Origin of the sequence: Nocardia sp. NPDC050718 (assembly GCF_040654235.1) — a bacterium.
Taxonomy (GTDB): Bacteria; Actinomycetota; Actinomycetes; order Mycobacteriales; family Mycobacteriaceae; genus Nocardia.
Genome location: NZ_JBFAHQ010000001.1, coordinates 615,661 through 671,729, shown reverse-complemented (window position 1 = coordinate 671,729; position 56,069 = coordinate 615,661). Strand labels below are relative to the sequence as shown.

At 69.7% G+C, this 56,069-nt stretch carries 55 protein-coding genes, 2 tRNA genes and 1 riboswitch (2 of these 58 only partly in view); of the genes, 34 read left to right on the top strand and 23 right to left on the bottom strand.

Annotation, left to right across the window (positions count from 1 at the left end; translation table 11 throughout):
- Nucleotides 1-978 carry the 3' portion of an NADP-dependent oxidoreductase gene (locus AB0H54_RS03155; RefSeq protein WP_355274293.1) on the top strand. Its footprint begins 51 nt before the window's first position, so 978 of the gene's 1,029 nt are visible here — the last part of the coding sequence; its start codon lies beyond the left edge, outside the window; the stop codon is at nt 976-978.
- A gap of 103 nt (nt 979-1,081) precedes the next feature.
- On the opposite strand, the gene AB0H54_RS03150 is transcribed toward AB0H54_RS03155, so the two are convergent.
- The gene (locus AB0H54_RS03150) at nt 1,082-2,056 is read right to left on the bottom strand and encodes a membrane dipeptidase (RefSeq protein ID WP_357342399.1); all 975 of its coding nucleotides are present in this window, start codon (nt 2,054-2,056) and stop codon (nt 1,082-1,084) included.
- Between the two features lie 135 nt (nt 2,057-2,191).
- Here AB0H54_RS03150 and AB0H54_RS03145 point away from each other — a divergent pair, with 135 nt between their 5' ends.
- Both AB0H54_RS03145 and AB0H54_RS03140 read left to right on the top strand, forming a co-directional pair.
- On the top strand, nt 2,192-2,722 hold the full coding sequence (locus AB0H54_RS03145) for a hypothetical protein (protein ID WP_357342397.1): 531 nt from the start codon (nt 2,192-2,194) through the stop codon (nt 2,720-2,722).
- A 79-nt stretch (nt 2,723-2,801) separates the two neighbouring features.
- On the top strand, nt 2,802-4,862 hold the full coding sequence (locus AB0H54_RS03140; protein WP_357342395.1) for a prolyl oligopeptidase family serine peptidase: 2,061 nt from the start codon (nt 2,802-2,804) through the stop codon (nt 4,860-4,862).
- 3 nt (nt 4,863-4,865) lie between these two features.
- Here the strand turns inward: AB0H54_RS03140 and AB0H54_RS03135 are convergent, their stop codons facing one another.
- Nucleotides 4,866-5,735 carry an alpha/beta fold hydrolase gene (locus tag AB0H54_RS03135; RefSeq protein ID WP_357342393.1) on the bottom strand — a complete coding sequence of 290 codons (870 nt, stop codon included), beginning with the start codon at nt 5,733-5,735 and terminating at the stop codon, nt 4,866-4,868.
- Entirely contained in the window at nt 5,735-6,340 is a 606-nt protein-coding gene (locus tag AB0H54_RS03130) for a TetR/AcrR family transcriptional regulator (RefSeq protein WP_355274303.1), read from the bottom strand. Before AB0H54_RS03130 ends, AB0H54_RS03135 begins: the two co-directional genes overlap by 1 nt.
- Nucleotides 6,341-6,957: 617 nt before the next feature.
- On the opposite strand from AB0H54_RS03130, the gene AB0H54_RS03125 reads away from it, so the two are divergent.
- The gene (locus tag AB0H54_RS03125; protein ID WP_357342392.1) at nt 6,958-7,458 is read left to right on the top strand and encodes a DUF5063 domain-containing protein; all 501 of its coding nucleotides are present in this window, start codon (nt 6,958-6,960) and stop codon (nt 7,456-7,458) included.
- 27 nt (nt 7,459-7,485) lie between these two features.
- Nucleotides 7,486-8,325 carry a DUF4265 domain-containing protein gene (locus tag AB0H54_RS03120; protein ID WP_357342391.1) on the top strand — a complete coding sequence of 280 codons (840 nt, stop codon included), beginning with the start codon at nt 7,486-7,488 and terminating at the stop codon, nt 8,323-8,325.
- An 8-nt stretch (nt 8,326-8,333) separates the two neighbouring features.
- Here the strand turns inward: AB0H54_RS03120 and AB0H54_RS03115 are convergent.
- The 3 genes from AB0H54_RS03115 to AB0H54_RS03105 form a co-directional block, all read right to left on the bottom strand.
- A tRNA-OTHER gene (locus tag AB0H54_RS03115) sits at nt 8,334-8,404 on the bottom strand.
- 11 nt (nt 8,405-8,415) lie between these two features.
- A tRNA-Arg gene (locus tag AB0H54_RS03110) sits at nt 8,416-8,487 on the bottom strand.
- Nucleotides 8,488-8,504: 17 nt separating this feature from the next.
- On the bottom strand, nt 8,505-9,695 hold the full coding sequence (locus tag AB0H54_RS03105) for a hypothetical protein (RefSeq protein WP_357342390.1): 1,191 nt from the start codon (nt 9,693-9,695) through the stop codon (nt 8,505-8,507).
- A gap of 294 nt (nt 9,696-9,989) precedes the next feature.
- On the opposite strand from AB0H54_RS03105, the gene AB0H54_RS03100 reads away from it, so the two are divergent.
- Together AB0H54_RS03100 and AB0H54_RS03095 are read left to right on the top strand one after the other, a co-directional pair.
- Nucleotides 9,990-10,985 carry an ADP-ribosylglycohydrolase family protein gene (locus AB0H54_RS03100; RefSeq protein ID WP_357342388.1) on the top strand — a complete coding sequence of 332 codons (996 nt, stop codon included), beginning with the start codon at nt 9,990-9,992 and terminating at the stop codon, nt 10,983-10,985.
- A gap of 30 nt (nt 10,986-11,015) precedes the next feature.
- A complete protein-coding gene (locus AB0H54_RS03095; protein WP_355274313.1) occupies nt 11,016-11,468 on the top strand; it encodes an SRPBCC family protein in 453 nt (150 codons plus the stop codon).
- A gap of 60 nt (nt 11,469-11,528) precedes the next feature.
- Here the strand turns inward: AB0H54_RS03095 and AB0H54_RS03090 are convergent, their stop codons facing one another.
- Entirely contained in the window at nt 11,529-11,975 is a 447-nt protein-coding gene (locus tag AB0H54_RS03090; RefSeq protein WP_355274315.1) for a MarR family transcriptional regulator, read from the bottom strand.
- 114 nt (nt 11,976-12,089) lie between these two features.
- Here AB0H54_RS03090 and AB0H54_RS03085 point away from each other — a divergent pair, with 114 nt between their 5' ends.
- Nucleotides 12,090-13,049: a superoxide dismutase gene (locus AB0H54_RS03085; protein WP_357342386.1), complete on the top strand. Its 960-nt coding sequence runs from the start codon at nt 12,090-12,092 to the stop codon at nt 13,047-13,049.
- On the opposite strand, the gene AB0H54_RS03080 is transcribed toward AB0H54_RS03085, so the two are convergent.
- Entirely contained in the window at nt 13,050-13,829 is a 780-nt protein-coding gene (locus tag AB0H54_RS03080; protein WP_357342385.1) for an alpha/beta hydrolase, read from the bottom strand.
- Between the two features lie 43 nt (nt 13,830-13,872).
- Nucleotides 13,873-14,244 (bottom strand): hypothetical protein, encoded by a 372-nt coding sequence (locus tag AB0H54_RS03075; RefSeq protein WP_357342384.1) that lies wholly within the window; start codon nt 14,242-14,244, stop codon nt 13,873-13,875.
- Nucleotides 14,245-14,297: 53 nt separating this feature from the next.
- On the opposite strand from AB0H54_RS03075, the gene AB0H54_RS03070 reads away from it, so the two are divergent.
- The 4 genes from AB0H54_RS03070 to AB0H54_RS03055 all read left to right on the top strand — a co-directional run bounded on the left by AB0H54_RS03070 (nt 14,298) and on the right by AB0H54_RS03055 (nt 18,691).
- Nucleotides 14,298-14,894, top strand: a complete 597-nt coding sequence (locus AB0H54_RS03070) for a TetR/AcrR family transcriptional regulator (RefSeq protein ID WP_357342382.1) — start codon at nt 14,298-14,300, stop codon at nt 14,892-14,894.
- 126 nt (nt 14,895-15,020) lie between these two features.
- Complete coding sequence (locus tag AB0H54_RS03065; RefSeq protein WP_357342381.1) at nt 15,021-15,821, top strand: DUF6585 family protein; 801 nt, start codon at nt 15,021-15,023, stop codon at nt 15,819-15,821.
- A gap of 117 nt (nt 15,822-15,938) precedes the next feature.
- Entirely contained in the window at nt 15,939-17,408 is a 1,470-nt protein-coding gene (locus tag AB0H54_RS03060; RefSeq protein WP_357342380.1) for a RelA/SpoT domain-containing protein, read from the top strand.
- Between the two features lie 323 nt (nt 17,409-17,731).
- Entirely contained in the window at nt 17,732-18,691 is a 960-nt protein-coding gene (locus tag AB0H54_RS03055; RefSeq protein WP_357342378.1) for a hypothetical protein, read from the top strand.
- Nucleotides 18,692-18,726: 35 nt separating this feature from the next.
- Here AB0H54_RS03055 and AB0H54_RS03050 read toward each other — a convergent pair whose 3' ends face one another.
- From AB0H54_RS03050 to AB0H54_RS03040, 3 genes are all read right to left on the bottom strand, one after another.
- Entirely contained in the window at nt 18,727-19,059 is a 333-nt protein-coding gene (locus AB0H54_RS03050) for a hypothetical protein (RefSeq protein WP_357342377.1), read from the bottom strand.
- Nucleotides 19,060-19,179: 120 nt separating this feature from the next.
- The gene (gene groL, locus AB0H54_RS03045) at nt 19,180-20,805 is read right to left on the bottom strand and encodes a chaperonin GroEL (RefSeq protein ID WP_355274330.1); all 1,626 of its coding nucleotides are present in this window, start codon (nt 20,803-20,805) and stop codon (nt 19,180-19,182) included.
- A gap of 243 nt (nt 20,806-21,048) precedes the next feature.
- Nucleotides 21,049-21,780, bottom strand: coding sequence for a Clp protease N-terminal domain-containing protein (locus tag AB0H54_RS03040; RefSeq protein ID WP_355274333.1), 732 nt, complete (start codon nt 21,778-21,780; stop codon nt 21,049-21,051).
- Between the two features lie 72 nt (nt 21,781-21,852).
- On the opposite strand from AB0H54_RS03040, the gene AB0H54_RS03035 reads away from it, so the two are divergent.
- Nucleotides 21,853-23,103 carry a hypothetical protein gene (locus AB0H54_RS03035; protein WP_357342376.1) on the top strand — a complete coding sequence of 417 codons (1,251 nt, stop codon included), beginning with the start codon at nt 21,853-21,855 and terminating at the stop codon, nt 23,101-23,103.
- Between the two features lie 40 nt (nt 23,104-23,143).
- Here the strand turns inward: AB0H54_RS03035 and AB0H54_RS03030 are convergent, their stop codons facing one another.
- The 5 genes from AB0H54_RS03030 to AB0H54_RS03010 all read right to left on the bottom strand — a co-directional run bounded on the left by AB0H54_RS03030 (nt 23,144) and on the right by AB0H54_RS03010 (nt 27,253).
- Nucleotides 23,144-24,232 carry an FAD-dependent oxidoreductase gene (locus AB0H54_RS03030; protein ID WP_357342374.1) on the bottom strand — a complete coding sequence of 363 codons (1,089 nt, stop codon included), beginning with the start codon at nt 24,230-24,232 and terminating at the stop codon, nt 23,144-23,146.
- Between the two features lie 82 nt (nt 24,233-24,314).
- Complete coding sequence (locus AB0H54_RS03025) at nt 24,315-25,202, bottom strand: RNA polymerase sigma-70 factor (RefSeq protein WP_357342373.1); 888 nt, start codon at nt 25,200-25,202, stop codon at nt 24,315-24,317.
- 123 nt (nt 25,203-25,325) lie between these two features.
- The gene (locus AB0H54_RS03020; RefSeq protein ID WP_355274344.1) at nt 25,326-26,195 is read right to left on the bottom strand and encodes a phosphatidylcholine/phosphatidylserine synthase; all 870 of its coding nucleotides are present in this window, start codon (nt 26,193-26,195) and stop codon (nt 25,326-25,328) included.
- Complete coding sequence (locus tag AB0H54_RS03015; protein ID WP_355274346.1) at nt 26,192-26,905, bottom strand: phosphatidylserine decarboxylase; 714 nt, start codon at nt 26,903-26,905, stop codon at nt 26,192-26,194. Before AB0H54_RS03015 ends, AB0H54_RS03020 begins: the two co-directional genes overlap by 4 nt.
- 75 nt (nt 26,906-26,980) lie before the next feature.
- Entirely contained in the window at nt 26,981-27,253 is a 273-nt protein-coding gene (locus tag AB0H54_RS03010; protein WP_355274349.1) for a GlsB/YeaQ/YmgE family stress response membrane protein, read from the bottom strand.
- 239 nt (nt 27,254-27,492) lie between these two features.
- Here AB0H54_RS03010 and AB0H54_RS03005 point away from each other — a divergent pair, with 239 nt between their 5' ends.
- The 5 genes from AB0H54_RS03005 to AB0H54_RS02985 all read left to right on the top strand — a co-directional run bounded on the left by AB0H54_RS03005 (nt 27,493) and on the right by AB0H54_RS02985 (nt 32,442).
- Nucleotides 27,493-28,521 carry a beta-ketoacyl-ACP synthase III gene (locus AB0H54_RS03005; protein WP_357342371.1) on the top strand — a complete coding sequence of 343 codons (1,029 nt, stop codon included), beginning with the start codon at nt 27,493-27,495 and terminating at the stop codon, nt 28,519-28,521.
- 191 nt (nt 28,522-28,712) lie between these two features.
- Nucleotides 28,713-28,892: a hypothetical protein gene (locus AB0H54_RS03000; protein ID WP_357342370.1), complete on the top strand. Its 180-nt coding sequence runs from the start codon at nt 28,713-28,715 to the stop codon at nt 28,890-28,892.
- 46 nt (nt 28,893-28,938) lie between these two features.
- Nucleotides 28,939-30,606 carry an FAD-dependent oxidoreductase gene (locus AB0H54_RS02995; protein ID WP_357342369.1) on the top strand — a complete coding sequence of 556 codons (1,668 nt, stop codon included), beginning with the start codon at nt 28,939-28,941 and terminating at the stop codon, nt 30,604-30,606.
- A gap of 13 nt (nt 30,607-30,619) precedes the next feature.
- A complete protein-coding gene (locus AB0H54_RS02990; protein ID WP_357342367.1) occupies nt 30,620-32,089 on the top strand; it encodes an ATP-binding protein in 1,470 nt (489 codons plus the stop codon).
- Nucleotides 32,089-32,442, top strand: a complete 354-nt coding sequence (locus AB0H54_RS02985) for a UBP-type zinc finger domain-containing protein (protein ID WP_357342366.1) — start codon at nt 32,089-32,091, stop codon at nt 32,440-32,442. Before AB0H54_RS02990 ends, AB0H54_RS02985 begins: the two co-directional genes overlap by 1 nt.
- 6 nt (nt 32,443-32,448) lie before the next feature.
- Here the strand turns inward: AB0H54_RS02985 and AB0H54_RS02980 are convergent, their stop codons facing one another.
- Nucleotides 32,449-32,847, bottom strand: coding sequence for a hypothetical protein (locus AB0H54_RS02980; RefSeq protein ID WP_357342364.1), 399 nt, complete (start codon nt 32,845-32,847; stop codon nt 32,449-32,451).
- A gap of 173 nt (nt 32,848-33,020) precedes the next feature.
- Between AB0H54_RS02980 and AB0H54_RS02975 the strand changes: the two genes are divergently transcribed.
- The 9 genes from AB0H54_RS02975 (at nt 33,021) to mnhG (ending at nt 43,900) form a co-directional block, all read left to right on the top strand.
- Complete coding sequence (locus AB0H54_RS02975) at nt 33,021-35,225, top strand: AAA family ATPase (protein WP_357342363.1); 2,205 nt, start codon at nt 33,021-33,023, stop codon at nt 35,223-35,225.
- Between the two features lie 62 nt (nt 35,226-35,287).
- On the top strand, nt 35,288-36,547 hold the full coding sequence (locus AB0H54_RS02970) for a hypothetical protein (RefSeq protein WP_357342361.1): 1,260 nt from the start codon (nt 35,288-35,290) through the stop codon (nt 36,545-36,547).
- Nucleotides 36,548-36,610: 63 nt separating this feature from the next.
- The gene (locus AB0H54_RS02965; protein WP_357342360.1) at nt 36,611-37,882 is read left to right on the top strand and encodes a hypothetical protein; all 1,272 of its coding nucleotides are present in this window, start codon (nt 36,611-36,613) and stop codon (nt 37,880-37,882) included.
- A gap of 113 nt (nt 37,883-37,995) precedes the next feature.
- Nucleotides 37,996-40,782 (top strand): Na+/H+ antiporter subunit A, encoded by a 2,787-nt coding sequence (locus AB0H54_RS02960; protein ID WP_357342358.1) that lies wholly within the window; start codon nt 37,996-37,998, stop codon nt 40,780-40,782.
- Nucleotides 40,779-41,162 (top strand): Na(+)/H(+) antiporter subunit C, encoded by a 384-nt coding sequence (locus AB0H54_RS02955; RefSeq protein ID WP_357342356.1) that lies wholly within the window; start codon nt 40,779-40,781, stop codon nt 41,160-41,162. Before AB0H54_RS02960 ends, AB0H54_RS02955 begins: the two co-directional genes overlap by 4 nt.
- Nucleotides 41,159-42,754 carry a Na+/H+ antiporter subunit D gene (locus AB0H54_RS02950; protein ID WP_357342355.1) on the top strand — a complete coding sequence of 532 codons (1,596 nt, stop codon included), beginning with the start codon at nt 41,159-41,161 and terminating at the stop codon, nt 42,752-42,754. Before AB0H54_RS02955 ends, AB0H54_RS02950 begins: the two co-directional genes overlap by 4 nt.
- Nucleotides 42,751-43,311 (top strand): Na+/H+ antiporter subunit E, encoded by a 561-nt coding sequence (locus AB0H54_RS02945; RefSeq protein WP_355274378.1) that lies wholly within the window; start codon nt 42,751-42,753, stop codon nt 43,309-43,311. Before AB0H54_RS02950 ends, AB0H54_RS02945 begins: the two co-directional genes overlap by 4 nt.
- Nucleotides 43,308-43,568 carry a monovalent cation/H+ antiporter complex subunit F gene (locus AB0H54_RS02940; RefSeq protein WP_355274380.1) on the top strand — a complete coding sequence of 87 codons (261 nt, stop codon included), beginning with the start codon at nt 43,308-43,310 and terminating at the stop codon, nt 43,566-43,568. The genes AB0H54_RS02945 and AB0H54_RS02940 overlap by 4 nt, the downstream gene beginning before the upstream one ends.
- On the top strand, nt 43,565-43,900 hold the full coding sequence (gene mnhG, locus AB0H54_RS02935) for a monovalent cation/H(+) antiporter subunit G (RefSeq protein WP_355274383.1): 336 nt from the start codon (nt 43,565-43,567) through the stop codon (nt 43,898-43,900). Before AB0H54_RS02940 ends, mnhG begins: the two co-directional genes overlap by 4 nt.
- Here the strand turns inward: mnhG and AB0H54_RS02930 are convergent.
- The 5 genes from AB0H54_RS02930 to AB0H54_RS02910 form a co-directional block, all read right to left on the bottom strand.
- Complete coding sequence (locus AB0H54_RS02930; protein ID WP_357342352.1) at nt 43,897-45,240, bottom strand: DUF5933 domain-containing protein; 1,344 nt, start codon at nt 45,238-45,240, stop codon at nt 43,897-43,899. The genes mnhG and AB0H54_RS02930 overlap by 4 nt on opposite strands.
- Nucleotides 45,241-45,290: 50 nt before the next feature.
- The gene (locus tag AB0H54_RS02925) at nt 45,291-46,433 is read right to left on the bottom strand and encodes a glutamate--cysteine ligase (RefSeq protein WP_355274388.1); all 1,143 of its coding nucleotides are present in this window, start codon (nt 46,431-46,433) and stop codon (nt 45,291-45,293) included.
- A gap of 10 nt (nt 46,434-46,443) precedes the next feature.
- Complete coding sequence (locus AB0H54_RS02920; RefSeq protein ID WP_357342350.1) at nt 46,444-47,136, bottom strand: superoxide dismutase family protein; 693 nt, start codon at nt 47,134-47,136, stop codon at nt 46,444-46,446.
- Nucleotides 47,137-47,255: 119 nt separating this feature from the next.
- A complete protein-coding gene (locus AB0H54_RS02915) occupies nt 47,256-47,831 on the bottom strand; it encodes a LytR C-terminal domain-containing protein (RefSeq protein ID WP_357342349.1) in 576 nt (191 codons plus the stop codon).
- Nucleotides 47,832-47,873: 42 nt separating this feature from the next.
- Complete coding sequence (locus AB0H54_RS02910; protein WP_355274395.1) at nt 47,874-48,191, bottom strand: DUF3263 domain-containing protein; 318 nt, start codon at nt 48,189-48,191, stop codon at nt 47,874-47,876.
- 180 nt (nt 48,192-48,371) lie between these two features.
- Between AB0H54_RS02910 and AB0H54_RS02905 the strand changes: the two genes are divergently transcribed.
- From AB0H54_RS02905 to thiC, 7 genes are all read left to right on the top strand, one after another.
- Nucleotides 48,372-48,962 (top strand): peptide deformylase, encoded by a 591-nt coding sequence (locus AB0H54_RS02905; protein WP_355274398.1) that lies wholly within the window; start codon nt 48,372-48,374, stop codon nt 48,960-48,962.
- Nucleotides 48,952-49,914 (top strand): GNAT family N-acetyltransferase, encoded by a 963-nt coding sequence (locus tag AB0H54_RS02900; protein WP_357342346.1) that lies wholly within the window; start codon nt 48,952-48,954, stop codon nt 49,912-49,914. The genes AB0H54_RS02905 and AB0H54_RS02900 overlap by 11 nt, the downstream gene beginning before the upstream one ends.
- 16 nt (nt 49,915-49,930) lie before the next feature.
- Nucleotides 49,931-50,746: an exodeoxyribonuclease III gene (locus AB0H54_RS02895; protein WP_357342345.1), complete on the top strand. Its 816-nt coding sequence runs from the start codon at nt 49,931-49,933 to the stop codon at nt 50,744-50,746.
- A gap of 74 nt (nt 50,747-50,820) precedes the next feature.
- Nucleotides 50,821-52,023, top strand: coding sequence for a homogentisate 1,2-dioxygenase domain-containing protein (locus AB0H54_RS02890; protein ID WP_357342343.1), 1,203 nt, complete (start codon nt 50,821-50,823; stop codon nt 52,021-52,023).
- A complete protein-coding gene (gene fahA, locus AB0H54_RS02885; protein ID WP_357342341.1) occupies nt 52,020-53,207 on the top strand; it encodes a fumarylacetoacetase in 1,188 nt (395 codons plus the stop codon). The genes AB0H54_RS02890 and fahA overlap by 4 nt, the downstream gene beginning before the upstream one ends.
- Nucleotides 53,208-53,402: 195 nt before the next feature.
- Nucleotides 53,403-55,667, top strand: a complete 2,265-nt coding sequence (locus AB0H54_RS02880) for an MMPL family transporter (RefSeq protein ID WP_357342339.1) — start codon at nt 53,403-53,405, stop codon at nt 55,665-55,667.
- Nucleotides 55,668-55,741: 74 nt separating this feature from the next.
- Nucleotides 55,742-55,870, top strand: a riboswitch (TPP riboswitch).
- A protein-coding gene (gene thiC / locus AB0H54_RS02875) for a phosphomethylpyrimidine synthase ThiC (protein WP_357342338.1) crosses the window boundary here: on the top strand, nt 55,863-56,069 show its 5' end (the start). The gene runs 1,434 nt beyond the window's last position; the window shows 207 of its 1,641 coding nt (coding positions 1-207); it begins with the start codon at nt 55,863-55,865; its stop codon lies off the right edge, out of view. Its footprint overlaps the riboswitch before it by 8 nt.

The window sequence follows — 56,069 nt, the reverse complement described above, 5'->3', positions numbered from 1 at the left end:
CTGGCCGCCCGGCCGGACGGCGCTCCCGTCGCCACCGATTTCGCCCTGGTCGAGCGCCCGCTGCCCGAGCTCGCCGACGGCCAGATCCTGGTCCGCAACACCTGGATGTCGGTCGACCCGTACATGCGTGGCCGGATGGACGACAAGGAGTCCTACATCCCGCCGTTCGAACTCGGTGCGGCACTGGACGGTTCGGCCGTCGGTGAGGTGATCGCCTCGCGCTCGGCCGAGATCGCGGTGGGCGCCACGGTCTCGCACTTCGCGGGCTGGCGGGAGCACGCTGTCGTCGACGCGGCCACCGCGACGCCGATCGACCCGGAACTGGCCGCGCCGCAGCAGTTCCTGAGCGTGCTCGGCACCACCGGCCTGACCGCCTACGCCGCGCTCACCGATGTCGCCCCGGTGCGCCCCGGCGACACGGTGTTCGTCTCGGCCGCGGCGGGCGCGGTCGGCAGCGTCGCGGGGCAGCTCGCCAAGGCGCTCGGCGCGAAGCGGGTGATCGGCTCGGCGGGCGGGCCGGCGAAGACCAGGACGCTGCTCGACGAGTTCGGTTTCGACGCCGCCATCGACTACCGCGCGGGCGATCTCGGCGGGCAGCTCGCCGCGGCCGCGCCCGACGGCGTCGACGTCTACCTCGACAGCGTCGGCGGCGAGCACCTGAAGGTCGCCATCGAGGCGCTCAACCAGCACGGCCGGATCGCACTGGTCGGCGCGATCAGCGGCTACAACGGCGCGGGCGCCCAGCAGATCCCGGACCTCTACCTGGCCGCGACGAAGGAGGCGACCCTGCGCGGCATGCTGGTGACCAGCTACTTCCCGCTCTTCGGCGAGTACATCGGCAAGGCGGCGGGCTGGCTCGCCGACGGCACCCTGCGCACGACCGAGACCGTCTACGAGGGCCTCGACCAGGCCCCCGCCGCCTTCCTCGGCGTCCTCACCGGCGCCAACACCGGCAAGATGCTGGTGCGCCTGGGCTGAGCAACCCGCCCGGGGCACCGGCCTCGCGCGCATCGGCCCGCACCCGGCTCGGTGACTCGCCACCCCGCGAGGCACCGAGCCGACGCGAGATCACCCGAGGGCGTCAGTCGCGCCAGACCTGCCCCGCGACTCTGGCGAAGTTGCCGCCGAAGATGGCGGCGCGCTCCCCGGCGTGGAACCCCCGGTCGGCCAGCAGCTCGTCGAGACCGGGGGCACCGGATTCGCCGAGCAGGTCCTCCGGGGGAACCCATTGGAGCGGGCCCCATTTCGTGTACGACTCGGAGAAGGCGCCGGGGTTGGCGCGGATCTCGTCGTTGAACTCCTCGCCGTCGAAGGAGTAGTCCGAGCCGACGCCGATGTGGTCGAGCCCGACCAGGTCGACGCCGTAGCGGATGTGGTCGGCCATCGCGGCGAGGCGGGCGGCGTGGTCACCGGGGGCGTTGTGGCCCAGGAAGATTCCGACGCCGTTGATGCCGATCACGCCGCCGGTCTCGGCGCAGGCGCGGGCCTGATCGTCGGTGATGTTGCGCGGATGTGCCCACAGGGCAGCGAAATTGGAGTGACTGTAGATCATCGGGACGGCGGTGTGGGTCGCGATGTCGAGGCCGGTGCGCCGCGAGCAGTGCGAGCCGTCGGCGAACATACCGACCTCGTTCAGCTTGCGCACCAAGTCTTTTCCGTAGCCGGTGAGGCCGGTGTCGGCGGTGTCGAGGCAACCGCAGCCCGCCGCGTTGGCATGGTTGTAGCTCGGCAGCAGCGAGCGCACGCCGAGCCGGTAGAACAGTTCCACATTGTCGAGATCGCCGCCGAGCGGGCCGGAGTCCTCCAGGTCGAAGGCCAGCGCGATCGCGTCGTCGGCGCCGATATCGGCGCGGCGCTCGACCAGCCGGAAGCGCGGATCGGCCGCCGCCTGGTCACGGAACCGGTGCACCAGTTCCAGCGAATCCGCGGTGGTCTGGGCCGAATACCCGACATTGACCGAGAGATACGACCCGAGCGGATACCGGGCGAGTTCGCCGATGCGCGCCGTGTGATGCAACGGCAGACAGCAGTGCTGCTCCCACAGGAAGGGCGCCATATTCACCTCCGGTCGTTGTTCGTGACCTGCGATCCTACGTTTCGCAACACATCCGGAACCGGAGCGACGCTAACGCGATGTCTGATTAGTCCGATTAATCAGTACCTTCCTCCCACTGCCCGAAGGCGGTGCGACATGCGTCGCTTCCTCGTCCTGTTCACCACGCTCGCGGCCTGCGCGAGCCTGTGGACCCTCCCCGCTGCCGCCGCCCCGTCCTCCTGCGGCGTCACCTGGGGCTCGCTCGACAAGTCCAGCGCGAACTACTCCACCGCGACCGTCGGCGCTGTCCGGTCCGGCCGCCACGACTGCTTCGACCGGCTCGTCATCGACCTGTCGGGCCCGCGGGCCGGCTACCGCGTCGGCTACGTCGACACCGTGACGATGGACGGCTCCGGCGCCACCGTCCAGTTGCGCGGCGGCGCGTACCTCCAGGTGATGGTGCAGGCCCCGGCCTACGACGGCGCGGGCAACAGCACCTACCACCCGGCCGACCGCACCGAACTCGTCGACGTGCGCGGCTACCCGACCTTCCGCCAGGCGTCCTGGGCCGGCTCGTTCGAAGGCCAGACCACCCTCGGCCTCGGTGTCCGCGCCCGGCTGCCGTTCCGGGTCACGACCCTCGACGGTCCGGCGCGCGTGGTGATCGACGTCGCCCACGCCTGGTGACGGCGCTCCAGCGGCCGGACGACCCCCGGGCGGTGAGCTGGCGGAGGATGCGATCCGCCACATCGGCAACAATGTGGGGATGAGCGGCGTTGAGCAGGACGTGACGGATCCCTATCTCTGGCTCGAGGATGTGACCGACGAGGCCGCGCTGGACTGGGCGCGGGCCCGCAACGAGGTCGTGGCGCGACGGTTCGCGGCGACGGAGCGCTTCACCGCGCTCGAGCAGCGCGTCCTCGCGATGCTCGACGACGACACCAAGATCGCCTACCCCGGTCGGCGCGGACCCTGGCTGTACAACTTCTGGCGCGACGCCGAGCACCAGCGTGGCCTGTGGCGCCGGACCACCTTCGAGTCCTACGCGACCGATGATCCCGAGTGGGACGTGCTGATCGATGTCGACGCGCTCGCCGAGGCCGATGGCGAGAACTGGGTCTGGTCGGGGGCTGCGGTCCTGCGGCCCAGCCAGGAGCGCGCCATCATCCACCTGTCCCGGGGCGGCGCCGACGCGACCGTCGAGCGTGAATTCGACCTGACGACAAGGGAATTCATCGCACCGGCGGACGGTGGGTTCTACCTGCCGGAGGCCAAGTCCCGGATCGGCTGGATCGACGCCGATACCGTCTATGTGGGAACCGATTTCGGACCCGGCTCACTCACCGATTCCGGGTACCCGCGCATCGCCAAGCGCTGGCAGCGCGGCACCGAGTTGTCCGCGGCGGAGACGGTGTACGAGGGGAAGCCGGGCGATGTCTCGATCAGCGCCGGCTACGATCGCCACCCCGGCTACGAGCGACACTATCTGCACCGGTCGACGGACTTCTTCAACAGCGAGGTGTCCCTGCTCGACGACGGCGAGTGGCGGTTGCTCGAAACGCCGACCGACGCCGACGTCGACTGGTACCGCGACTGGCTCCTGGTGCGCCTGAAGACCGCCTGGACGCCGGGCGCGATCACCTACCCGCCCGGCGCCCTGCTGGTCACCGACGTGAACGACTTCCTCGCCGGTGCACGCGAATTCGAGGTGCTGTTCACCCCGGACCCGCACACCTCGCTGGAGACGTGGGGCTGGACCGAGAACCACCTGATCCTCACCACCCTGCGCGATGTGCAGACCGGGCTGCGCGTGCTCACTCCCGGCCCCGATGGCTGGACCAGCGCCGAACTCGCCGACTCCCCCGCCATGTCCTCCACGTCGGTGAACAACCTCGACCCGCTCGAGGGCGGCGACGAATTCATGCTCACCACCACCGGTTTCACCACGCCGACAACACTGCTCAGCAGTGCCATCGGCGATCAGGCCACCGTACTCAAGCAGGCGCCCGCCTGCTTCGACGCCACCGGCATCGAGACCGAGCAGTTCTTCGCGACCTCCGACGACGGAACGGCCGTGCCCTACTTCGTGATTCGTCACCGTGACCGTCGCGGCACGCCGAGCCCGACCATCATGAACGGCTACGGCGGCTTCGAGATCTCCAAGACCCCGCAGTATCTCGGCTCGGCGGGCATGGCCTGGCTGGAGCGCGGCGGCACCTATGTGATGACCAATATCCGCGGCGGCGGCGAATACGGCCCCGAATGGCACACCGCGGCGCTGAAAGAGCACCGGCACCGCGCCTTCGAGGATTTCGCCGCGGTCGCCCGCGATCTGGTGACCCGCGGCATCACCACCCCGGACCGGCTCGGTGCCATCGGCGGCAGCAACGGCGGCCTGCTGATGGGCGTGATGCTCACCCGCTACCCGGAGCTGTTCGGCGCGATCGTGTGCCAGGTGCCGCTGCTGGACATGCGGCGCTACCACCTGCTGCTGGCAGGCGCGTCCTGGGTGGCCGAGTACGGCGACCCGGACAAGCCCGAGGAATGGGCCTACATCAGCGAATACTCGCCCTACCAGAACACCGACACCGACCGGCAGTACCCGCCGATCCTGCTCGCCACCTCCACCCGCGACGACCGCGTGCACCCCGGGCACGCGCGAAAGATGGCGGCGCTGCTGGAATCCCAGGACCGGACCGTCTGGTACTACGAGAACATCGAGGGTGGGCACGGCGGCGCGGCCGACAACAAGCAGTCGGCCTATCTGTCCGCGCTGGTCTACGAGTTCTTCACGCAGATGCTGATGGAGGGCAGGCGCTCGGCGTAGGCGCTAGCGGTCGCGCAGCCACTTCTCGACGACGTCGACCGTGGAATCCGGATTGGTGATCCAGCCGTTGTGCCCCAGCGCTTCCGGCTGGAACCACCGGGTCACCGGCGCCGCGGGCAGTTTGCTCAGCAGGTGGTCGGCGGAGGTCTGCGGGGCCAGGTCGTCGCCAGCCACCGTGATCGACAGGACCGGGAACTTCAGCCGCGAGATCCGTTCCTCGTAGTCGATATCGGCGCCGACGGGCACGAAGCGCCCGGTCCGGGCCAGCCGCGCCCAGTCCGACATGAGCACCTTGGACTGCCTGCCGTAGGCACGGCGGCCGAACATGTCGCCCGGCCAGAAACCGGCGAGATTCGAGGCGACCGCCACCGCGGCCGTGCCGACCAGCACGCCGGGACCGAACACCCCGCGATAGCCGCGGAAGTACGGCGTGCCGGAGGCGACCAGGATCAGCCCGGCGATCCGGCCGCGCGCCCTGGCCGCGTACAGGACGGCGAGCTGCCCGCCCATGCTGTGCCCGAGCAGGTACGGCGTGCTCCCGGGGAACCGGTCGCGCACGGCCTGCAACATCGCCGGGAAGTCGACGGCGGCCAGTTCGTGGTAGCCGTAGGCGCTGTCGGCGTCCGGGCGGTGGGTGCTGTCACCGTTGCCGCGCAACTCGCCGATGGCCACGTCGAAGCCGCGCTGGGCCAGCCGGTCGCCGAAGTATTCGTAGAACTCTCCTGGCACGGCGAGGCCGGGCACGATGACGACGACCGGCCGCGGCGCGTCCGGGGTCACCGGATGTCGATGCGGGCCACGGGCCGGGATGAGCCGCACGGGCAGGGTGGTGCCGTCGGGCACCTGGATCGGGACGACCTCGACCCGGGGCATCAGGCCCCTACCGCACCGAGGATCACCCGGCTCAGCACTTGGATCACATCGTCGAGCGGCGGCCGTGGCTCGGAGCCGCTCCAGCCGTCGACGACGTAGTTGACCGCGCCGATGATCGCCAGCACGCGCAGCTCGTAGTCACCGGACGGGATCTCGCCGTGCATGGCGGCGTCCTCGGCGGCACTGGCCAGCAGCGAACCCCACACCCGGCGCAGCTCCAGCCGGAACTTCTCCACCTTGGGACCCGCGCCGACCACCTCGACGAGCGCCACCCGCGCCTTGCGCGGATCGGCGCCGATCGCCTCGACGTAGGCGCGCACGGCGGCGTCGATCTGCTCGAGCACCGTCGCGTCGGTCTTCGCTTCGAGAGCAGTGGCGACCGCTTCGCGCGATTGCCGATCGATCTGCTCGTACAGTTCCAACAGCAGCGACTCGCGGCCGGTGAACTCCTCGTAGAACTGACGGGACGAGAGTCCCGCGTCCTTACAGATGGCACCGACCGAACTGTTGGCGTACCCGTCGCGCGCGAAGACCGTCAGGCCTGACTCCAGAAAACGCGCACGCCGCTGGCGTTGCCGGTCCTCTACGGGTTGCCCGGCATACATTCGTCCCGTATTCGCATCCTGTGACATTGTCGCTGACAATACCGAAGGGCCCGATCCCCTCGTCATGGATCGGGCCCTTCGGCCGCCCTTCCGGCTTACCGCGCGTTAGCCGAAAGTTGGCTACAGTCCGCTCAGTTGCCCGAGGCCTGCGCAGAACCGGTGCTGAGCGAGCTGGTGAGCAGGCCGAGCAGCAGGCTCAGGATGTTGCCGTCAGAGCTGTCATCGGTGATGTTGTAAAGCATGTGTCACTCCAAGTTGGTGCTTTGTGACTACGTTGTCACTGGCCATTTGCCGTCTCGGACGATACCGAGGCAAATGTGAACAGGGAGTGTTTTAGAGGAATTCCCTAGAACTTTTTTGTCACTTGGCACAAGCCCCAGGAACTTCCGGCTCACCCATCGATCCGGACCGTCGCCCCGCCGCCGCGCATCGTCGGCGCGCTGGGACAACCAGAATGTGAAACGGGATTGTACCGACGCGCGGCAGTGGCAGCCGTCGAACCGCGAAGTACTCGCCATCGCCCGAATTCGGCAGCGCGGCCGCGACCTTCGCCGCTGCGCGGGTACGTGGCGGCCGAGGGGCTTGCCGAGGCCGGTCGGGCGAACCATCCTTACCGGATGAGCGAGAAGCCGCCGGAGGTCGAGACATTCGTCGGATCGGCGCGCGAGTACTGCGCGGTCGTCGAGGGGCTCGGCGGCGAATGGGAGCCGGCGGCACTGGCACGGGTGCTCGTGCCGGTGCTGGCCGGGCTCGTCGCCGCCGGGTGCGCGCTACCGCAGGTGGAACCGACCTCGACCGCGGTGCCGGATTTCATCAGCCGCGAGCGGTGGTTCGAGCGCTTCGAGCGGCTGGGCGAAGTCCTCGGCCGCACCGATCACTACTGGTCGAATCTCGACCTGACCTCCGAAGCTCCGGTGAGCGCGGGCTCGCTGGCCGACGACCTCACCGACATCTGGCGCGACCTGCGCCACGGTCTCGACGCGCTCGACACCGGATCGAATTGGCGTGACGTGGTATTCGAGTGGCGGCTGTCCTTCATCGCGCACTGGGGCAGGCACGCCGTCGACGCGCTGCGTCCGCTGCACGCCGCCCTGCGCGCCGACCTCCTCCGGAAATAGGGGCCGCCCCCTGGCATGCTCTCCCGCATGACCGCGAACGAGGACGACGACACCGACTACGTGCGGGTGGTGTTCCGGCTGCCGGAGGACCCCGCGGGCTGGCACGCGTTCAGCACGGAGCGGATGTGGGCGGTGCGGCTCGACGAGCGGCGGGTTCGGCTGGACAACATCCCTTTTCACGCGCGGGCCGTCGCGCTCGGCGATGTGGTCGCGGTCGAGGCGGACGACGAGGGTGTGCTGTGGGCCGGTGAGGTGCTCGAGCCGTCGGGGAACTGCACGATCCGGGTCATCCCGGCCGAGGGGTGTCTGCGCGCCGAGGTCCGCCAAGCCGTGCTCGACGCCTTCGAACCGCTCGGCGTCGAGGGCGAGGGCAGCGGCACCGGCCTGGTCGCCCTGAACGTCCCCGCGCGCAGCGACCTCGAGGAAACCAAAGCCACCCTCGCCCAGGGCCACGCCGACGGCCTGTGGATCTACGACATCGGCGCCGCCACCGAGCAATGGCGCACCGCCACAACGGCACTCGCCGACAACAACCCCAGCGACCCGCCCCCGGCGTCCTACGGCCTCGCCTTCCCCGCCGACCTCGCCGCCTTCGTCTACAACACCGTCGCCACCGGTGAGCGCCCCGCCCTGGTCGTCGTCCGCGACCCCGACGGCGAATGGATCATCGGCGACGGCTCCGACGCTCCCCTCGCCGCCGACACCGCCACCGTTCTCCCCATCCAGCACGTCACCGACACCGACTCGTCCGTCCTCGAACTGGCCGCCCTCCCACCAGCCAAACTCGCCTGGCGCGACCACCCCACCGACCCCTGGACCATCGAGGACTTCACCTACACCGACGAGGACACCGACCACCCCGAGTAGCGGCGGAGTCTCGTCGACCGGGCTCGAACCGGCGTCCACCCGGTCCGAGCCGGGCGCTCTACCACTGAGCTACGACGAGACCTCCGCCTGTGCTGTCGACCGGGCTCGAACCGGCGTCCGCCCGGTTAGGAGCCGGGTGCTCTACCGCTGAGCTACGACAGCTCCGCGATCGTGCCCCATCAGAGGTGCGGGTGTCCACCGGATTCCGCGGACAGTTCGGCGGCGTAGCCGGCCTTGACCGGCTTGCCGCTGAACGCGCCTGCGCTGCGAAGCAGCATGGCCCACAGCGGATCCGCGACTTCGACGCCGTGCACCAGCTCCGGCGTCGGGCGGAAGGTGCCGACCCGGCCCGGTGGTTTCGGCGCCGTCCAGCCACCACGCTCCGGATCGACCGCGGCGGCCGCGCAGGCCGCGCGGACGTCGGCCGCGGTGCAGGCGGCCCGGCCCGCGAGCACCTCCCACGGCAGTGGCAACGCCGCCCAGACCCGGGTATCCGGGTGCGGGCCGGATCCGGCCGCACTGTGCCATGCCGCCAGGTCTCCCGCGATCAGCATCATCGCCTTGCCGGGACAGACGGAGTCCAGCAGACCGGTGGCGCCACTCGCCGCGAGGCAGGACAGCCAGGCCGCGCGGGCCGCATTGTACGCACCGCACAGCAGATTCCAGGTCGAGGAGTCGTTGCCGCGGCGGACCACCATGCCCTGCCGGTCGAATTCGCTGGAGTTCCACACCTTTTCCAGCATCTCGGCCGTCGCGCGGAGCACGGCGGACCACCGGCCGACCAGCAGTCCCCGCTGTTCGTCGGTGAGGTGATCGAGCACCTCCGGCGTCGCGTAGGCCTGGGCGATCATCCACCAGTCGGTGTCGTCGTTTCCGCGGCAGCGGGCGAACAGGAGCTCGGCGACCTCGTCGAACGGATTCGCACGACCCTCCAGGGTGAACTCCCGGCGAAGCTTGCGCTTGGCCGTGTAGTAGGCGACGAAACAGGCCGCGTTCGGGTCGGCCCGGAACCGGTCGAGCGTGAGTTCCGCGGCGAACCCGGCGCGCGCCCGCACCGCGAGCTGCCTCTTGCGCTGCTCGGCCGCCAGCTTCTCCGCCTTGGCGGTCAGCCTGGTCAGCGCCCGGAATCGGCGGTTGTACTGACGCTTGGAGACGTCCATGCCGGCGTCCGCACGCTGCTGCCTGTTGAGCCGATCGGCCAGGAAGTCGGTGCGTCGCGGGTCGAACCCGATCTCGGCACCGATCGACTCGGCGAAGGCCAGGAGCGAGGCCGGGGTGTCGGCATCGACCTTCGCGGTGACATCGAAGAGCCTGCTGGTCGCCGCGACCTGGTGCGCGCCACCGACCGGACGCGCGAAATCCTCGGTCATGGAACTCAATCCGTCCCACCTCCGCGCCGCCTCCGCGACCCCGGCCAGCCGAGCGTGCTCATCGCTGCGCAGATCCCGTTTCAGGCAGTACAACGCGAGCCGCGCCACACTCTCCGGCCGGTACCGCGCGTCCAACGACCGATGCAACTCGACCAGCGCCTCATCCCGCCCCATCGTCATGCGGTCGATCATCACAAGTCCCGACGTCGCGCTGCAACGCCAATTCGGCGGGTAGGTGGACGATCATCGTTATGGTTGCAACGACCACTACCGTGGTGGCAGAATGGCCCGCACATGGTGCGGGATATGGATAGTGCTCGGGACAGCCTCGAAGGGTTGTCGGTGGGAGATGCGTTGGGGGCGCAGTTCTTTGTGCCCGGTCGGTCGGTGGCCGAACTGATGGGCGGGCGGGTGCCCGCTGGGCCGTGGGAGTGGACCGATGACACCGAGATGGCGTGTTCGGTGTTCACCGAGATCCGGGCGCGGGGGCGGATCGATCGGGACGCGCTGGCGGCCGTGTTCGCCGATCGGTGTGAACCGTATCGGGGGTACAGCGGCGGGACAGTCGCTGTGCTGCATCAGATTCGGGATGGTCGGCCGTGGTCGGAGGCGGCGGGGGCGTTGTTCGACGGGCGAGGGTCGTGGGGGAACGGTGCGGCGATGCGAGTGGGGCCGCTCGGGGCGTATTTCGCCGGTGACCTCGATCGGGCCGCGGCGGAAGCGGCGTCGGCGGCCGAGGTGACGCATCGACACCCCGAGGCGATCGTTGGAGCGATGGTTGTCGCGGTGGCGGCGAGCTGGGCGGCGGCGAGTCGCGGAACGGACCGCGCGCCGGAGGAACTCCTGGCGGCGGTGGAGCCGTACCTGATTCCCGGGCGGACGACGAGTGGGGTGCGGCGCGCCGGGGAACTGCTCGGGCGGTCGATCGCCGAGGCCGCGTACGAGCTGGGCAACGGCGCGCAGGTGAGTGCACAGGACACGGTGCCGTTCACGCTGTGGGTGGCGGCGAGCCACCTCGACGACTATGCGGCCGCGATCACCGCGTGCGTCGCAGCCGGTGGTGACGCGGATACCACTGCGGCGATCGTCGGCGGAATCGTGGCCGCGCGCACGGGGATCGGGACGCCGGGCGGTGTGCCCGAGGACCTGGCGGGCAGCCAGGGAAGCGCTGCCGGCCTGGGTGGGGTGAAGGCGCGATGTGACGACGCCCGCACAGGCCAGGGGCGAGCTGCGGAAAATCCGACCGGGGGCGGAGGGTTCGCGGGTCGACGATGCCTATGCTGTGCGTGACAGACCGTCACACCCATCCCGGAGGCACCGTTGCCGAACAATCTCGAAGCCAGCATCGACATCGCCGCAGCGCCGGAGAAAGTGTGGTCGATCCTGGCCGACCTGCGCCGCGTCTCCGAACTCAGCCCGACGACGCTCAAGATGATCGCCCTCGGCGGCGTCCGTGACGGCGCGTTCACCGTCAACGTCAACAAGGTCGGCTGGAAGATCTACCCGACCACCTCGCGCATCGTGACCTTCGAGCCGAACAAGTCCTTCGCGTTCCGGATGAACGAGAACCGCACGGTGTGGCGCTACGACCTCGTGCCGACCGCCACCGGCACCCGGGTGGTGGAGACCCGCACCGTCGACGCCAAGGGCCTGCCCGGCTGGCTGCGCGGGACCATCAAGGTGGCGATGGGCGGCGAGCAGAAGTTCGAGGCCGACCTGGTCGCCGGGATGCGGGAGACGCTGAGCAAGGTCAAGGCCGCCGCGGAGCGCTGACCGCACGACACCCCGAGAGCCCGCCGGATGATCCGGCGGGCTCTTCGTCGTTTACGGGGGTCAGAGGTCGGCGCGGATCTCGTCGAGCGCCTCCGCCGTGCGGGTGAGCAGGGCCGTGACCGCGGCCAGTTCCGCGGCGGTGAACCGCGCGGCGAGGTCGCGTTCCACCGCGACGGCGCGGACGTCGGCGGCCGCGGTCACCTCCCGGCCCGCTTCGGTCAGCCGGGTCTCCAGCACGTTCTTGTGCCATTCGTGCGGTGTCCGCTCGACCAGGCCGCGGTCCTGCAGGTTGGTCAGCACGGTGTTCATGGTCGGCGGCGTCACCCCGGCCAGCCGGGCCAGCGCCGCGGCGGAGATGCCGGGGTTCTCGGCCAGGTGCAGCAGGGCGCTGTACTGCGGAACGGTCAGCCCGGCCGGCTTCAGCGCGGCGGTCTTCGCCGCGATCAGGGACTGCTCGGCGCGCTTGATATACGTGCCGAGCCTCTCGGCGGCGGGCATGGACGTCATGGGTGCATGCTATCCGCCCATCATCTCGTAATGCCCTTGACGATCATTAGAACTCTAACTTACATTCCTGCCTATTGCTTGATGTCTGGCATTACATCACTGAGAGGCTTCATCATGATCAGGACCAGCGCCACTCTCGCCCTGGCCGTCGCCTGCCTGTCCCTCACCGCGTGCGGCACCGCCGCCACACCCCGGCTGAGCACCGCCTACGAGCTGCCCGGCAGCGCCGTCTATCCCGAGGGCATCGCGGTGGACGCGCGCTCCGGCGACAGCTATGTGGGCTCGTTCGCCGACGGCGCCGTCTATCGGGCCACCCCGGGCGCGACGCGAGCGGAGGTGTTCCTGCCCGCGGGCGCCGACGGCCGCAAGACCACCAACGGCCTGCGGGTCGACCGGAACGGCAGGCTGTGGGTGATCGATTCGAGCGCCGGCGTCGCCGTGTACGACACCGGGTCGCGCGCGCTGCTGGCCTCGTTCGCGGTGCCGGACAGCGCGCCACGATTCGTCAACGATCTCGACTTCGGCGCCGACGGCACCGCCTATCTGACCGACAGCGTGCGCAATGTCGTCTACCGGGTGAGCCCGGACCGGGTATCGAAGGGCAGTGGGGACTTGGACATCGGTTACGACCTGAGCCCGGTACTCGGTCCGCGCGATCCGCAGGTCTACGAGCTGAACGGCATCGTCGCCGATCCGGCGGACGGGTACCTGCTGGTCGTCGCGATGTCGGCGGGCGAGCTGTACCGGATCGATCCGAGCGGCGCCGAGCCGATCCGCAAGGTCGCGCTGACCGGTGGCGACGTCCGCCACGGCGACGGCATGGAACTGCGCGACGGCACCCTGTGGGTGGTCCACAACACCGAGAACACCCTCAGCCGGTGGACCGTCGCCGACCACGGTGCCACCGCGACGCGCGTCGCCGAATTCCACGATCCCGCACTGGCTGTCCCCACCACGATGGCGCACGTCGGCGATCGGGCGCTGGTCGTGTCGTCGCAGTTCGACAAGGGCGGACCGCTGGGCGACACCGGGACGCCGGGGACCTTCGTGGTGACGGCGGTCGACGGGTTCTGATCAGGTCTCGGCGACGAATTCCCGCAGTACCGCGACGAATTCGTCCGGCTGCTCGACCTGCGGGGAATGGCCGGCGTGTTCGACCAGGTGGGTGCGCGCGCCCGCCGCGGCGTAGCGGTCCAGGGTGGCGGTGCTGTCGTAGAGGTGGTCGTGGCGGCCGTGGATCGCCAGGACCGGCAGGTCGAGGGCGGCGGCCCTGGCGTCGAGGGGACGCGCGGCGAGGTCGTCGCCCCGGGGACCGGCGGCGTAGGCCAGGCCGGCGGGCACGGCCGCACGGAAGTCGCGCACCACCGCGTCGGCCAGGCCGGGCGCGGAGTCGTAGCGGAAGCGCGGCGCGAACGCGGTGCGGTTCGCCAGCCGGACCACCAGGGCCGGTGTCCAGCGCTGCGCCAGCCGGACCGTCCACGGGCGGACCACCCAGGTCGCCACCGCCGGGATCGCGGCGATGCGGTAGTCCGGCGCCTGGCCGACGACCACCGCCCTGGCCACCCGCGGGGAGACCGCGGCGAGCTCGAGGGCGATCTCGGCCCCGAACGAGTGCCCGACCACCGTGACCCGGTCGAGGTCCAGCTCGTCGAGGAGTTCGACGAGCGGCGCGGTCCGGACGGCGGCCGTGAAATCACCGGAGCCGGCGCCCTGATCGTGGACGTCGACGCGGATCACCCGGTACTCGCGCGCCAGCCGCTCGGCGACCGCCGCGAACCAGTCGACCGAGCCGGGGATGCCGTGCACGAACACGATCGCCGGGCCGGTCCGGGGGCCTTCGTCCAGAAACAGCACCCGTCCAGACTATCGAGACCGATCGGTTCGATCCCTGCCCCGTTCAGTCAGCGTGGCGCATCCTGCGCTCGGCGCGGGCCATCATGCGCGGGACCAGCCTGCGGTGCCCGATGCCGACGATCGTGAAATACAGCCCCCCCAGCGGATTTCGGTAGCGCACCAGCGTGGTGAGGGTGACGCGACTATCGACGACGCGGACCGAAGCGACGAAGTCGAGCATCGGCATGGCCTTGCCGGTCAAGTGTTCGGTGTCCGACACCGCCCGCTCGGGAAAGGCGTTGCGGCCGAAGATCGCCCGGGTCCAGGCCGCCGGGTCGGTGGTGGCGCCGGGCGGCACGTCGACGGAGTAGGCATCGGCGTAGTCGGGGTCGGCGATGGCCGCCTCGGCCAGCGGCGCCGCGGTGACGATCGGCATGGTCAACCTCCATACTGTCCCGTATGGATTCGACCATACGGTAGCGTATGTGAATGCCGCAAGAGGGGAACGCGAAGTCGGCGGGGCGCCGGCTCACCGCCGACGACTGGGCACAGGCCGCGCTCGAAGCCCTCGGCGAGGGCGGCCTGGTCGCGGTCGCGGTCGAGCCGCTGGCGAAGCGCCTCGGCGCGACCAAGGGCAGCTTCTACTGGCACTTCAGGGACCGGGCCGCGCTGGTCGACGCTGTTCTCGCACAGTGGGAGCGGCGCGGCACGCAGGACGTCATCGACGAGCTCGATCGATTGCCAGGGCCCGCCGAACGATTGCAGCAGCTGTTCACCCATGTCATCGACTACGCCGCGCACGGCAGGGAAGATCTCGCGCTGCTCGCTTCGGTGGATCAGCCCGCCGTCGCCGCCGCGATGCGCCGGGTCGCCGAACGCCGGATCGCCTACGTCGCCGCGCAATTGCGGCTGCTCGGGGTACCCGATCCGCAGGCGGCCACCCGCGCGGCGGTCGCCGTCAGCATCTATCACGGGTTCAATCAGCTGGCCAGGGTCGCGCCGGGGACGCTGCCCGCCACCGACGAACTGGTCGACGCCGTGCTGCTCCGGCTGCTCGATCCGGCGGCGCCGAATCAGTCGGATTGACAGCGCGTTCACCCCGCGTAGCAGCCGATTTCGGGATCGAGGCGATGATTGTCGATGCACCAGTGGCGGTATTCGGCCTCGTCGAATACGCTTCGCCGCGGATGAAAACGCCTCATGGAGGGACGAGTGATCACTCCGAACAGGGCGGAGGACGTAGCCGAAGCCCGGCATACCGTGCCGTTGACCCAGCTGATACACCTGATGGCGGAGTATCAGCACCTCGGCGCGCACCGTGACACCTTCCTCGCGACCCCGGCCGACGACACGTTCGTGCGCGGCTGCGGCATCGTCGCGGGGAGCATCGCCACCATCGGCGTCATCTGCACGGCCGTCGGCGCCTGGCAGGGTGGCGTCGCGCTGCTGACGATCGCCGCGGTCCCGGTGCTGCTGGCGTTCCGCCGCGGAATCCTCAACCGGCAGAACCGCGCCGCCCGCATCGACCTGTTCGACCACGGCGTCACCGTCTACCGCTCCGGCCAGCGCGTCGCCGGATTCCGCTGGGACAGCACCGAAGTCCGCCAGCAGATGATCCCGTTCCACGACACCATGCCGGTGTCGTACTACCTGGAGCTCAGCGGCCCCGGTGGCGTCGAGGCCACCGTCGACGAGGAGGGCTTCGCCCGCGCCCGCGAATGGGCCAGGGCCATCCAATCCGCCGTCACCGCAACCCAACTCCCCGCCGCCGTCACCGCCATCGACAACGGCGACACCGTCGCCTTCGGCGAGCTCGCCCTCTCCCTCGACGCCCTCACCTACAACGGCGAGGCCTTCCCCTGGGAGAACATCCAGCTCATCGACGCCCGCAGCGGTCACATCCGCATCAAACTCGCCGGCATGTGGATCTCCCTGACCCCCGTCAGCACCATCCCCAACTTCTACATCTTCAACGAACTCGCCGAAAGACTGCGATTGACCCCGGTGGGGTGAGGTCCGCCCACTTACCGCCTCGGTCGGTCGGTGCATACGGTGTCTATTGGACGCGTTGGCCAGAGGTGTGGACACTGGAATCGACATCGAACCCGAGTTCCAGAAGGGGCGGATGGCGTGGAACCGTCGGAGGCACCATTGGATTCGCCGTTCTCGTTCAGCTGGTCTGAGTACATCACCTGGTATCAGCGAATCAAGGCGGACCAACTCGATCCCGCAGCCAAAACCTTCGACCGCATCCTGACCAGCGCCCTCGATCAGCAGTTGCCACAGTTCGACCGACACCGAATCAGGGTGGCGACAAGCCGGGTCAAGGACCCAGCACGACTCTGGGCGAAGATGACGAAGCGTAAGTACCACGGACAAATCGTTTCGCTGGAGTCGATTCCGGAAGCGATCGACGATCTGGTCGGCTTCCGGGTCATCTGCAACAACCTCAGTGACGTGACTCGTCTTCAGGACATCCTGGCCGATCTCCCGTCATCCGATACGAGCGATGCCTACTCGTTGGCGATCGAACCGAACTCCACCAAGGACTACTTCGATAGCCCAAAAGAGTCCGGCTATCGCGCTTACCACGTCAACCTGGTGACCATCGTGCCTGGCTTCGACAAACACGCACGTGTTCGTGGCGAACTCCAGGTTCGCACGCTCCTGCAGGACGGCTGGGGTGAACTAACCCACGAAGACACGTACAAACCCGGTGTTCGGCTTCCCGATCTCGCCACGACGATCGCCCGGCGTATGGCCGACCTCCTCGCGACTGTCGATGATCTGGCCCAGGACCTTCGCAACGAACTCGATCGGATCGCCGAACGGACGATCGCTGACGAGGAATCCAGCGATGTACGCCCAACCGAGAACCATTCGAAAGTAAAGGCTTCCGAGACACCTCCCCCACCGCAGATCAGCAATGATTCCCGCGAGGCTCTGTACGACGGCGTTCGCACCATCGTTGCCAGCCTCAAACATCCGGCCTTGCTCACCGACGTCGCACAGCAGGTGCAGTCGAAGTTCGGAACCGATCTCATCCGAGGTTGGGCAGGCCATGGCTCCTTTCGCGATCTGCTGACCGCCGCAGTCGCTGACGTCCATATCGCCGGCACCCCGGCCAGAGTGGTTCCGCCGGGTACTCCACGCGACGAGATCGTCGACCTCAGCACGAGAACCGATTTCGAGATCCCGATGATCATCCGCAAGCTCCGGGTCAAGGATCGCAACACTCCAGCGGTCGGGCGGCGCCAGATCTCCCAGGTTGTGACAGCCGTACGCGACACCGTGACCGCAACCGTGTGGCGCGAGCTGGAACTCGCTTCAGATGGCCTGACCGGCATTCGCGACGTGAACAAACTCAGCCAGCGAGCACGGACAGCGGCTTCCGAGCGCGGGGAGATCGTCAGCCGACCTCATCTCGACTACGTGTTCAAAGCGCTGCTGTGGAACCACTGCCTGAAGGCTGATCTGACCGTCGAGGAAATCAGGGAGTGTCTGGCCACCCATCTGATCTCGCGCGCGAACATTGTCGGGATACCCGTCGAACCCGAAGATCCACGGCGAGTCCGGCAGTGGCTCGCCCAGGAGCAGTGAACACGCCCCTGCATCGATGCGACTACGTGCTATAATCATGCCCGATCGAGATTACTGCTATCGATGGCAATGCCTTCGAGGAATTTCGGTCCGAACTCAAGACATAGGACGTCGAGCCAAACAGCTTGGCTGAAAGGCCACTCCGGTCGACCACCGCAGCGACGGTACCGCCGCAACGCTGCAAGGAGTCACCTCCTACGGGATTCGATTGAATCGGCCTGCCGCAGAAGTCGAAGGAGCCGTGCCAGGGCGAGTCGACGACATATGTTCCAGCAGATAGCCCCGTTCACCTGGGGCTATCTTCGTATCTGGAGGCAGATGTCATGACCGCCGCTGATCCGCAGGTTGCTTTCCAGGCACTGCAGAACATCATCTCCGAGTGGCGCGAACTCGGCCGCATCACCACAACCGCGGGCTTGAAGCCAGCTATGCAGGACGCGGTCGAAGGTTTCTCCGAGCAAAAGTACGGATTTGATACGTTTCGTGATTTCATCTTTGCAGCCGAGCGGGCCGGGTGCGTGCAGGTTCGCCGACTTTCCAACGGCCACAACCTTGTCGGCCTTCCCGGGGAGACATCCGAGGCCCTGGATCAGGTAGCGGCCATGACCAGGCCTGCCGAGCCCAGCAGCACGGCGGGGACCACATCCGATGCGTCGGGCAACCGCATGATCAAGTCCGATGTGTGGTCGGTATTCGTCGATTGGCGTACTGGACTTCGACGACTCTGGGATCGAGAAGGTCAGCACGCCTTCATGTTTCCGACCGTGGACGGCAAGCCTGCCTGGGAGTCCTCAGCAGAGCGCTTCATCGAGATCCCTGCGGTCGGTCTCGACCAACAGGTGGCTTGGATGCGAGAGTGGACGAACACTCTGCCCGAACCTGCGCGATCGGAACTGGCGAAGTCGCTGGCTTCGTCGGCACCGAAAGGTGAGTTCCGCCGCGAGTTGACCAGGCTGGGACTGAACACTCAGTGGCGGGCAGCTCTGCAACACAACGTTTTCGAGCACCTTTCCAACTGGGCTGCCGAGCAGAGCATTCCACTCACGCACTTGCTGGACAACCGACAGACCAACGCCGTCAGCGCTCGGACGGCCACCACGACGTCATCGCCGACTCCGCCGCAGGTCATCTCCCGAGGGCCAGTCCCGAGGCCTGAGACCACGCGGCAGGGCGGAGATGTCGAACGGCTACGGCAACGTCTGCATCGAGCGATCGATCGCATGTCCCTTGCCGAGCTCGCAGCACTGCCTGTTCGCGCCGAACATCTGCTGTACGACGACTGACCCCGGTGGGGTGAGGGCTTCACCGCACCACGGGATCACCTAGTCGAGTCCTTCTTCGCCAGGTCGATCAGCGCTGAGCAGCCTGCCCACAGCAGGACTGCGCCGATCGCGACCTTGACTCCGTCGATCACATTGTTGAAGAACTTCACGTCGGAGTAGTTCGCACCGGATTTCGACATCGAGCAGCCGTCGCCGGGGTTCATGTCGTAGCTGGAGAAGTCCAGGACGAAGACGTTCCAGGTGTGGCAGGTGACCACGTCGTTGCGCAGGCCGAACAGGCCCGACACGATGAACCAGCCGCAGATGATCCCCATCAGGACGCAGAACACCCAGTACTTGCGGACCGTACGGATGATCGTCGGCTTCATCTCCCCCACACCTCCGAGGCTAGCCGACCCGGTGGGGTGAGGTCGGGACAGGCCGAAGGCCGGTTCACTCGGGAGTGGACCGGCCTTCGGTGACTTGCGGGAACTACGGATCCGGGGGGATCAGAAGTCCATGCCGCCCATGCCGCCGGTGGGGTCGCCCGCGGGGGCGGCCTTCTCCGGCTTGTCGGCGACGACGGCCTCGGTGGTGAGGAACAGGGCCGCGATGGAGGCCGCGTTCTGCAGGGCCGAACGGGTGACCTTGACCGGGTCGGCAACGCCGGCGGCCAGCAGGTTCTCGTAGACGCCGGAGTCGGCGTTCAGGCCTTCGCCCTCGGGGAGGTTGGAGACCTTCTCGGCGACGACGCCGGGCTCGAGGCCGGCGTTGAAGGCGATCTGCTTCAGCGGGGCCGACAGCGCGACACGCACGATGTTGACACCGGTGGCCTCGTCGGCCGACAGGCCGCTGAAGCCGTCCAGCGCGGGGGCGGCCTGGAGCAGGGCCACGCCACCACCGGCGACGATGCCCTCTTCGACGGCAGCCTTGGCGTTGCGCACGGCATCTTCGATGCGGTGCTTGCGCTCCTTGAGCTCGACCTCGGTGGCGGCACCGGCCTTGATCACCGCGACACCGCCGGCCAGCTTGGCCAGGCGCTCCTGCAGCTTCTCACGGTCGTAGTCCGAGTCCGAGTTCTCGATCTCGGTGCGGATCTGCGCCACGCGGCCCTTGATGGCCTCCGCGTCGCCCGCGCCCTCGACGATGGTGGTCTCGTCCTTGGTGACGACGACCTTGCGGGCCTGGCCCAGCAGCTCCAGACCGGCGGTCTCCAGGGAGAGGCCGACCTCTTCGCTGATGACCTCGCCACCGGTCAGGATGGCGATGTCGGCGAGCTGTGCCTTGCGACGGTCACCGAAGCCCGGGGCCTTGACGGCGACGGACTTGAAGGTGCCACGGATCTTGTTCACGACCAGGGTCGACAGGGCCTCGCCCTCGACGTCCTCGGCGATGATCAGCAGCGGCTTGCCGGCCTGGATGACCTTCTCCAGCAGCGGCAGCAGGTCCTTGACGGTCGAGATCTTCGACGACACCAGCAGGATGTACGGGTCCTCGAGGACCGCTTCCTGACGCTCGGGGTCGGTCACGAAGTAACCGGAGATGTAGCCCTTGTCGAAGCGCATGCCCTCGGTGAGCTCCAGCTGGAGACCGAAGGTGTTGCTCTCCTCGACGGTGATGACGCCTTCCTTGCCGACCTTGTCCATGGCCTCGGCGATGAGCTCACCGATGGACGCGTCGCCGGCCGAGATACCGGCGGTGGCAGCGATCTGCTCCTTGGTCTCGACCTCCTTGGCGGTGTCGAGCAGCTTGGCGGTGACGGCCTCGACGGCCTTCTCGATGCCGCGCTTCAGGCCCAGCGGGTTGGCGCCGGCCGCGACGTTGCGCAGGCCCTCACGCACGAGCGCCTGGGCGAGCACGGTGGCGGTGGTCGTACCGTCGCCGGCGACGTCATCCGTCTTCTTGGCGACTTCCTTGACCAGCTCGGCGCCGATCTTCTCGTACGGGTCCTCGAGGTCGATCTCCTTGGCGATGGACACACCATCGTTGGTGATCGTGGGGGCGCCCCACTTCTTCTCGAGCACGACGTTGCGACCCTTCGGGCCCAGCGTCACCTTGACAGCGTCGGCGAGGGCGTTCAGACCCCGCTCGAGACCGCGACGGGCCTCTTCGTCGTACGCAATTGTCTTGGCCATTGCGTTGAGATCCTCCACATGTCTATGGCTGACACACGAGACGACCACAGGTTGGATCGCCCCAAAGTACGCTGGCCAGGTGCGGTGCCCGCGACGGACGACCGAGGGTGTCGATGGATCCCGATCTCACCGTCCCGACCTGGCACTCAACAGACGTGAGTGCCAAAGCCATTTTTAGCACTCGGGTAGTGAGAGTGCAAGGTCGCGCCCGACGGGAGGACCGCGCCGGGCGCGTCCGCCGCCTCAGGACTCGTACTCCGCCGCGGCCAGGAACTGGTTCAGCAGCTCGACGAGCTCGGCTTCTACCACAGCCTTGTCCAGGCCGAGGCCGCTGAGCACGCCCGTGCCGTTCTCCTGCTCGAGCAGCGCGAGCAGGATGTGCTCGGTGCCGATGTAGTTGTGACCGAGGCGCAGCGCTTCGCGAAAGGTCAGCTCCAGCGCCTTCTTGGCGTCACCGTCGAACGGGATGAGCGCGGGGATGTCGTCGGTCGCGGGCGGCAGCGCGGCGAGGGCCGCCGCGCGGACCGCGTCCAAACTCACGCCCCTGGCCACGATCTCCTTGGCCGCCAGCCCCTCGGACTGATCGATCAGCCCGAGAATGAGATGACCGAGGGTGATCTGGTTGTTGCCCGCAGACCTGGCCGATTCCTGGGAGCCGACCACGACCTGCCGCGCCCGGTCGGTGAACTTGGCGAACCCGGCCTGCGGGTCCATGGCCGCCGCGTCACCGGGCTGCTTGGGGACGAAGCGCTTCTGGGCGGCCTGCTTGCTGACGCCCATGCTGACGCCGATGTCGGTCCACGAGGCGCCGGAGCGGCGGGCCTGGTCGACGAAGTGGCCGATGAGGTGGTCGGCCACCTCGCCGAGATGGCCGGCGGCCACCACGGCGTCGGAGAGCTGGTCGAGAACGTTGTCGGGACGGGCCTTCTTGATGCCGTCGATCAGGTCGTCGAGGCGAATGTTCGAAGTGCTCATGCGTCAACTCTAAGTTGACGATTCGCTCTCGTCAACCATTGGTTGACGACATGTCGATGGCACCATGTCCGCATGGGGAGATTTCGGCGCACGGCCCGGTGGGCGCTGCGCATCGTGGGGATCGTCGTGACACTGGCCTGTGTGATCGGCCTCGGCCGGTTCCTGTGGCCGCAGCCGGGCATCGACGCGCAGCCCGGGTCGGCCGAGCGTCAGCTGGCGTTCCTCCGGGACGCGCTCGACGACGGGGCGGATGTCGCCGCGCAGCGCCAGTTTCCGGAGGGGCACTTCTTCCTGAACGCGCTCTACGGGCTGTCGTGGGTGCAGGCCGCGCGCACCGATCCGGCTCTGCGCGAGCAGGCGTTGCGCGAATCCCGCTGGGCGCTGCAACGAGTGGAGTCGGCCGACGGGCGGGCGGTGTTCAGCCCGGCACTGCGGCCCGCGTACGGGGTGTTCTGGGCGGGGTGGACCAACTGGTTGCGCGGGGCGATCCTGTCGCTCGATGCCGGCGATCCCGCCGAGGTGCAGCGGTTCGAAGCGCACAGTGCCGAGATCGCGGCGGCGTTCGCGGCGTCGGAGACACCGTTCCTGCAGGCCTATCACGGGCAGGCGTGGCCGGTCGATTCCACCGTGGCGGTCGCGTCGCTGCGGTTGCACGACAGGCTGTTCGGCGAGCGATTCGGCGCGGTGACCACCCGGTGGCTGGACTCGGCGCGGGCACACCTCGATCCGGCCACCGGCCTGCTGCCGCACGACGTCACGCCGGACGGAACCCAGCTCGACGGTGCGCGGGCCACCTCGCAGACGGTGATCCTGCGGTTCCTGCCGGAACTCGACGCCGACTTCGCCCGCGACCAATACCGCCTGTTCCGCGACCAATTCCTCACCTACCCTGGTGGTTTCGGACCCGCGCTGCGCGAGTACCCGCGCGGCGTGGACAAGCCGGGCGATGTCGATTCGGGGCCGCTGGTCGCCGGGATCAGCCTGTCCGCCACGGTGGTCGGGCTCGGGGCCGCCCGGGTCAACGGTGACCACGAGCTGGCCGCCGCGCTCGGCGCCGAAGGCGAACTGCTGGGGCTGCCGGTGGATCTGCCCGGCTCCAAGCGGTACGCCTTCGGGCTGGTGCCGATCGGGGACGCGTTCGTGGTGTGGTCGTCGACCGCTCGACCATTCACCACGGAACCAGCTGCGGGCGAGCTGGATCTGCGCTGGTGGTGGCGGGTGCCGTGGCTGATCGTGCTCGGCGTGCTCGCTGTCGTCCCCTGGATCGGGTCACTCGTCGGAGCGCTCAGGAGAAACCCCGCCGCCCTCGGCCCGCGCGGGTAGCGAGCGGCTGGGGGCGGACGAACGGCTCCGCCCCCGTCGCTCAGCGCAGGCCGGCCGCTCGGCCCGCGATGCGGACGATCCGCTCCTTGACCCAGGCACCGGCGCGTCCACAAACGACACGGTTCGCCGGGCTGTCGTCGGCGTTGAGGAACTGGATGACGGCATCGTGGCGGCCCAGGCTGATGCACTGCAACTGGTAGCGGAAGGTCATCGGTTTCGGCTCGGCGCCGCCCGCCCTGGCGACGATCGCCGTGGCGACATAGGAGCCCGCGGGCAGGGCGGTCGCGCAGGCCATCCGGAGGGGACGGTCGCCGGGGCCGTCGATCAGCGCGGCGTCGCCCGCGGCGTAGACGTCGGGGTGGGAGATCGAGCGCAGGGTCGCGTCGGTGCGGATGCGGCCCTGTTCGTCGACGGTGAGGCCCGCACGGCGGGCCAGGTCGGGCACGGTGAAACCGGCGGTCCAGACGACGGCCGCCGCGGACAGCACGGTGCCGTCCACCAGGCGGACACCGTCGGACAGCACCTCGGCGACCTTGACGCCGGACCGGACCTGCACGCCGAGCCCGGTCAGCGTGGTGCGGATGTGCTCGGCGGCCGCGGCCGACAGCCAGCTGCCCGGCTCCTCCGAGCCCAGCAGCGTGACCCGCGAATCCCGCTGCGACTCCGCCAGTTCGGCCGCCAGCTCGATGCCGGTCGAGCCCGCACCGACGACGATCACCGGACCGGCGGGCAGTGCCCGCAGATCCTCGGGCGTGGCGACGGAGTGCGCGTATTCGGCGACGCCCGGCACGCTCGTGCGGTCGGCGGCACTGCCGAGGGCGTAGACGAGGGTGTCGTAGCCCATCGACCATTCACCGTCGAGCCACACCCGCTTCGCGTCCGGATCCAGGGCGGTGACCCGCGCCCGCACGAACTCGACACCCTTGCGCTCCAGCAACTCCCGCAGGTCCCAGCGCCCGATCGACTGGCCGGCGGCCGCCTGGTGCAGCCGCACCCGTTCGACGAACTCCGCGCGCGTATCGACCACCGTGATCGTGGTGTCGCGTGCCTTGCGCGCCAAGCGGCGGGCCGCGCTGAGTCCCGCGTAGCCCGCGCCGAGGACGACGATTCGCTGCTGCTGCCCGGTCATGGTGTGGCTCCTCTCGACAATGCCGACACCCTCCAGACCGGACAGCCCGCGATTTCCTGACAGGTCGAGGACGTGATCCGGGTCACGCCTCGGCAGCGACCAGAAAGCCCAGCTTGTCGGGATTGACGACGATGCGGATCGCGTCGACCCGGCCGTCGGCGTCGAGCTCGAAGAGCATGACCGAGCTCGCGACGACCCCGTCCGCGCGCACCACCAGCGCGGGTTCGCCGTTGATCTCGTCGACCGAGAACGAGCTCGCCGGGGTGAGGAACTTGTTCAGGCCGACGAGGTAGCGCGCGACCGGATCGCCGCCGTGCACCGGGCGCCGGGCCGCGGTGATCTTGCCGCCGCCGTCGGCGGTGGAGACCACGTCGTCGGCGAGCAGCGCGCGCAGGGCGGTGACGTCACCGGTCGACGCGGCGAGCAGGAACCGGTCGATCAGCGTGCGGGCGTGCGCGGGTGGCACGGCGAAGCGCTGCTTGCCCGTGCGCACCCGCCCGCTCGCGCGGTGCAGGATCTGCTGGGAGTTGGCCTCGGTGAGGTCGAGCATCGCGGCGATCTCGGCGTGCGGGTAGCCGAACGCTTCGCGCAGCACGAAGACCGCGCGCTCGACCGGGCTGAGCCGTTCCATCGCGGTGAGCAGGGCCAGCGAGATCGACTCGCGGGCCTCGACCGTCTCCAGTGGGCCGAGGACGCCGCGACCGGTCGGGACGGGTTCGGGCAGCCACGGGCCGACGTAGGTCTCGCGGCGGGCGCGGGCGGAGACCAGCGCGGTGCGGCAGAGATTGACCGTGACGGTGGTCAGCCAGGCTTCGGTGTTGCCGATCTCGGCGCGGTCGGCGGCGGCCCAGCGCAGATACACCTCCTGCACCACGTCCTCGGCCTCACCGGCGGCGCCGAACATGCGATACGCGAGCGCGAACAATCGCGCCCGGTGCCCGAGGAACTCCTCGACCTCGTCGGAATCCACGCTTCCCCCTTCATCTCCGCCGCCGTGGCGACGCACCCACCGATGCCGGATTCGGCGCGGTATCCCGCTCCCCGGATACCGCGCCGACAGCCGACAACCTCGCGGCCCGCGGGCCGCCGAAACTCAGTCCCGCGGACGACGCAACCGCAACCGGGCCGACCCGCGGATCGCCGGACGCCGGATCTGCGGGATCCGGCTCTGCGCGCGCCGCTGAGCCCGCCGCTCGGACGGCTTGTGCTGCCAGGTCTCCGGCCGCGCCGCGACCCAGCGCGCCGAGCGCCAGGCGAACGGGATGTGCGCCAGGTAGAGGCCGACCAGGATGAGCAGCAGCACGATCGGGTAGGTCACCAGCAGGGCGGCGGCCAGCGCCACCAGCACCAGCAGACCCGCGGCCGCCTGCGGGGCGACCGAGACCGACTTCATCGCCAGCGTCGGGATGGTGCTCACGCACAGCAGCGCGGCGAAGATCGTCCACGCGGCGACGAAGGCGAAGCCGTCCCACCAGCCGTCCCCGAACTGCACCTTCAGCGCGATCGGGACCAGGGCGATCAGCGCGCCCGCCGGCGCGGGCACGCCGACGAAGTACTCACGCGCCCAGTTCGGGCGGGAATCGTCGTCGAGCAGGGTGTTGAAGCGGGCCAGGCGCAGCACCAGGCTCACCGCGTACAGCAGGGCGACGATCCAGCCCGCGCTGTAGCCGTCGAGCAGGGTGACATAGAGGACCAGCGCGGGCGCCACACCGAAGGAGATCGCGTCGGAGAGCGAGTCCAGTTCGGCGCCCATCTTGCTGGTCGCGTCGAGCATCCTGGCCAGCCTGCCGTCGAGGGTGTCGAGCACGGCGGCGGCGCCGACCATGGCCAGCGCCACGTCCAGCTCGCCGTCGAGCCCGAATTTCACCGCGGACAGGCCGGCGCACAGCGCGAGGATGGTGACGACGCTCGGCAGCAACCGCACCGAGCGCGGGCGCTTGCGGCGGGCGGCCTGTTCGATCATCCCAGCACAGCCAGGACTGTTTCGGCCCCGATCGTGCGCTGGCCGGGGGCGACCAGCAATTCGGTGCCCACCGGGAAGTACGTGTCGACCCGCGAGCCGAACCGGATCAGGCCGTAGGTGTCGCCGATGGTGAGCACGTCGCCCGCGCGCGCGTCGCAGACGATGCGCCGCGCGAGCAGACCGGCGATCTGCACGACCACGACCTGCTTGCCGTCGGCGGTGTCGATCACCATGCTGTTGCGCTCGTTGGCGTCGCTGGCCTCGGGCAGGTCGGCCGAGAGGAACTTGCCCGGCTGATGCAGCACCTCGCGCACGGTCCCGGACACCGGGACGCGCTGCACGTGCACATCGAGGACCGACAGGAAGATGCTGACGCGCGGCAGCGGCTGATCGCCCAGGCCGAGCTCGGCGGGCGGCACCGCGGTGTCGACGAGGGCGACCTCACCGTCGGCGGGCGCGACGACGACGCCCGCCCGGTTCGGCGGCACCCGGTGCGGATGCCGGAAGAACGCGGCGCAGGCGGCAGCGGCGGCGAGACCGGCCCGGCGCACCCATTTGTTCCGTCCGCCGACGACCGCGACCGCGAGCGGCGCCGCGACGAACGGCAGGCCGGCGGGGTGTAGCGGAGGTACAGCGGCCCGCACCAGGTCGACGACATGGCCGACGCCGGTGGTTTCGGGCGTGCCGGGCGGAGTGGGGCGGCGTGCCACGGGCTCCCTCTTTCGTGGTGTGACGACAACGCAAGCGTTCACACCTTACGGGAACCCCGCCGCATCCACCCGTGGTCAGTGTGCCGCTTTACGCCCTGTGAACAGCTTCACCAGGAACAGCAGGACGCAGGCGCCCGCCAGACAGGTGAAGAAACTGAAGATCCAGCCCGCCCCCTCGACATCGACGCCGAAGAGACTGAGGACGAATCCGCCGAGCAGACCCCCGACGACGCCGACGACGATGTTGAGCAGGATGCCCTGCTGCGCGTCGGTCTTCATGAACTTGCTCGCAATCCAACCGGCGAGGCCGCCGATGATGATCCAACTGATTATCCCGAGTCCAAGCATGGTGTCCTCGTTCCCTCGATGGGTCGGCGAGCAATCGCCTTGTCTCCAAGGTATACCCCGGACCAGTTGTGACATAAGACACGAATCGGCCGAGCGAACGCGCTAATATGAGGAAGCCTCATGTCTGCCCGTTCACATGTTGTCCACGCGGGAGTCATGGGCGATGAGCGACGGATTTCGATGCTTCGGGTACACCCAGCGGTGCGACCGCAGGTTGACAGGTACATAGGAGACGCAACATGGCTGCTCGAATCGCCCAGACGACTGGGGCTGAGCACACCGCGATTCTCGGGTTGGGCGTCTACCGCCCGGCCCGGGTGGTCACGAACGACGAGGTCGCGGGGCCGATCGACTCGAGCGACGAGTGGATCCGCACCAGATCGGGGATCAAGACCCGGCGCTTCGCCTCGGCCGAGGAAACCATCCAGACCATGAGCGTCGCCGCCTCGCGCGACGCCCTGGCCGCGGCGGGCATGGCGGCCGACGAGGTCGACTGCGTCATCGTCGCGACGTCGACCCATCTGCTGCTCACCCCGGCCATCGGACCGCAGATCGCCACCGAACTCGGCATGACCGGCGCCGCCGCCTTCGATATCTCGGCGGGGTGCGCCGGGTTCTGTCACGCCCTGGCGCTGGCCTCGGATCTCGTGCGCGCGGGCACCTCGAAGAACGCGCTGGTGATCGGCGTGGAGAAGCTGACCGACACGGTCGACTTCACCGATCGCTCGACGGCGTTCCTGTTCGCCGACGGCGCGGGCGCGGTCGTCGTCGGCCCGGCCGAGGACCAGGGCATCGGCCCGACCGTCTGGGGTTCGGACGGCACCCAGCACCACGCCATCCGGCAGAACAAGGACTGGATGGAGTTCTTCGCCGAGATCGACGAGAAGGGCACCGACGCGGTGCGCCCCTACCTCGCGATGGAGGGCACCGCGGTGTTCCGCTGGGCGGCGCACTCGCTGGAGAAGGTCTGCCGGGACGCGATCGACCGGGCCAGCCTCACCACCGAGGACCTCAACGCGATGATCCCGCACCAGGCCAACGGCCGGATCATCGAGATCATGGCCAGGGTGCTCCACCTGCCCGCGGACTGCGCGCTGGCCAACGACATCGAGGACTCCGGCAACACCTCGGCAGCGTCGATCCCGCTGGCCATGGAGGCGCTACTACGCAAGGGCGAGTCGAAGCCGGGCGACACCGCCCTGCTGATCGCCTTCGGCGCCGGACTGTCCTACGCCGCACAGGTTGTCACGCTGCCCGACTGGCGCTAGCCCGACCAGCAACTTCGCCCACCGCGACGGTGGTCTGCCCCCGCGCAGGCCACCGAGCGGTGGGCTCGCCGTGTCCACGCTGTCCCGCTTGCACCAACTCGGACATGCTGGCAAACTCTTCGCTAATCGCCGTTGCTGATCGACGATGCTCAGCTCCCAGCGTTCCCGTCGTCAACCCGAGGTGATCGGCCGTGAAAATGCGCTCCTTCCTGCCACGCAGGCACACCAACGACGTCCCGCTGCTGCCGACCATCGAGCCGGAGGACGGCTCCGTGCTGCGCGCCGCCCTCACCCGCCGCAAACGCGACGAACGCCTCGAACGCCTGCTCACCCCCAGCGAACTGGATCTGGTGCTGCACAACCAGCTCTGACCGCGCGCGACGGCGCGGCACCGCCGCGGAGGGGGATACTTCTCTGGTGAGCACTCCAGCGGTAACCAAACCGGCCATTCTGAGCGTCGACGACGATCCCGGGGTCTCCCGGGCGGTGGTGCGTGATCTGCGCCGCCGCTACGGCGCGGACTACCGGATCCTGCGGGCCGAGTCGGGACCGCAGGCGCTCGAGGCGCTGCGGGAGATGAAACTGCGCGGCCAGCCGGTCGCGGTGCTGATCGCCGACTACCGGATGCCGGGCATGGACGGCATCGAATTCCTGGAGCAGGCGATGGACCTGCATCCCTACGCGCGCCGCGTCCTGCTGACCGCCTACGCCGACACCAACGCCGCGATCGACGCGATCAACGTCATCGATCTAGACCACTACCTGCTCAAGCCGTGGGACCCGCCGGAGGAGAAGCTCTACCCGGTGCTCGACGGCCTGCTCGACGCCTGGCGCAGTGCCGAGCAGCGCCCGGTGCACGAGACGAAGGTGGTCGGCGATCGCTGGTCGCCGCGCTCCTCGCAGGTGCGGGAGTTCCTGGCGCGCAACCAGCTGCCGTATCGCTGGTACCCGGTCGACGAACCGGAGGGCGCGCGGCTGCTCGAGGCGGCGGGCGCCGATCCGCTGGCCTGTCCGGTGGTGATCACCGCGGCGGGCACCGCCCTGATCCAGCCCAGCGACAGCGAACTCGCCGAGAACGTCGGCCTGACCGTGCAACCCAGCGGTGACTTCTACGACCTGATCGTGGTCGGCGGCGGCCCGGCCGGGCTCGGCGCCGCCGTGTACGGCGCATCCGAGGGACTGCGCACGGTGCTGGTGGAACGCACCGCGACCGGCGGGCAGGCCGGGCAGAGTTCGCGGATCGAGAACTACCTGGGCTTTCCCGACGGCTTGTCCGGCGCGCAGCTGGCCGATCGGGCACGGCGCCAGGCCACCAAGTTCGGCGCGGAGATCATCACCACTCGCGATGTCGTCGGGCTCGAGGTCAACGGATCGGCGCGCACGGTGCGCTTCGCCGACGGCGGCACGCTGTGCGCGCACACGGTGCTGATCGCGACCGGCGTCGACTACCGGCGTCATCCGGCCCCCGGCGTCGACGAATTCACCGGCCGCGGCGTGTACTACGGCTCGGCGATGACCGAGGCGGCCGAGTGCGCCGAGCAGGACGTCTACATCGTCGGCGGCGCCAACTCCGCCGGGCAGGCCGCGGTGTTCCTGTCCCGCAATGCCCGTCGCGTGCACATCGTGGTCCGCGGCGACGCGCTGGAGAAGTCGATGTCGCACTACCTGATCCAGCAGATCGCGCAGATCCCGAACATCGTGGTGCACACCGAGACCGAGGTGGTCGGCGTCGACGGCGACGATCACCTGGAGCGGATCGTGCTGCGCGACAACCGCAACGGCACCGAGGACAAGGTCGAGGCGCAGCGGTTGTTCCTGTTCATCGGCGCCGCGCCGCAGACCGGCTGGCTCGACGGCGTCGTCACCCGCGACAACGCGGGCTACGTGGTGGCCGGACCCGACCTGATGGTCGACGGCGCCCGCCCGCCGGGCTGGGAACTGCCCCGGCCACCGCATCACCTGGAGACCAGCGTCCCCGGCGTCTTCGTTGCCGGGGACGTGCACGCCGAATCGGCCAAGCGGGTCGCCTCCGCGGTCGGTGAGGGCGCCATGGCGGTCATGCTCGTCCACCGGTATCTGGCATGAGAGGACAGCGCGAATGACCGACAGCATGCTGATCTGCGATCCGAACGAACTGCGCACCCTGTTCCTGTTCGAGAAGCTCGACGACGACCAGCTCGCGCAGCTGTGCGAGGCGGGCCGGATCGAGTACATCGACCCGGGCCCGGTCTACCGCGAGGGCGAACCGGCAACCTGCTTCTACGTGCTGATCGACGGCGCGGTGCGGCTGACGAAGCTGTCCGGCGGCATCGAGATCGAGATCAACCGCACCGACCACCGCGGCGTGTACGCGGGCGCCTGGATGGCTTACCTCGGCGACAAGGTGAGCCAGGACTACGCGGGCTCGATGTACGTCGAGCGGCGCTCCCGGTTCCTGGTGCTGGCGGCCGCCGACTTCGCGCGGATGGTCAAGGACTGGTTCCCGATGGCGGTGCACCTGCTCGAGGGCGCGTTCTACGGCGGGCAGAAGTCCAGCCAGCGGATCGCCGAGCGGGAGCGGCTGCTCGCGCTCGGTTCGCTCTCGGCCGGGCTCACCCACGAGCTCAACAACCCGGCCGCCGCCGCGGTGCGGGCCACCGCGGGCCTGCGCGAACGCGTCGCGGGCATGCGGCACAAGCTCAAGATGATGGCCACCGGCAAGTTCCCGCCCGAGGCGCTGGTGCACCTGGTCGACCTGCAGGAACAGGCGGCCGAGCGGGTCGCCAAGGCCCCCGATCTGTCACCGCTGGAGGCCGCCGACCGGGAGGATGCGCTCGCCGACTGGTTCGACGACCACGGCATCGCCGACGGCTGGAACCTGGCGCCGACCTTCGTCCAGGCCGGCCTGGACATCGACTGGCTCGAGGGCGTGCACGCGACCCTGGAGGCGTGCCAGGCGCAGGTCTTCGAGGGCGCGATCCGCTGGCTGAACTACACCATCGAGACCGAGCTGCTGATGAACGAGATCGGCGACTCGACGGCCCGCATCTCCACCCTGGTCGGCGCGGCCAAGCAGTACTCGCAGATGGACCGCGCGCCCTACCAGGTGGTCGACCTGCACGAGCTGCTCGATTCCACGCTGGTGATGCTCAACCGCAAGCTCGGCGACGGCGTCCAGGTGGTCAAGGACTACGACCGCGCGCTGCCGCCGGTCCCCTGCTTCGCCGCCGAACTCAACCAGGTGTGGACCAACCTGATCGACAACGCGGTCTACGCGATGGGCGGCGCCGGCACCCTGACGGTGCGCACCTACAAGGAGAACGATTGCGCCGTCGTCGAGATCGGCGACACCGGGCCCGGCATCGCGCCCGAGGCCAAGGGCCGGATCTTCGAGCCGTTCTTCACCACCAAACCGGTCGGTGACGGCACCGGACTCGGCCTCGACATCTCGTTCCGGATCGTGGTCAACAAGCACAACGGCGACATCCGGGTCGAATCCGAACCGGGCGACACCCGTTTCATCGTCCGCCTGCCGCTCGATCCCCAGGCGGACAACGACAGCACCCCGTCGAACACAGGAGATCAGTGATGGCCGAAGAGTTCGAAGGTATCGATACCAGCGTCCCGCCGAGTGGCGCCGGTTGCCAGGAGTGCGACGCCGCGCGGGGCTGGTGGGTGCATCTGCGCCGCTGCGCCGAATGTGGGCACGTCGGCTGCTGTGACAGCTCGCCCAGCCAGCACGCGTCGAAGCACTTCGCCTCGACCGGGCATCCGTTCATGCAGAGCTACGAGCCCGGCGAGGACTGGTTCTACAACTTCACCACCAGCGAGATGTACAGCGGTGGTCCCGAACTCGCGGCGCCGACCAGTCACCCGGTCGGCCAGTCCGTGCCTGGACCGGCCGACCGGGTGCCTGCGAACTGGCAGTCACTGGTCCACTGAGCAGCGCTACGGCGTGATCCCGGCGGCCTCGGCGACGGTCTTGTCGGCGTTGCCCGGCGCGAGGCAGACCAGCTTCGCGGTACCGAGTGCCACATTCGGGCTGCCCTCGAAGGGGCTGCCCGGGTTGGCCGCCAGGATCTGCTCGATCGCCTGCTTCTCACCGTCGGTGTCGAGTTCCTTGAACTGACCGCAGGTGATCTTCGCGCCGGTGGCGGCGGCGGTGGGTGCGGCGCTCGACGTCGTCGTCGCGCCCGCCTTGGTCGTGGTGGTGGCACTCGCGCTCGCGCTCGAGGTCGGTGTGCCCTTGCGCAGCCCGCTCGCGTCGGCGGTGTCGTCGGAACCGCATCCGGCCACCGTCAAGCACAACGCCCCAGCAGCCAGGACGACGAGGGAGATTCGATTCATCTGCAGCTTTCCCCGGTGGATCGCGGCGCCGGCACCTCCGGCGCGTCCGGTGCAGCGTACCGGCTGGTTGCGGTGGTTCGTCATGTCAGCCACTTTCGCCCCTCGACCTTGCGGTCTGCCAAAGGATCGCTCATCGCCGGAGCGAATTCGCCGGGACGCGGCAGAATGGCACAGTGGCTGAACTCTCGCTGACCGCCCGGCTCAACCCTTCGGCGGCCGATGCCCGGCGCGGGGTGGTGCGCCTGCACCCCGAGACGTTGACCGCGCTCGGCCTGCGCGAATGGGACGGCATCGGCCTGACCGGCGCCCGCAGGACGGCGGCGGTGGTGGCCAAGGCCCCGGCGGGCACCCCGCCCGGCGTGGCGCTGCTCGACGACGTGACGCTGTCGAATGTGGGGCTGCGGGAGAACGCGGCGGTGACGGTCGCGCCGGTGACGGTCTACGGCGCCAAGCAGATCTCGCTGAGCGGATCGGCGCACGCGACGGCCAGCATCCCGGCGGCCACGCTGCGCCAGGCCCTGCTCGGCAAGGTCGTGACGGTGGGCGACACGGTGTCGCTGCTGCCGCGCGATCTCGGCCCCGACATCAGCTCGGCGGCCGCGACCCAGGCGCTCTCGCGCGCCTTCGGCATCGCCTGGACCACCGAGCTGCTCACCGTCACCGCGATCGATCCGATGCCGGGACCGGTGAGCGTGCAACCCAATTCGGCCGTCGGCTGGGGCCGGGGCCCGGCCGCGATCATGCACGCGATGGAACGCGACGCCGATCCGGGCCAGAACGGCCTGCCCGCGGACGTGGTGTCGGTGAGTTCGGGCAGCGCGCCGATCCAGGTGGAGGAGCTGGCCGGGGTGCAGGGGCAGGCGGCCAAGCTGTCGGAGTGGCTGAGCCTGGCCCTCGACGAGCCAGAGCTGCTGAAAACACTGGGGGCACCGGCACACCTGGGTGTGCTGGTCACCGGACCGGCCGGGGTCGGCAAGGCGACGCTGGCCAGGGCGGTCGCCGCGCCGCGCCGGGTGGTGGAACTCGACGGGCCCAGCGTCGGCGCGATGGAGAGCGGCAGCAGGCTGCGCGAGGTCGCCGAGGCCGTCGGTGACGTCGCCTCGGGTCAGGGCGGCATCCTGCTGATCACCGATATCGACGCGCTGCTGCCCGCCGAAGCCGAGCCGGTCGCCACGCTCGTCCTCGATCAGCTGCGCGCCGCGATGCGCGCGCCGTGTGTCGCCCTGCTGGCCACCACCGCCCATCCGGCGCAGGTGGATTCGCGTCTGCGCGCGCCGGACCTGTGCGATCGCGAACTCGCCCTGCCGCTGCCGACGGCGGTGGTCCGGCGCGCGCTGCTCGAGCAGCTGCTGCGCAAGGTGCCCGCCGGCACGCTCGACCTGGATCTGGTCGCCTCGCGCACACCGGGTTTCGTGGTCGCGGACCTGGCCGCGCTGTGCCGGGAGGCCGCGGTGCGCGCGGCCGGGCGGGCCAGTCGCGAGCAGACCGAGCCCGAACTCGCGCAGGACGATCTGGTCGGCGCGCTCGACGTCATCCGGCCGCTGTCGCGTTCGGGGACCGAGGAATTGGCGATCGGCTCGCTCGACCTCGACGACGTCGGCGACATGGTGGAGACCAAGCAGGCGCTCACCGAGGCGGTGCTGTGGCCGCTGCGGCATCCCGATTCCTTCGCCCGGCTCGGCATCGACCCGCCGCGCGGGGTGCTGCTCTACGGTCCGCCCGGCTGCGGCAAGACCTTCCTGGTGCGGGCGCTGGCCGGGACCGGTCAGCTCAGCGTGCACGCGGTGAAAGGCGCCGAGCTGATGGACAAGTGGGTCGGCTCCTCCGAGCGGGCGGTGCGCGAGCTGTTCCAGCGCGCCCGCGATTCGGCGCCGTCGCTGATCTTCCTCGACGAGGTGGACGCGCTGGCGCCGCGGCGCGGGCAGAGCAGCGACTCCGGGGTCTCCGATCGGGTGGTCGCCGCGCTGCTCACCGAACTCGACGGCGTGGAACCGCTGCGCGATGTGGTGGTCCTCGGCGCGACCAACCGCCCCGAGCTGATCGACCCCGCCCTGCTGCGGCCGGGACGGCTGGACCGGCTGGTGTTCGTGCCGCCGCCCGACGCCGCGGCCCGGCTCGACATCCTGCGCACCGCGGGTCGCTCGGTGCCGCTGGCGGCCGACGTCGACCTGGCCGCCCTGGCCGAGGACCTCGACGGCTATTCGGCCGCCGACTGCGCGGCCCTGCTGCGCGAGGCGGCGCTCTCGGCGCTGCGCCGCGATATGGCGGCCGCCGACGTCACCGCCGAGGACGTCGCGACCGCGCGGGCGAGCGTGCGGCCGTCGCTGGATCCCGAACAGGTCGAGTCGCTGCGCCGGTATGCCGAGAGCCGGGCCTGACCGATCCCGAATCGTCGACAACGTCGCAGCTAGACGGGCCTTTCGGCGAGTATCGTCGAACTGTGCCCACGTTCGGGGATGGTGTGGATGCGGTCACGGCGTTCGCAGGTGCCGCGATCGCGGGAATCGCGCTGTTCGTGCCGTTCACCTCCCGCTCCAGCACGGTGATCGACACCCCCTATCAGGTCGCCGGGTGGGCCAACAGCGTTCCCCGCGCGACCACCCTCGGACTCATCGTCGCCGTCGTCGTCGCCGCGCTGATCCGGCCCGGACTCGACTGGCTGGTCGCCGCCTGCGCCGCCGCGGCGCTGGGGTTCAACTACTTCGTCGGCCACACCATGGACTCGGCCGAGGTGCTCACCACCCAGAACTATGTGAACGCGCTGTTCGGCGGCGTGATCTTCGGCGCCCTGTGCCTGTGTTCGCTGCGCTTGCGCTGGGCCGCGGCCGGTTTCGCGCTCGGCTCTGTGGTGGTGTTCGTGTACGGCGAGGTGATCGCGCTGGTCACCGAGAACATGCTGACGACGACGGACCGGGCGGTGCACAGTCCGTCGGGGCTGATCATCGCCGCCGTCGTACTGCTCGCCGTGAACACCGTCCGGCACCGGCACACCATCAAGCCACCCGCCGGGCCGTCGGCCACCGCCGAGCTGCCGATGATCCCGATCGTGGCCGCGACGGTCCTGTCGCTGTCGCTGCTGCTGGCCACCGAATGGCTGCAGCGGGAGTTCGCCGAGGGACCTCAGGGGTTCTGGCGGATCGCGCTCGCGGTGACGGTCACGGTCGTCGCCGCGTTCGTCGCGGCCACCCTGCTGCCCGGCCGCGACGGTGCGGGGGTGCTGGTCGCCGTCAGCCTGGCGGCCGCGGGCGACTCGGTCATCGACGGCCCGAGCCTGGGCTGGAAGATCGTGCTCGTGCTCGGCGCGGCGGCGGCGGGCATCCTGGCCGGGCAGCGGTGGGCCTCGCCGTGGGCCGCGCTGTGTTTTGTCGCCGCCATCTGCGTGTTCGTCACGTTCTCCGCCCGCCTGCCGTGGACGTTCGCCTGGACGGCAGGCGCGCTGGCGCTGGCCGTGGTCGCCGGGTACGTGTTCGGCTCGATCCGGGTCGCCCACGGGCCCAGCGCCGTGCTCGGCCTCGGCGCGGTGTACCTGCCGTCGATCCTGTGGTCGATTCCCACCGGTCTGCGGAACTGGCCGACCGGCGCCGCCCCGGTGTCCGAAGCGACGGCGGGCCGGGTCGCGCTGGCCATCACGATCGGCGGCGCGGCCGCGCTGCTGCTGCTGTACCGGATCCGGTCGGACGAGCCGGCGCCCGCGGCATAGCCGTACCGGCGATCCGATCGTGATATCCCAGGTAGGGCGGTTTGCGCCGGTATCGTCGAAGAGGTGCCCAAGATCCGGGATGGTCTGGACGCGGTGACGGCGTTCGCCGGGGCCGCGGCGGCGGGAATGTCGCTGTTCCTGCCGTTCACCTTCGGCGCCGAGTCGGTCGACTCGCCGTACCGGGTCACCAGCCTGATCAACAGCGTGCCGCGCGCGGCGGCGCTCGGGCTCATCGTCGCCGTCGTCGTGGCGGTGCTGGCCCGGCCGATCACCCGCCCCGGGCTGGTCTGGCTGGCCGCCACCTGCGGGGCGCTGGCCCTGGCGATCAACTATTTCATCGGCCGGACGATGACCTCGACCGACGTGCTCACCACACAGAACTACATCGATTCGCTCTGCGGCGGCGTGCTGTTCGGCGCGCTCGGCATCTGCGCGCTGCGCTTGCGCTGGCCCGCGGTCGGCTACCTGCTCGGGGTCGTGACGGTGTTCGTCTACGGCGAGGTCGTCGCCGTGTTCAGCTCGAACACCTCGGCCACGGCCAGCAAGTCGGTGCACACCCCGGCCTGGCTGGTGATCGCCGCGGTCGTCCTGCTGACGCTGAACACCCTGCGGCACCGGCACGGCATGATGCCCGGTATCCCCCGCCTCGCCGCCGACCTGCCGATCACCCCGATCGTGGCCGCCACCGTGCTCGCGCTGACGCTGCTGGTCGCCACCGACTGGCTCGATCGCGAATTCGACGACCTGAACGGCAACACCTGGCAGATCACGCTGGCCGTGGTGGTCACCCTGGCCGCCGCCTTCGCCGCCGCCACCCTGCTGCCCGGCCGCGACGGCGCGGGCGTGCTGATCGCGGTCAGCCTGGGCGCCGCGGCCGACTCGCTGGCCGACGCGACGAGTCTCGGCTGGCATCTACTGCTCGTCCTGCTCGTCGCCACCGCCGCCATCCTGGCCGGGCTGCGCTGGTCGAGCCCGTGGGCCGTGCTGCTCGGCGCGGCCGTGATCTGCCTGTTCGCCACCGTGGCCGAGCGGTTTCCGTGGGCGTTCGCGTGGACGGCGGGTCTGCTCGCGCTGACCGCCGTCGCGGGCTTCGCCGCCGGTTCGCTGCGGGTCGGCTACCTGCCCAGCGCCGTGCTCGGCCTCGGCGCGCTGTACCTGCCGTCGATCCTGTGGTCCATTCCCACCCGGCTGCGGCACTGGCCGACGGGCACGACCTCCGTCGACGAGAGCATTCCCGGCTGGGTCGCGCTGACCATCACGATCGGCGCCGCCGCCGGGCTGGCCGTGCTCTACCGAATCCGGCCCGCCGACAACGAATCCGCGCCGCGGCGATAGCCGAACCGTCGGCGACATGGCCGACGCGACAGCGCCGGTGCCGCGAAACCCGGCACGATCGCCCGTAGGATCGGGGCGCACTACTCGACCGCCACCGAAAGACGGAGGAGGAGTTGCTCGCCGTTCTACTCGCCCACGCGCTGGCCGCACTGGTGGCCCCGCTGTGTGTACGAGTGCTGGGCCGCAACGCTTTCTACCTGCTCGCCCTGGTTCCGCTCGGCAGTCTGGGCTGGGTGCTCGCGCACTGGGGCACGACCGTGCGCACGCATGTGCAATGGGCGCCGCAGATTTCGATGGACATCGACCTGCGCTTCGATTCCCTCGCCGCGGTGATGTGCACGCTGGTGCTCGGCATCGGCGCGCTGATCCTGGCCTACTGCGGCCGCTACTTCGATCGCGACGAGGTCAGGCTCGGGGTCTTCGCCGCCGAGCTGATCGGTTTCGCCGGTGCCATGTTCGGCCTGGTCACCAGCGACAACATGCTGCTGCTGTACGTGTTCTGGGAAATCACGACCGTGCTGTCGTTCCTGCTGGTCGGCCACTACGCCGAGCGGGCGGTGAGCAGGCGGGCGGCGATCCAGGCGCTGCTGGTGACCGGTGCGGGCGGGCTGGCGATGCTGGTCGGGATCATCGTCCTCGGCAACCGCTACGGCAGTTTCCTGCTGTCGGATCTGCTCGCGACCGCGCCGCCCGGCGGGACGGCGGTCTCGGTCGGGATCGGGCTGGTACTCATCGGCGCGATCAGCAAATCGGCGATCGTCCCGCTGCACTTCTGGCTCCCCGGCGCGATGGCCGCGCCGACCCCCGTCAGCGCGTATCTGCACGCGGCCGCGATGGTGAAGGCGGGCATCTATCTGGTGGCCCGGCTCGCGCCCGCCTTCGCCCAGACCCCGCCCTGGCACGCGATGCTGCTGCCGCTCGGCCTCGTCTCCATCCTGCTGGCCGGCTGGCGGGCGATGCAGGTATACGACCTCAAGCTGGTGCTGGCGTTCGGCACCGTCAGCCAGCTGGGCCTGCTGATGACGATGATGGCGATCGGCACGCCGGACGCGGCGCTGGCCGGGATCACCCTGCTGGTGGCGCACGCGCTGTTCAAGGCCTGTCTGTTCATGGTGGTCGGCATCATCGATCACGGCGCGGGCACGCGCGACCTGCGTGAGCTGTCCGGGCTCGGGCGGCGGGCGCCGTGGTTGTGCGCGACCGCCGTCGTCGCCGCGCTGAGCATGGCCGGGATCGCGCCGCTGCTCGGCTTCGTCGGCAAGGAGTCGGCGCTGACCTCGGTGTGGTCGGCGGAGGTGCTGACGACCCCGGTCAAGCTGGCCGAGCTGGCCGGCATCGCGATCGGCTCGGCGTTCACGGTGGCCTACAGCACCCGGTTCATCTGGGGCGCGTTCGGCAAGACCGCGGATCCGGCCCGCCCGATGACCTGGCACGCGCCGGGCGCGCTGCTGCTCGCCCCGCCCGCGGTGCTCGCCGTGGCGGGCGTCGCGGGCGGGCTGGACACGACCGACGTCGACCGCTGGCTGAGCCCCTACGCCCACACACTGCCCGGCGAACTGGACGCCCATCTCGCGCTCTGGCACGACCTCACCTGGCCGCTGGTGCTGACGCTGTTCATCATCGCCGCCGGTGTCGCGCTGTTCCTGATCCGCGGCCGGATCGACGAACCGGTCCATCCGCGCCTCGGCAACGCCGACCGCGCCTACGACGCCGCGCTGCGGGCGATGGACCGGCTCTCGCTGAAGATCACCGGCACCGTGCAGTCCGGCTCGCTGCCCGCCAGCCAGGCCACCATCCTCGGCACCCTGATCGTGCTGCCGACGGTGCTGCTGGCGCTGGGCACCCGGACCGGCGTGGAACTGCGGCTGTGGGATTCGCCGCTGCAAGCCGCGATCGGGGCGATCATGATCGCGATGGCGCTGGCCGCGACGGTGCTGCGCAACCGGTTGGCCAGCGTGCTCGTCGTCGGGGTCACCGGGTACGGCTGCGGCGTGATCTTCGCGCTGCACGGCGCGCCCGACCTGGCGCTGACCCAATTCCTGGTCGAGACGCTGACGCTGGTGATCTTCGTGCTGGTGCTGCGCGCGTTCCCCGCCGAGATCGCCGAGGACCAGGCGACCGCCTTCAAGGTCCGCCGGGCACTGCTCGCGATCGGCGTCGGGATCACCGTCGCGGTGCTGGCCGCGTTCGCCACCGCCGCGCGGCGCGCCGAACCGATCTGGCAGGCCATCCCGGACGCCGCCTACCGGATCGGCGGCGGCAAGAACGCGGTGAACGTGCTGCTCGTCGACATCCGCGCCTGGGACACCCTGGGCGAGATCTCGGTGCTCGTCGTCGCCGCGACCGGCGTCGCCTCGCTGGTGTTCCGCAGCAGACGCTTCGGCAGCGCGCCCCGCGCGGCCGACGCGCCGAACTACGATCCCGACGCGGTGAGCTGGCTGCCCGCCGCCCGGCTGGTCGACCGGCGCTACCGCTCGATGGTCCTGCAGATCACCACCCGGCTGATCTTCCCCACCATCATGGTGCTGTCGGTGTACTTCTTCTTCTCCGGGCACAACGCGCCGGGCGGCGGCTTCGCGGGCGGCCTGGTCGCCGGGCTCGCGCTGACCCTGCGCTACCTGGCGGGTGGACGCTACGAACTGGGCGAGGCGCTGCCGGTCGACGCCGGGCACCTGCTCGGCGCCGGGCTCACCCTGGCCGCTGGCACCGCGACCGCCTCGCTGCTGCTCGGCGCGCCGCCGCTGTCCTCGGCGATCATCGAGGTGACGCTGCCGGTGCTCGGCCACATCAAGCTGGTCACCGCGATGTTCTTCGACCTCGGTGTCTACCTGGTCGTGGTCGGCCTGGTCCTCGACGTGCTGCGCAGCCTCGGCGCCCGCCTGGACAAGGAACTCGTATGAGCGCGAACCTGATTCTGCTGATCACCATCGGCGCGCTCACCGCGTGCGGGGTGTACCTGCTGCTCGAGCGGGTGGTCTCGAAGATGCTGCTCGGGATGATCCTGCTCGGCAACGCGGTGAACCTGCTGATCCTCACCATGGGCGGCCCCGACGGGCGGCCGCCCATCCTCGGCAGTTCCGACACCGCGCACGAGGGCATGGCCGATCCGCTGGCCCAGGCCATGGTCCTCACCGCCATCGTCATCACCATGGGGCTGGCCGCGTTCGTGCTCGCGCTGGCCTACCGCTCCTACATGCTGACCACCAGCGAGGACGTCGACAACGACCCCGAGGACGCGCAGATCGCCGCCCGGCGGGAACAGGAGGATCCCGAACAGTGACCCTGTCCCCGGATCTGCTCCCCGCCCTCGCCGCGCTGCCGGTGCTGGTCCCGCTGCTCGGCGCCGCGGCGACCCTGGTGTTCGGCCGCCGCCCACGGCTCCAGGCGATGATCTCGCTGAGCGCGCTGACGTGCGTGCTGGTGATCAGCGCGCTGCTGCTGTACCTGGCCGATCGCGACGGCACCACCGCGGTCCAGGTGGGCGGCTGGCCGTCGCCGATCGGGATCACGCTGGTGGTGGACCGGCTCTCGGCGGCGATGCTGCTGGTGTCGGCCTTCGTGCTGCTGGTGGTGTCGATCTACGGTGCGGGCCAGAACATCTCCGACGGCGACGAGCACCAGCCGACCTCGATCTACCGGCCCACCTACCTGGTGCTGACCGCGGGGGTCTCGACCGCGTTCCTCGCCGGCGACCTGTTCAACCTGTTCGTCGGCTTCGAGGTCCTGCTGGTCGCCTCGTTCGTGCTGCTCACCGTCGGCGCGACCGAGGAGCGCATCCGCACCGGCATCGCGTATGTGATGGTGTCGATGGTGTCGTCGCTGATCTTCCTGATCGGCATCGGCATCACCTACGCCGCCACCGGAACCCTGAATCTGGCGCAGCTGGCCGTGCGCCTGGACGCCACCCCGAGCGGCGTGCGCACCGCCTGCTACGCGGTGCTGCTGGTGGCGTTCGGGATCAAGGCGGCGGTGTTCCCGCTGTCGAGCTGGCTGCCCGACTCCTACCCCACCGCGCCCGCGCCGGTGACCGCGGTCTTCGCCGGTCTGCTCACCAAGGTCGGGGTGTACGCGATTATCCGCACCCACACCCTGTGGTTCCCCGACGGCGCGTTCGACAACATCCTGCTGGTGTGCGGACTGGCGACGATGCTCGTCGGCATCCTCGGCGCGATCGCGCAGACCGATATCCGGCGACTGCTCTCGTTCACCCTGGTCAGCCACATCGGCTACATGGTCTTCGGCATCGGCCTCGCCACCACGGCGGGGCTGACCGGCGCGGTCTTCTACGTCGCCCACCACATCCTCGTGCAGACCGGGCTGTTCCTGGCCGTCGGTCTGATCGAGCGCCAGGCGGGGTCGGTCTCGCTGCGCCGGATCGGCGGGCTGGCCACCGCGAGTCCGCTGCTCGGCGTGCTGTTCCTGGTCCCCGCGCTGAATCTCGGCGGCATTCCGCCGTTCTCGGGGTTCATCGGCAAGGTCGCGCTGCTGGAGGCGGGCGCGGCCGACGGCAGCGTGCTGGCCTGGGTGCTGGTCGCGGGCTCGGTGATCACCAGCCTGCTGACGCTGTACGCGGTGGCGCGGGTGTGGAGCAAGGCGTTCTGGCGACCGCGCGAGGAGGCGCCGGAGGGTCATCTCACCGCGGCGAAACCGCCCACCCTGGTGGAGGATTCCACCGATGTGCACTACGAGGACCGCACCGACCCAGGCCGGATGCCCGCGCTGATGGTGCTGGCGACCGCGAGCCTGGTCACCGCCGGGCTGGCGCTGACGGTGCTCGCCGGGCCGATCCTCGGCATCGCCGAACGGGCGGCCGCCGACCTGGACGATCCGGCGGTCTACATCGGTTCGGTGCTCGGATCGGAGCCGCGATGACGCTCGGGCGGCTGGTCAACCGCGACAACGTGCTGCGGATCGGGGTGCTCGCGTGGCTGACCGCGGTCTGGGTCGCGCTCTGGGGCGACCTGAGCGCGGCCAATGTCGTGGCCGGCTTCGTCGTCGCGCTGATCGTGGTCTTCGCGCTGCCGCTGCCCATGGTCCCGGTGACCGGCCGGTTCCATCCGCTGTCGTTCCTCGAATTGATCGTGGTCAGCGCCTATTACGCGCTCGAGTCGAGCGCGCAGGTGGCCTGGTTCGCGATCCGGCCCGCCGGTCCACCGGTCTCCGGTGTGCTGCGCGTGCACCTGGGCATCCAGTCCGATCTGGTCCTGGTGATGGCCACCGACCTGCTGAACCTGATTCCCGGCACCATGGTGCTCGAGCTGGACCGGCCGCGGTGCGTGGTCTACGTCCACGTGCTCGACGTGGGCAGCGAGAAATCGGTGCTGAAGTTCTACCGCACCACCCGGCGATTGGAGCATCTGCTGATCAACGCCTTCGAACGGCCGAGCGAACGCCGCAGGCTCGACCCTGGCCCGGAGGTGCGGTCATGACGGTCGTCGCCGTGCTCGCGGGCATCCTGCTGACCGCCGCCGCGGTGATCACCAGCTACCGGGTACTGGCCGGGCCGAGCACCCTGGACCGGGTCGTCGGGATCGACTCGCTGATGGCCATCGCCGCGTCCGGGCTCGCGGTCTGGGCCGCCTACAGCAACGACACCACGGTGATCCCGGCCATCGTGGCGCTGGCCCTGGTCGGCTTCCTCGGCTCGGCCGCGGTCTCGCGCTTCCGCGTCAGGGACGACCGATGACGGCGTGGGAGTGGGTCTCGGCCGTGCTCATCCTGACCGGCTGCGTGCTCGCGGTCACCGCCGCCATCGGCATCGTGCGCTTTCCCGACACCCTCACCCGCATGCACGCCGCGACCAAGCCGCAGGTGGTCGGGCTGGTGCTGGTGATGATCGGCACCGGCATCGACATCAGGGGCGACGTCAACGTCTGGATGCTGGTGCTGACCGGCCTGTTCACCATCATCACCGCGCCCGTCATCGCCCATCTCCTCGGCCGCACCGCCTACCGTGAACAGCGGCACCGCGACGGCCTGCTGCGGATCAACGAGCTCGGCCGCGACGCCGACGACTAACCGACGACCGGCGCGAGCTCCCGCCGCGGCGCCGCCGCGAACCAGGTCGCGTGGAACGCCGCGGCCACCGCCGCCAGCAGCCCGAGGACGACGGCGCCCGCGAGCACCGGGTATTCGGCCATCGGCACCGCGAGGTACCGGAACGACAGCAGCAGCGCGGCGAACACCACCGCGCCGAAGCCGACCATCCGCACCCGGAACGCGCCCCAGCCGCGTTCGGGCGCCCGCAGCGCCGACTCGACGGTCAGGCACAGCACCGCGCCAGCCACCAGATCGACGCCGTAGTGGTACCCGAACCCGAGCGTGGCGGCCACGGTCGCGGCCAGCCAGAACGCGCCGCCCCAGCGCAGCCAGGCCGGCGCCCGTGACCCGTCGACATCGCGGCGGGTGTGGATGAACAGCGACAGCGCCCAGGCGGTGTGCATCGACGGCATGCAGTTGCGCGGGGTGAACGCGTCGAACGGCAGCGCGGCCGGGTTGTGATCGATCGGCGGCAGCAGCGAGGGCCAGAAGTTGCCGACCTGGAAGCCGTGCCCGTCCGCGCCGAACGCGAACATCGGCCCGACGACCGGGAACAGCACGTAGAACAGCGGACCGACCAGACCGAGCACCAGGAACGTGCGGACCAGGTAGTGCGTCGGCCACTCCCCCGTCGGGACGACCCGGCGCAACTGCCACACCGCGACCACGATGGCGGCCACCGGCAGCTCGATGTAGACCCAGTGCAGCACGCCGTACACCTCGGGCCCGAGCACCTCGAGCACCCGGCCGAGGACCCAGGACGGGTCACCGAGCGCGTGATCGGCGAGGACCAGGTATTCGTCGAGCACCGAGGGCCGCACCGCCGAGGTGACGTGCAGCCACACATCGCCCACCTTGGTCGCGAGCACCAGCAGCGCGCCCAGCGCCGCCGCCTTCAGCGCGTCGGTGCGTTCGCGCCCACGCCAGCGCACGGCCGCCACGATCACCAGGCCGGTCAGGACGATGGTCGGTCCGTTGCCGACGGTGAACGGCTTGCCGTCGAGCAGCCGCAGCGCGACGTAGATCGCGTCGACCCCGATCGCGGCGGCCACCGCGTACAGCCGCCTGCGCGCGTTCACCCCGACGAGGGCGAGCAGCAGACCGGCCCACGGCACCGACATCGATTTCGGCGTCCCGATGTAGTCGCGCGCCAGGCTCGCGAGCGGGCCGTCGAACCCGCTGACCCAGGCGGCGATCTGCAATCCGACCAGCAGCGCGAGCACCGCCGACACCGCGACGACGGCGAGGGTGCGTGGCTCACGCAGACGGCTCCGTTGGGCGGCACCCCCCGCATCGGTGCGCGGATGTTCGACAAGCATCCAGCCATCGTAAACGGCGGGTTAACGCCACCCCGCCGTGCAGCTGAACGCTACTGATCCAGCTCCCGCACCAGCGAATCCACGACGGCGACAAGATCACCCTGCGATTGCGCCGCGACTCGGCGTTGCCGCTGGTAGGAGGCACCGTGGCGGGGAATGTCGGCGACCGAGGCCAATTCGTCCGAGCAGCCCAAACGCTTGGCGGTCGGCTCTAGTTTGTTCAGCAGTTCCATCAGATCGTCTGTGACCAAACGCTCATTGCTGGCGTCGTCGACGATCACGATCGCGTCGAGCCCATAGCGCGCGGCGCGCCATTTGTTCTCCTGCACGTGCCACGGCGGCAGCGTCGGCAGGTCCTCGCCCGCGTCCAGCCTGCGTTCCAGATCGACGACGAGGCAGTGGATCAGCGCGGCCACCGCGGCCAGTTCGGCCCGGCTGGACAGCCCGTCGCACACCCGGATCTCGATGGTGCCCCACTTGGGCGCGGGCCGGATGTCCCAGTGCATGCCGCCGAGCTGTTCGAACACACCGGTTTTGAGCTGGTCGTGCACGAAACCCTCGAACTGCGGCCAGTTCTCGAACTGGAACGGCAGCCCGGCGGTCGGCAGCTGCTGGAACATCAGCGCGCGGTTGCTGGCGTAGCCGGTGTCGTCGCCGGACCACATCGGCGAGGAGGCCGAGAGCGCGAGCAGATGCGGGTACGACAGCAGCAGCGAGTTCAGGATCGGAAAGACCTTGTCCCGGTGCGAGACTCCCACGTGCACGTGCACGCCCCAGATCAGCATCTGGCGGCCCCACCACTGGGTGCGCTCGATCAGCTCGTCGTAATGCGGTGAGCGGGTGAGCTGCTGGGCCGACCACTGCGCGAACGGATGGGTGCCCGCGCAGAACAGGTCGACGCCGAGCGGATCGGCCGCGCGGCGCACCGCGTCCATGGTGCCGCGCAGGTCCTCGACCGCGCCGCCGACCGTGTCGTGCACACCGGTCACCAATTCGACGGTGTTGCGCAGCAATTCCTTGGTCACCTGGGGCGTGCCGTCGTGGGCACGCCGGTCACCGACGGCGTCGAAGACCGCCGAGGCGGTGTTGGACAGATCGCGCGTCACCTTGTCGACGAGCGCGATCTCCCATTCGATGCCGATGGTGGGCCGGGGCGAACCTGGGAAGGGTACCGACTGGATTGCCCCGGCCATGTGCGTCTCGCTAACCGACCACGCCGCAGGCGACCCGGGAGCCCGCGTCACCGGTGGACAGCGTGGTCTCGTCGGGGCCGGTGCCACCCTCGCGGGTGTACCGGGACGGGATGTTGCCGAAGTTGTCGGCGCCGGAGTGCACGATCAGCGCCTTGCCCTTGATGTTGTCCAGGGTGACGGTGTCGGTGCGGGTGACCAGCTTGGCGGTGCCGTCGGCACCGACCTGCAGCGAGGTCAGGTCGCCGCTGGCCGGGTGCGCGTTGGCCGCGCCGACCTGCAGATGACCGCCGGCCGAGGTGAAGTCGCCCTCACAGGTGCCGTTCTGGTGGAAGTGCAGGCCGTGGAAGCCCGGGGTGAGGCCCTGCGCCTCGACGGTGACCACCAGGTGGCTGCCCTCGGTGACGAAGGTCGCGGTGCCGACGCTCGCGCCGGAACCCGACTTGAGCTCGGTCTTCAGGCCGCCGGCCGCGGGCGCGCCGTGGTCGCCGCCGCCGTGGTTCGCGGTCGTCGGGGTGCCGTGGCCGCCGCCGTGCTCGGTACCGGAACCCGCGGGCGCGGGCGAGCTGGTCCACACCGGCGGCGTGGTTCCCTTGACGTCACTCGACTCCTGGCTGTTGGAGCAAGCGGCGAGCCCGAACGCGGCAACCGCCAGCACCGGGGTCACAATGCGCCAGGACGGGCGACGAGTTGTCGACGTGGCCATCAGGGAACTCCTTTACGAGTACCGAGTTTAACGAGTAAAGCTGGGTGGACAGGGGCTGTACCGCTCAAGATGATGCCACAGCGCACGTTCCCCACTCGGCACCGCGTGCCGAGCCTCGTTCAGCGACCGGTCAGTACGACGACAACGCCCGGCGAGGTGTCGCCGGTCTTCGGCGCGACGGTCCCGCCGATCTCCGCGGCGATCTCGGTGGCCGCGGCCTTGTCGCCCGCGCCGCCGCCGTAGAACACCGTGGTGGTGGTGAGGTTCTCGCCGCTGTAGTTGCCGGTGCTCACGTTGCTCCAGCCCGACGAGGTCAGCTCGCCCGCGGTGCGCGCGGCCAGGCCGGCGACCAGGCTGTTGTTCAGCACCCGCACGGGCACACTCTGGTCGACCGTGGCCGCGGGCGCGGTGCTCGGCGCCGCCGTGGTGGTCGGCGCGACCGTCGTCGTGGTGGTCTTGGCGGTGGTCGGGGCAGCGGCCGCGCTGGTGGTCGTCGCGACGGCCGTGGTGGCCGGCGCCTGCGCGACCACGCTCGACGTCGTCGTCTCGGTCGGCTCGGCCGAATCGGCGGAGTCGGCATCGGAGTTCGACAACGACATCGCACCCAGACCCGCGAAAACGATGGCCAGGGCGATCAACACCATCGCCAGCGCGCGCAGCGGCGGGCCGCCGGGGGTGGGATTCGGGTTGCTCACCCGCGCAACCCTAGTCGCAACCGGTGCTGTGTGGCCCTCATGTCAGACCTGGAAACCGAGTCGGCGTGCTGCGCGAGCCTTCTGCCTGCTGGCCCGCAGCCTGCGCAGGCGCTTGACCAGCATCGGGTCCGCCGCCAGCGCCTCGTCCTTGTCGACGACCGCGTTGAGCACCTGGTAGTACCTGGTGGCCGACATGGCGAACAGCTCGCGGATCGCGTCTTCCTTGGCGCCCGCGTACTTCCACCATTTGCGTTCGAAGTCGAGGATGTCGAGCTCACGGCGACTCAGCCCGCTGCCTTCGTCGGGGGCCGTGTCCTGTGTGGTTCCCGCCTCGATGTTGCGAGCCGCTGCGCCGTCCATCTTGCTCCCTCGCCGAGTATCACGAGATGAAAATGACGCTTGCACGTCGCGGATCATTCAACCACGCAGGAGCCGGATCCTCCGAGCGATGTCCCGGCGTGTTGACTACGGGCCAGTAGGGTGTCGTACCCCACAGGGGCCGCCGCTCACCCACGCGCGCGACCGGCGATAATGGCGCTCATGGCAATTCTCCCGATCGTGATCGTCGGTGACCCCGTCCTCCACAACCCCACCGCACCGGTGACGGAGACGCCGGCCGAGCTGGCCGACCTGATCGCGGACATGTACGACACCCTGGAGGAGTCCAAGGGTGTCGGCCTGGCGGCCAACCAGGTCGGGGTCGGCAAGCGGCTGTTCGTCTACGACTGCCCCGACTTCGACGCCGCGGGCAAGCCGATCCGCCGCAAGGGCCTGGTGATCAACCCGGTGCTGGAGACCTCCGAGATCCCGGAGACCATGCCCGATCCCGACGACGACGAGGAAGGCTGCCTGTCCGTGCCGGGCGAGCAGTTCCCCACCGGTCGCGCCGACTGGGCCAGGGTCACCGGGACCGACGAGAAGGGCGAGCCGGTCGACATCGAGGGCACCGGCTTCTTCGCCAGGATGCTCCAGCACGAGGTGGGCCACCTCGACGGCTTCCTCTACGTCGACGTGCTGATCGGCCGCAACGCCCGCGCGGCGAAGAAGGCGATCAAGCGCAACGGCTGGGGCACACCGGGTCTGAGCTGGATCCCCGGCACGGTGCCCGACCCGTTCGGCCATGACGACTGAGATCCCGCTCGGCCGCCGCGTCGTCATGCGGTACCAGCTCCCCGAGGGCTATCCCCAGCCGCTCACCGATGTGATCGGCGAGCTGGTGTCGCTGAGTCCGCCATCGGTGCGGACCGCCGAGGGCGAGCTGGTCTCGGTGGCGCCCGATCGGGTCGTCGCGCTGAAGGCCCTGGGGCCGCGGCCGATTCGCACCAAGGAGATCCGCTCGCTGGAGACCGCGGCGGCCGCCGCCTGGCCCGGCAGCGCGCATCTGTGGATCGACGGCTGGCTCGCGCGGGCGGGCGACGGTTACACCGGGCGCGCGAATTCCGCTGTGCCGCTGGGTGAGTCCGGCGTGCCCGCGGTGCTGTCGATCGACACCATGCACAAGATCGCGGATTGGTACACCGCCAACGGACTGCCGCTGCTACTGCAACTGCCCGATCGGCTGGCCCCGGTGCCGCCGGGCTGGAACACCTGGAGCGAGACCGTGGTCCTCGGGCTCGACATCGCGAATTTCGTCCTGCCGCAGGGCCCGTCGATGGTCAAGATCACCGGCGCGCCGAGCGAGAGCTGGCTGCGCACGCACCGGTATCGCGGCGAGATCCCGCTCGATCCCGCCGTCCGGGAACCGGACGTCGCGGTGCTCACCTCGGTGATCGACGGCACGCTCGGGTTCGCCTCGCTCGGCCTGCCGGAGGCGCTGGCGATCGGCCGCGGCGCGGTCACCACCGCGCCGGACGGCAGACGCTGGGTCGGGCTGACCTGTGTCGCGGTGGCGACCGCGCACCGGCGCAACGGCCTGGCCTCGCTGCTGTGCGCCGAGCTGATCCGCTGGGGCGCCGAGCACGGCGCCACCCATGCCTACGTGCAGGTGGAGGTAGGCAACGCCACCGGACTCGCGCTCTACCGCGAGCTCGGCTTCCTGGAACACCACAGCTACCGCTACGCCGCGCCGCCGAGCGCGTCGTAGGAAAGGACCGCGACCCGTGCGTCTCGCCACCTGGAACGTCAACTCGATCCGCTCCCGCGTCGATCGGGTGACCGCTTTCCTCGACCGCCACGACATCGATGTCCTGGCGATCCAGGAGACCAAGTGCCGCGACGACCAGTTCCCCTACGAGCAGTTCGACCAGGCGGGCTACGAGGTCGCCCACGTCGGGCTGAACCAGTGGAACGGGGTCGCGATCGTGTCCAGGGTCGGGCTCACCGACGTCGAGACCGCGTTCTCCGGGCAGCCCGGTTTCGACAAGAACGCCGGTGACTCGCTGATCGAATCGCCGGTGGTTGAGGCCAGGGCGATCGGCGCGACCTGCGGCGGGGTGCGGGTGTGGAGCCTGTACGTGCCCAACGGCCGCGCGCTCGACGACCCGCACTACGCGTACAAGCTCGACTGGCTGTCGACCCTGCGCGAGCGGGCGACCGACTGGCTGACCGAGGACCCGGCGGCGAAGATCGCGCTGGTCGGCGACTGGAACATCGCCCCCACCGACGACGACGTGTGGGCCCCGGAACTCTTCGAGGGCAAGACCCACACCTCCGCGCCCGAGCGGGCCGCGTTCCAGGGCATGCTCGACAGCGGCTTCCGCGATGTCATGCGCCCGTTCGCGCCCGGCCCCGGCGTCTACACCTACTGGGACTACACCCAGCTGCGTTTCCCCCGCAAGGAAGGCATGCGCATCGACTTCATCCTGGCCTCCGCCGCCCTCGCCGACCAGGTGAAGGACGCCTCGGTCGACCGGGAGGAGCGCAAGGGCAAGGGCGCCAGCGACCACGCCCCGGTCATCGCGGAGTTCTCCGACTGACCCGGCTCGCGGCGCCCGAGCGGTACCGTGGATGACAGGATCATCCGACCTGCGACGTAGCGGGAGGTGTGCTTGTGGCGTTCTATCGGCAGCTCGGGTCTGTGCCACCGAAGCGGCATACACAGCATCGGGATGGGAGCGGCAACCTCTATTACGAGGAGCTGATGGGCGAGGAGGGCTTCTCCGGTGACTCCTCGCTGCTCTACCACCGTGGCCTGCCGCCCGCGATCGTCGACTCGACCGTGTGGCAGCTCCCCGATCAGTCGCTGACGCCGAATCACCCACTGCGCCACCGTCATCTGCGCCTGCCCGCGCTGTTCCCCGGTGACACCCCCGCCAGGACCGACCCGGTGACCGGCCGCAGGCTGCTGCTGGCCAATGCCGACGTGCGCATCTCGTATGTGGTCGCCAAGGGCGCGTCCCCGCTGTACCGCAATGCCATCGGCGACGAGCTGGTCTACGTCGAATCGGGTGCGGCCGTGGTGGAGAGCGTGTTCGGCGCGGTCCCGGTCCGGCAGGGCGATCAGCTGATCATGCCGCGCGCGACCACCCATCGCTGGCTGCCCACGGGCGAGGAACCGTTGCGCGCGTACGTGATAGAGGCGTCCAGCCACCTCACCCCACCCAAGCGCTATCTCTCGAAATTCGGCCAGCTGCTGGAGAATTCGCCCTACTGCGAACGGGACCTGCACGGTCCCGCCGAACCGCTGCTGGCCACCGGCACGGAGGTGGAGGTGCTGGTCAAGCACCGGCCGGGCGCGGAGGTGGTCGGCACCAGGATGATCTACGCGACGCACCCGTTCGATGTGGTCGGCTGGGACGGCTGCCTGTATCCGTACACCTTCAACATCGCCGACTTCGAACCGATCACCGGCCGGGTGCATCAGCCGCCGCCAGCGCATCAGGCGTTCGAGGGGATCAACTTCGTGGTCTGCAATTTCGTGCCGCGCAAGGTGGACTATCACCCGCTGTCGATTCCGGTGCCGTACTACCACTCCAATGTCGACTCCGACGAGATCATGTTCTATTGCGGCGGAAACTACGAGGCGCGCAGGGGTTCCGGGATCACCCAGGGTTCGGTGTCGGTGCACCCCGGCGGTTACGCGCACGGCCCGCAGCCCGGCGCCTACGAACGCAGTATCGGCGCCGAGTTCTTCGACGAACTGGCGGTGATGGTCGATACCTTCCGGCCGCTACAGCTCGGGGAGGGCGCGCTGGCCTGCGAGGACCCGGCCTACGCCTGGACCTGGTCGGGCCGCGGACCGGGGCTGCGATGAGCGGGCGGCTGCTGCGGGTGGAGGTGGCGCCGGACTCGCTGTTCGGGCCGGAAAACCTGCCCTACGGCGTCTTCGCGCCGCCGGGGGGCGGCTTCCGGGTCGGCGCCCGGCTGGGCGATACCGTGCTCGACCTCGTCGCGCTGCTCGGCGATCCGGTCTTCGCCCAGCCGTCCATGAACGCCTTCCTTGCCGCCGGGCCCGACCACTGGCGGACCGTGCGTGACCGGCTGCGGGAGCTGGCCGACACCGAGCTGCCGATCGAGGCGGTGCACCCGGTCAACGGCGTGGAGATGGCGCTGCCGATCCACATCGGCGACTACGTCGACTTCTACGCGAGCATCGACCACGCCACCAATCTCGGCAGGCTGTTCCGGCCGGACAGCGAACCGCTGCTGCCGAATTGGCGGCATCTGCCCGTGGGTTACCACGGCCGGGCGGGCACCGTCGTGGTGTCGGGGACGCCGATCATCCGGCCGCTGGGTCAGCGCCGCACCGATTCGGCCACACCGGATTTCGGGCCGTCGCGGCGGCTGGATATCGAGGCCGAGCTGGGTTTCGTGGTCGGCACCGGGTCACCGCTCGGCGTTCCGGTGCGCGTCGACGAATTCAGCGACCACGTCTTCGGCGTCGCCCTGGTCAACGACTGGTCGGCCCGCGACATCCAGGCCTGGGAGTACCAGCCGCTCGGCCCGTTCCTCGGCAAGTCGTTCAGCACGTCGCTCGCGGCGTGGATCACCCCGCTCGCCGCGCTCGCCGATGCCCGCGTCCCGCTGCCGCCACAGGACCCGCCACCCCTGCCCTACCTGCGGGGCAGCGACGATCACGGCCTCGACATCGACCTGGCCGTCAGCTGGAACGGCGAGGTGGTCGCACACCCGCCCTATGCGCGGATGTACTGGTCACCGGCGCAGATGCTCGCCCATCTCACCGCCAACGGCGCCTCGATCCGGCCCGGGGACCTCTACGCCTCCGGCACGATCTCCGGACCGGAGACCGACCAGCGCGGGTCGTTCATCGAATTGTCCTGGGGCGGTGCGCAACCCATCGCCGTCGGCGACGAATCGCGGACCTTCCTCGCCGACGGTGACACCGTCACGATCACCGCAACCGCGCCGGGCACCGCGGGCCGCCGCATCGGCCTCGGCGAGGTCAGCGGACGAGTCCTGCCCGCCCGCAATACGTGATCCAGGACGTCTTCGCCCTGCTGCGGCAGGCCCTGTTCGGCGGTTCGTCCACACCGTAGCGAGCAGCGGGCAGGTACTCGACAACCGCCCAGGGGCGGAGATGGTAGTGGTACAACCTCCACCTTGGGGTGGTATCGAGCATATTTCTTTGCGGGATACGGTGACGTCCGACGATCCCTAGCAGAGAGCTCGACGATGTTGACGAGAATCGCCCGCGCCGCCGTGGCCCGACCACGACTGGTCGTCGCGGTCGCCCTGTTGCTGATGATCCTGAGCGGCGCCATCGGCGCCACCGTGCACTCGCACATGAAGTCGGGCGGATTCGTCACCGATGATCTCGACTCGGTGCAGGCGAGCCAGTACCTGAGCGACCATTTCCCCGGCTCCGAGCCGAACTACGTGCTGCTGGTGACCGCCGAGGACGGCGCCGATTCGCCCGCCGCGCGCGCCGCCGCGGACACCGCGATCGCCCAGCTGCGCGGCCACTCCGACATCGTCAGCGGGGTGCAGTCGTACTGGACCTCGCGCCCCGATCTCCAGCAGGCGCTGCGCAGCAAGGACGGCAAGCGGGCGCTCATCCTGGCCAGCATCGAGGGCGACGACGCCCAGCTGCCGGACCGCGCGGGCAAGCTCAGCGAGGAACTCCGGGTCGACAGCGGACCGGTGACGGTCGAAGCGGGCGGGCTCGCCGCCTCGTTCTCCGATATCAACACCCAGATCAGCAAGGACCTGGTGATCGCCGAGGCCGTCGCCATCCCGGTGACGGGCCTGCTGCTGGCCCTGGTGTTCGGCAGTGTCGTGGCCGCGGCGCTGCCCATCGCGATCGGTCTGTTCGCCATCGCGGCGGCGCTGGGCATCCTGCGCGTGCTGACCGCCGTCACCGACGTGTCGATCTTCGCGCTGAACATGACCACCGCGCTCGGGCTGGCGCTGGCGATCGACTACAGCCTGTTCATCGTCAGCCGGTACCGCGAGGAGCTGACCGCGGGCGCCACCCCGGCCGCCGCGGTGCAGCGGGCGATTCAGACCGCGGGCCGCACGGTGGTCTACTCGGCGCTGGTCGTCGCGCTGTCGCTGTCGGCGCTGCTGGTGTTCCCGCAGTACTTCTTCAAGTCGTTCGCGTACGCGGGTATCGCGGTGGTCGCCGCCGCCACCGCCGCCGCGGTGATCGTGCTGCCCGCGCTGCTCATCCTGGTCGGCGACCGGATCGACGCGATCGACCTGCGCGCACCACTGCGCAGGCTGTTCCGGCGGCCGCCGCGGGTGGACAAGCTGCCCCAGCAGACGTTCTGGTATCGCCTGGTCACCGCCGTGATGAAGCGGCCGCTGCCGATCGCGCTGGCGACCACCGCGTTCCTGCTGCTACTCGGGTCGCCGTTCCTCGGCGTCCAGTTCGGCTACCCCGACGACCGGTCGCTGCCCACCGGCGTGGCCAGTCGCGAGGTCGGTGACGTGCTGCGCACCGAGTTCGACGCCGACATGGCCGCGAGCGCGACCATCGTGCTGCCGGAGTTCCACGGCACCCCCGCCGAGCTGGACGGCTATGCCCTCGCCTTGTCCAAGGTGCCGGACGTGCCCGCCGTGCTCAGCAGCGCCGCCGTCTATCGCAACGGCTGGCGGGTGGCCTCGGGCGTGCCGGAGATGTCGGACCCGACGGCGGGCGCGTACCTGTCGGTCGCGACCACGCTCGACCCCTACTCCGACGCTGGCCGGATCCAGCTCGACGCGATCCGGGCCGTCCCCGCACCCTCGGAGGCCCTGGTCACCGGTCCCGCCGCGCTCAATCAGGACTCCGTCACCGCGATCACCGGCAAGCTGCCGCTGGCCGGCGCACTGATCGCGATCACCACCCTGGTGCTGCTGTTCCTGTTCACCGGCAGCGTGGTGCTCCCGGTGAAGGCGCTGGCCCTGAACATCCTGTCGCTGGCGGCGACGTTCGGCGCGATGGTGTGGATCTTCCAGGAGGGCAACCTGTCGGGGCTGCTCGGTTTCACCGCCACCGGCACGCTCAACCTGGCCATGCCGATCCTCATGTTCAGCCTGGCCTTCGGCGCCTCGATGGACTACGAGGTGTTCCTGCTCTCCCGGATCCGGGAGGAATGGCTGGCCGGACCAAAGACGACCGAGGGCAATACCGAGGCCGTCGCCATGGGTGTGGCCCGCACCGGCCGCATCTTCACCGCCGCCGCGCTGCTCATGAGCATCGTCTTCCTCGGCGTGGCGACCTCCGGCGTGTCGATGATGAAGCTGTTCGGTCTGGGCTGCGCGCTGGCCGTGATCAGCGACGCCACCGTCATCCGCGGCCTGCTCGCGCCCGCCCTGATGCGGATGATGGGCACCTGGAACTGGTGGGCGCCCAAGCCGCTGGTGCGGCTGCACGACCGGTTCGGGCTGCACGAGGCCGACGAGCCCACCCTCGACAAGGTCGACCGGCCCGAGCCCACCCCGGTCTCGGTCTGAGCCGAGCGCGGCCCGCGCGGGACTTCCCGAGCGGGCCGCGCACCACGGCGGGTATCGTCGGCCCGGAAAATTTCACACACGCCAACGGGGGCTCGCACCAGCGGGCTGAGAGGACGGCTAGCCCATTTCTCGGGCGATCAGGGCCGTCGACCGTATGAACCTGACCGGGTAATGCCGGCGTAGGGAGGAATCACCATGGGCACAGCCACGTCTTCGACCGGGGCGGTCGACACCGTCACCACCGGGCCGATCCAGGGCAGCGTCAAGCACTACCAGGAGGTCGACGACCTGCGCATTCCGGTGCGCCGGATCAACCTCACCAACGGCGAGCACTTCGACGTCTTCGACACCTCCGGCCCGTACACCGACGACAACGCGGTGATCGACCTCGAGGCCGGACTG

Excerpts from the sequence above, each read along its gene's own strand:
- AB0H54_RS03010 (WP_355274349.1), bottom strand. The coding sequence starts at position 27,253 with ATGCTTGGACTCGGGATAATCAGTTGGATCATCATCGGCGGCCTCGCC.
- AB0H54_RS02945 (WP_355274378.1), top strand. The coding sequence starts at position 42,751 with ATGACGCTCGGGCGGCTGGTCAACCGCGACAACGTGCTGCGGATCGGG.
- AB0H54_RS03130 (WP_355274303.1), bottom strand. The coding sequence starts at position 6,340 with ATGTATGCCGGGCAACCCGTAGAGGACCGGCAACGCCAGCGGCGTGCG.
- AB0H54_RS03085 (WP_357342386.1), top strand. The coding sequence starts at position 12,090 with ATGATCAGGACCAGCGCCACTCTCGCCCTGGCCGTCGCCTGCCTGTCC.
- AB0H54_RS02920 (WP_357342350.1), bottom strand. The coding sequence starts at position 47,136 with ATGGCCACGTCGACAACTCGTCGCCCGTCCTGGCGCATTGTGACCCCG.
- AB0H54_RS03005 (WP_357342371.1), top strand. The coding sequence starts at position 27,493 with ATGGCTGCTCGAATCGCCCAGACGACTGGGGCTGAGCACACCGCGATT.
- AB0H54_RS02930 (WP_357342352.1), bottom strand. The coding sequence starts at position 45,240 with ATGCTTGTCGAACATCCGCGCACCGATGCGGGGGGTGCCGCCCAACGG.
- AB0H54_RS03145 (WP_357342397.1), top strand. The coding sequence starts at position 2,192 with ATGCGTCGCTTCCTCGTCCTGTTCACCACGCTCGCGGCCTGCGCGAGC.
- AB0H54_RS02955 (WP_357342356.1), top strand. The coding sequence starts at position 40,779 with ATGAGCGCGAACCTGATTCTGCTGATCACCATCGGCGCGCTCACCGCG.
- AB0H54_RS03030 (WP_357342374.1), bottom strand. The coding sequence starts at position 24,232 with ATGACCGGGCAGCAGCAGCGAATCGTCGTCCTCGGCGCGGGCTACGCG.
- AB0H54_RS03150 (WP_357342399.1), bottom strand. The coding sequence starts at position 2,056 with ATGGCGCCCTTCCTGTGGGAGCAGCACTGCTGTCTGCCGTTGCATCAC.
- AB0H54_RS02880 (WP_357342339.1), top strand. The coding sequence starts at position 53,403 with ATGTTGACGAGAATCGCCCGCGCCGCCGTGGCCCGACCACGACTGGTC.
- AB0H54_RS03035 (WP_357342376.1), top strand. The coding sequence starts at position 21,853 with ATGGGGAGATTTCGGCGCACGGCCCGGTGGGCGCTGCGCATCGTGGGG.
- AB0H54_RS02980 (WP_357342364.1), bottom strand. The coding sequence starts at position 32,847 with ATGAATCGAATCTCCCTCGTCGTCCTGGCTGCTGGGGCGTTGTGCTTG.
- fahA (WP_357342341.1), top strand. The coding sequence starts at position 52,020 with ATGAGCGGGCGGCTGCTGCGGGTGGAGGTGGCGCCGGACTCGCTGTTC.
- AB0H54_RS02990 (WP_357342367.1), top strand. The coding sequence starts at position 30,620 with ATGACCGACAGCATGCTGATCTGCGATCCGAACGAACTGCGCACCCTG.
- AB0H54_RS03055 (WP_357342378.1), top strand. The coding sequence starts at position 17,732 with ATGACCGCCGCTGATCCGCAGGTTGCTTTCCAGGCACTGCAGAACATC.
- AB0H54_RS03090 (WP_355274315.1), bottom strand. The coding sequence starts at position 11,975 with ATGACGTCCATGCCCGCCGCCGAGAGGCTCGGCACGTATATCAAGCGC.
- AB0H54_RS02925 (WP_355274388.1), bottom strand. The coding sequence starts at position 46,433 with ATGGCCGGGGCAATCCAGTCGGTACCCTTCCCAGGTTCGCCCCGGCCC.
- AB0H54_RS03040 (WP_355274333.1), bottom strand. The coding sequence starts at position 21,780 with ATGAGCACTTCGAACATTCGCCTCGACGACCTGATCGACGGCATCAAG.
- AB0H54_RS03120 (WP_357342391.1), top strand. The coding sequence starts at position 7,486 with ATGACCGCGAACGAGGACGACGACACCGACTACGTGCGGGTGGTGTTC.
- AB0H54_RS03105 (WP_357342390.1), bottom strand. The coding sequence starts at position 9,695 with ATGACCGAGGATTTCGCGCGTCCGGTCGGTGGCGCGCACCAGGTCGCG.
- AB0H54_RS03050 (WP_357342377.1), bottom strand. The coding sequence starts at position 19,059 with ATGAAGCCGACGATCATCCGTACGGTCCGCAAGTACTGGGTGTTCTGC.
- AB0H54_RS03070 (WP_357342382.1), top strand. The coding sequence starts at position 14,298 with ATGCCGCAAGAGGGGAACGCGAAGTCGGCGGGGCGCCGGCTCACCGCC.
- AB0H54_RS03125 (WP_357342392.1), top strand. The coding sequence starts at position 6,958 with ATGAGCGAGAAGCCGCCGGAGGTCGAGACATTCGTCGGATCGGCGCGC.
- AB0H54_RS03135 (WP_357342393.1), bottom strand. The coding sequence starts at position 5,735 with ATGCCCCGGGTCGAGGTCGTCCCGATCCAGGTGCCCGACGGCACCACC.
- AB0H54_RS02940 (WP_355274380.1), top strand. The coding sequence starts at position 43,308 with ATGACGGTCGTCGCCGTGCTCGCGGGCATCCTGCTGACCGCCGCCGCG.
- AB0H54_RS03020 (WP_355274344.1), bottom strand. The coding sequence starts at position 26,195 with ATGATCGAACAGGCCGCCCGCCGCAAGCGCCCGCGCTCGGTGCGGTTG.
- AB0H54_RS03140 (WP_357342395.1), top strand. The coding sequence starts at position 2,802 with ATGAGCGGCGTTGAGCAGGACGTGACGGATCCCTATCTCTGGCTCGAG.
- AB0H54_RS03075 (WP_357342384.1), bottom strand. The coding sequence starts at position 14,244 with ATGCCGATCGTCACCGCGGCGCCGCTGGCCGAGGCGGCCATCGCCGAC.
- mnhG (WP_355274383.1), top strand. The coding sequence starts at position 43,565 with ATGACGGCGTGGGAGTGGGTCTCGGCCGTGCTCATCCTGACCGGCTGC.
- AB0H54_RS03100 (WP_357342388.1), top strand. The coding sequence starts at position 9,990 with ATGGTGCGGGATATGGATAGTGCTCGGGACAGCCTCGAAGGGTTGTCG.
- AB0H54_RS02985 (WP_357342366.1), top strand. The coding sequence starts at position 32,089 with ATGGCCGAAGAGTTCGAAGGTATCGATACCAGCGTCCCGCCGAGTGGC.
- AB0H54_RS02910 (WP_355274395.1), bottom strand. The coding sequence starts at position 48,191 with ATGGACGGCGCAGCGGCTCGCAACATCGAGGCGGGAACCACACAGGAC.
- AB0H54_RS02900 (WP_357342346.1), top strand. The coding sequence starts at position 48,952 with ATGACGACTGAGATCCCGCTCGGCCGCCGCGTCGTCATGCGGTACCAG.
- AB0H54_RS02905 (WP_355274398.1), top strand. The coding sequence starts at position 48,372 with ATGGCAATTCTCCCGATCGTGATCGTCGGTGACCCCGTCCTCCACAAC.
- groL (WP_355274330.1), bottom strand. The coding sequence starts at position 20,805 with ATGGCCAAGACAATTGCGTACGACGAAGAGGCCCGTCGCGGTCTCGAG.